At 50.5% G+C, this 53,986-nt stretch carries 51 protein-coding genes and 1 tRNA gene; 28 read left to right on the forward strand and 24 right to left on the reverse strand.

What is annotated here, in order from left to right; translation table 11 throughout:
• Positions 1-328: 328 nt before the first annotated feature.
• The 5 genes from A8707_RS17185 to A8707_RS17205 all read right to left on the reverse strand — a co-directional run bounded on the left by A8707_RS17185 (position 329) and on the right by A8707_RS17205 (position 2,596).
• Positions 329-613 carry a hypothetical protein gene (locus A8707_RS17185; protein WP_068818435.1) on the reverse strand — a complete coding sequence of 95 codons (285 nt, stop codon included), beginning with the start codon at positions 611-613 and terminating at the stop codon, positions 329-331.
• A gap of 94 nt (positions 614-707) precedes the next feature.
• Positions 708-899, reverse strand: coding sequence for a BrnT family toxin (locus A8707_RS29800; protein WP_231948120.1), 192 nt, complete (start codon positions 897-899; stop codon positions 708-710).
• 77 nt (positions 900-976) lie between these two features.
• Positions 977-1,195, reverse strand: a complete 219-nt coding sequence (locus A8707_RS17195; protein ID WP_068818436.1) for a type II toxin-antitoxin system HicB family antitoxin — start codon at positions 1,193-1,195, stop codon at positions 977-979.
• Positions 1,192-1,455: a type II toxin-antitoxin system HicA family toxin gene (locus tag A8707_RS17200; protein ID WP_068818437.1), complete on the reverse strand. Its 264-nt coding sequence runs from the start codon at positions 1,453-1,455 to the stop codon at positions 1,192-1,194. The genes A8707_RS17195 and A8707_RS17200 overlap by 4 nt, the downstream gene beginning before the upstream one ends.
• 190 nt (positions 1,456-1,645) lie before the next feature.
• Positions 1,646-2,596: a glycosyltransferase family 2 protein gene (locus tag A8707_RS17205; RefSeq protein WP_068818438.1), complete on the reverse strand. Its 951-nt coding sequence runs from the start codon at positions 2,594-2,596 to the stop codon at positions 1,646-1,648.
• Positions 2,597-2,710: 114 nt separating this feature from the next.
• Here A8707_RS17205 and A8707_RS17210 point away from each other — a divergent pair, with 114 nt between their 5' ends.
• Entirely contained in the window at positions 2,711-3,931 is a 1,221-nt protein-coding gene (locus tag A8707_RS17210) for a glycosyltransferase family 4 protein (RefSeq protein ID WP_068818439.1), read from the forward strand.
• A gap of 31 nt (positions 3,932-3,962) precedes the next feature.
• Complete coding sequence (locus A8707_RS17215) at positions 3,963-5,687, forward strand: hypothetical protein (protein ID WP_068818440.1); 1,725 nt, start codon at positions 3,963-3,965, stop codon at positions 5,685-5,687.
• 300 nt (positions 5,688-5,987) lie between these two features.
• Here the strand turns inward: A8707_RS17215 and A8707_RS17220 are convergent, their stop codons facing one another.
• A complete protein-coding gene (locus A8707_RS17220) occupies positions 5,988-6,524 on the reverse strand; it encodes an orange carotenoid protein N-terminal domain-containing protein (RefSeq protein WP_068818441.1) in 537 nt (178 codons plus the stop codon).
• Between the two features lie 257 nt (positions 6,525-6,781).
• Between A8707_RS17220 and A8707_RS17225 the strand changes: the two genes are divergently transcribed.
• Positions 6,782-7,159: a hypothetical protein gene (locus A8707_RS17225; RefSeq protein ID WP_068818442.1), complete on the forward strand. Its 378-nt coding sequence runs from the start codon at positions 6,782-6,784 to the stop codon at positions 7,157-7,159.
• Positions 7,160-7,241: 82 nt separating this feature from the next.
• Here A8707_RS17225 and A8707_RS17230 read toward each other — a convergent pair whose 3' ends face one another.
• Both A8707_RS17230 and nrdR read right to left on the reverse strand, forming a co-directional pair.
• Positions 7,242-8,930 carry an NB-ARC domain-containing protein gene (locus A8707_RS17230; protein WP_068818443.1) on the reverse strand — a complete coding sequence of 563 codons (1,689 nt, stop codon included), beginning with the start codon at positions 8,928-8,930 and terminating at the stop codon, positions 7,242-7,244.
• Positions 8,931-9,011: 81 nt separating this feature from the next.
• Positions 9,012-9,515 (reverse strand): transcriptional regulator NrdR, encoded by a 504-nt coding sequence (nrdR, locus tag A8707_RS17235; RefSeq protein WP_068818444.1) that lies wholly within the window; start codon positions 9,513-9,515, stop codon positions 9,012-9,014.
• Between the two features lie 211 nt (positions 9,516-9,726).
• On the opposite strand from nrdR, the gene A8707_RS17240 reads away from it, so the two are divergent.
• Both A8707_RS17240 and A8707_RS17245 read left to right on the forward strand, forming a co-directional pair.
• Positions 9,727-10,428, forward strand: a complete 702-nt coding sequence (locus tag A8707_RS17240) for an esterase/lipase family protein (RefSeq protein ID WP_068818445.1) — start codon at positions 9,727-9,729, stop codon at positions 10,426-10,428.
• 120 nt (positions 10,429-10,548) lie between these two features.
• Positions 10,549-11,199 (forward strand): cytochrome b N-terminal domain-containing protein, encoded by a 651-nt coding sequence (locus A8707_RS17245; RefSeq protein WP_068818446.1) that lies wholly within the window; start codon positions 10,549-10,551, stop codon positions 11,197-11,199.
• Between the two features lie 121 nt (positions 11,200-11,320).
• On the opposite strand, the gene A8707_RS28335 is transcribed toward A8707_RS17245, so the two are convergent.
• Complete coding sequence (locus A8707_RS28335) at positions 11,321-11,467, reverse strand: hypothetical protein (RefSeq protein ID WP_156518673.1); 147 nt, start codon at positions 11,465-11,467, stop codon at positions 11,321-11,323.
• 64 nt (positions 11,468-11,531) lie between these two features.
• Between A8707_RS28335 and A8707_RS17250 the strand changes: the two genes are divergently transcribed.
• From A8707_RS17250 to A8707_RS17270, 5 genes are all read left to right on the forward strand, one after another.
• Positions 11,532-14,159: a chloride channel protein gene (locus tag A8707_RS17250; protein WP_068818447.1), complete on the forward strand. Its 2,628-nt coding sequence runs from the start codon at positions 11,532-11,534 to the stop codon at positions 14,157-14,159.
• 115 nt (positions 14,160-14,274) lie between these two features.
• Positions 14,275-15,534, forward strand: a complete 1,260-nt coding sequence (locus A8707_RS17255) for a BMP family lipoprotein (protein ID WP_231948121.1) — start codon at positions 14,275-14,277, stop codon at positions 15,532-15,534.
• A gap of 124 nt (positions 15,535-15,658) precedes the next feature.
• Entirely contained in the window at positions 15,659-17,149 is a 1,491-nt protein-coding gene (locus A8707_RS17260; protein ID WP_068818448.1) for an ABC transporter ATP-binding protein, read from the forward strand.
• A complete protein-coding gene (locus tag A8707_RS17265; RefSeq protein WP_068818449.1) occupies positions 17,146-18,195 on the forward strand; it encodes an ABC transporter permease in 1,050 nt (349 codons plus the stop codon). Before A8707_RS17260 ends, A8707_RS17265 begins: the two co-directional genes overlap by 4 nt.
• Positions 18,196-18,234: 39 nt before the next feature.
• Positions 18,235-19,227: an ABC transporter permease gene (locus A8707_RS17270; RefSeq protein WP_082906407.1), complete on the forward strand. Its 993-nt coding sequence runs from the start codon at positions 18,235-18,237 to the stop codon at positions 19,225-19,227.
• Between the two features lie 127 nt (positions 19,228-19,354).
• On the opposite strand, the gene A8707_RS17275 is transcribed toward A8707_RS17270, so the two are convergent.
• Positions 19,355-20,878, reverse strand: coding sequence for a RecQ family ATP-dependent DNA helicase (locus A8707_RS17275; protein WP_331711725.1), 1,524 nt, complete (start codon positions 20,876-20,878; stop codon positions 19,355-19,357).
• 53 nt (positions 20,879-20,931) lie between these two features.
• On the opposite strand from A8707_RS17275, the gene A8707_RS17280 reads away from it, so the two are divergent.
• Positions 20,932-21,495, forward strand: a complete 564-nt coding sequence (locus A8707_RS17280; protein ID WP_068818450.1) for a DUF3611 family protein — start codon at positions 20,932-20,934, stop codon at positions 21,493-21,495.
• Between the two features lie 6 nt (positions 21,496-21,501).
• On the opposite strand, the gene A8707_RS17285 is transcribed toward A8707_RS17280, so the two are convergent.
• The 3 genes from A8707_RS17285 to A8707_RS17295 form a co-directional block, all read right to left on the reverse strand.
• Positions 21,502-21,747, reverse strand: a complete 246-nt coding sequence (locus A8707_RS17285) for a DUF2949 domain-containing protein (RefSeq protein ID WP_068818451.1) — start codon at positions 21,745-21,747, stop codon at positions 21,502-21,504.
• A gap of 377 nt (positions 21,748-22,124) precedes the next feature.
• Complete coding sequence (mazG, locus tag A8707_RS17290; protein WP_068818452.1) at positions 22,125-22,961, reverse strand: nucleoside triphosphate pyrophosphohydrolase; 837 nt, start codon at positions 22,959-22,961, stop codon at positions 22,125-22,127.
• A gap of 36 nt (positions 22,962-22,997) precedes the next feature.
• Positions 22,998-23,561, reverse strand: coding sequence for a metal-binding protein (locus tag A8707_RS17295; RefSeq protein WP_068818453.1), 564 nt, complete (start codon positions 23,559-23,561; stop codon positions 22,998-23,000).
• A gap of 74 nt (positions 23,562-23,635) precedes the next feature.
• Here A8707_RS17295 and A8707_RS17300 point away from each other — a divergent pair.
• Positions 23,636-23,707 (forward strand) — tRNA-Val (locus A8707_RS17300).
• Positions 23,708-23,713: 6 nt separating this feature from the next.
• Here A8707_RS17300 and A8707_RS17305 read toward each other — a convergent pair.
• Positions 23,714-24,061: a hypothetical protein gene (locus A8707_RS17305; protein WP_156518675.1), complete on the reverse strand. Its 348-nt coding sequence runs from the start codon at positions 24,059-24,061 to the stop codon at positions 23,714-23,716.
• A gap of 116 nt (positions 24,062-24,177) precedes the next feature.
• Here A8707_RS17305 and A8707_RS17310 point away from each other — a divergent pair, with 116 nt between their 5' ends.
• From A8707_RS17310 to A8707_RS17325, 4 genes are all read left to right on the forward strand, one after another.
• A complete protein-coding gene (locus tag A8707_RS17310) occupies positions 24,178-24,645 on the forward strand; it encodes an anthrone oxygenase family protein (protein ID WP_068818455.1) in 468 nt (155 codons plus the stop codon).
• 83 nt (positions 24,646-24,728) lie between these two features.
• Entirely contained in the window at positions 24,729-24,962 is a 234-nt protein-coding gene (locus A8707_RS17315) for a hypothetical protein (protein ID WP_068818456.1), read from the forward strand.
• Between the two features lie 9 nt (positions 24,963-24,971).
• Positions 24,972-27,182 carry a helicase-associated domain-containing protein gene (locus tag A8707_RS17320; protein WP_068818457.1) on the forward strand — a complete coding sequence of 737 codons (2,211 nt, stop codon included), beginning with the start codon at positions 24,972-24,974 and terminating at the stop codon, positions 27,180-27,182.
• Between the two features lie 207 nt (positions 27,183-27,389).
• The gene (locus tag A8707_RS17325; protein ID WP_068818458.1) at positions 27,390-28,757 is read left to right on the forward strand and encodes an MATE family efflux transporter; all 1,368 of its coding nucleotides are present in this window, start codon (positions 27,390-27,392) and stop codon (positions 28,755-28,757) included.
• A gap of 4 nt (positions 28,758-28,761) precedes the next feature.
• Here A8707_RS17325 and A8707_RS17330 read toward each other — a convergent pair whose 3' ends face one another.
• The 7 genes from A8707_RS17330 to A8707_RS17360 form a co-directional block, all read right to left on the reverse strand.
• Positions 28,762-30,972: a hybrid sensor histidine kinase/response regulator gene (locus tag A8707_RS17330; RefSeq protein ID WP_068818459.1), complete on the reverse strand. Its 2,211-nt coding sequence runs from the start codon at positions 30,970-30,972 to the stop codon at positions 28,762-28,764.
• A gap of 666 nt (positions 30,973-31,638) precedes the next feature.
• The gene (locus A8707_RS17335; RefSeq protein ID WP_068818460.1) at positions 31,639-32,652 is read right to left on the reverse strand and encodes a M23 family metallopeptidase; all 1,014 of its coding nucleotides are present in this window, start codon (positions 32,650-32,652) and stop codon (positions 31,639-31,641) included.
• Between the two features lie 309 nt (positions 32,653-32,961).
• Positions 32,962-34,800: a TolC family protein gene (locus A8707_RS17340; protein ID WP_197484831.1), complete on the reverse strand. Its 1,839-nt coding sequence runs from the start codon at positions 34,798-34,800 to the stop codon at positions 32,962-32,964.
• Positions 34,801-35,019: 219 nt separating this feature from the next.
• Entirely contained in the window at positions 35,020-36,141 is a 1,122-nt protein-coding gene (locus tag A8707_RS17345) for an ABC transporter permease (protein WP_068818462.1), read from the reverse strand.
• 13 nt (positions 36,142-36,154) lie between these two features.
• Complete coding sequence (locus tag A8707_RS17350) at positions 36,155-37,258, reverse strand: ABC transporter permease (RefSeq protein WP_068818463.1); 1,104 nt, start codon at positions 37,256-37,258, stop codon at positions 36,155-36,157.
• Positions 37,255-39,261: an ATP-binding cassette domain-containing protein gene (locus A8707_RS17355; protein WP_082906408.1), complete on the reverse strand. Its 2,007-nt coding sequence runs from the start codon at positions 39,259-39,261 to the stop codon at positions 37,255-37,257. Before A8707_RS17355 ends, A8707_RS17350 begins: the two co-directional genes overlap by 4 nt.
• A gap of 21 nt (positions 39,262-39,282) precedes the next feature.
• A complete protein-coding gene (locus A8707_RS17360; RefSeq protein ID WP_068818464.1) occupies positions 39,283-40,587 on the reverse strand; it encodes an HlyD family secretion protein in 1,305 nt (434 codons plus the stop codon).
• A 180-nt stretch (positions 40,588-40,767) separates the two neighbouring features.
• Between A8707_RS17360 and A8707_RS17365 the strand changes: the two genes are divergently transcribed.
• The 9 genes from A8707_RS17365 (at position 40,768) to A8707_RS17405 (ending at position 49,001) form a co-directional block, all read left to right on the forward strand.
• Positions 40,768-41,376, forward strand: a complete 609-nt coding sequence (locus A8707_RS17365; RefSeq protein WP_068818465.1) for a TetR/AcrR family transcriptional regulator — start codon at positions 40,768-40,770, stop codon at positions 41,374-41,376.
• A 289-nt stretch (positions 41,377-41,665) separates the two neighbouring features.
• Positions 41,666-42,538 carry a glucose 1-dehydrogenase gene (locus A8707_RS17370; RefSeq protein ID WP_068818466.1) on the forward strand — a complete coding sequence of 291 codons (873 nt, stop codon included), beginning with the start codon at positions 41,666-41,668 and terminating at the stop codon, positions 42,536-42,538.
• A 66-nt stretch (positions 42,539-42,604) separates the two neighbouring features.
• A complete protein-coding gene (locus A8707_RS17375) occupies positions 42,605-44,806 on the forward strand; it encodes a GMC family oxidoreductase (RefSeq protein WP_082906409.1) in 2,202 nt (733 codons plus the stop codon).
• 15 nt (positions 44,807-44,821) lie between these two features.
• Complete coding sequence (locus tag A8707_RS17380; RefSeq protein ID WP_068818467.1) at positions 44,822-46,159, forward strand: family 1 glycosylhydrolase; 1,338 nt, start codon at positions 44,822-44,824, stop codon at positions 46,157-46,159.
• Between the two features lie 304 nt (positions 46,160-46,463).
• Complete coding sequence (locus tag A8707_RS17385; RefSeq protein WP_068818468.1) at positions 46,464-46,727, forward strand: hypothetical protein; 264 nt, start codon at positions 46,464-46,466, stop codon at positions 46,725-46,727.
• Between the two features lie 270 nt (positions 46,728-46,997).
• Positions 46,998-47,735, forward strand: a complete 738-nt coding sequence (locus tag A8707_RS17390) for a hypothetical protein (protein WP_068818469.1) — start codon at positions 46,998-47,000, stop codon at positions 47,733-47,735.
• 1 nt (position 47,736) lies between these two features.
• Positions 47,737-48,312, forward strand: a complete 576-nt coding sequence (locus A8707_RS17395; protein WP_068818470.1) for a DUF4231 domain-containing protein — start codon at positions 47,737-47,739, stop codon at positions 48,310-48,312.
• A 97-nt stretch (positions 48,313-48,409) separates the two neighbouring features.
• Positions 48,410-48,652, forward strand: a complete 243-nt coding sequence (locus A8707_RS17400) for a type II toxin-antitoxin system RelN family antitoxin (protein ID WP_068818471.1) — start codon at positions 48,410-48,412, stop codon at positions 48,650-48,652.
• Positions 48,645-49,001 (forward strand): addiction module antitoxin, encoded by a 357-nt coding sequence (locus tag A8707_RS17405; protein ID WP_068818472.1) that lies wholly within the window; start codon positions 48,645-48,647, stop codon positions 48,999-49,001. Before A8707_RS17400 ends, A8707_RS17405 begins: the two co-directional genes overlap by 8 nt.
• 124 nt (positions 49,002-49,125) lie before the next feature.
• On the opposite strand, the gene A8707_RS17410 is transcribed toward A8707_RS17405, so the two are convergent.
• Positions 49,126-51,435 carry a toll/interleukin-1 receptor domain-containing protein gene (locus A8707_RS17410; RefSeq protein WP_068818473.1) on the reverse strand — a complete coding sequence of 770 codons (2,310 nt, stop codon included), beginning with the start codon at positions 51,433-51,435 and terminating at the stop codon, positions 49,126-49,128.
• 347 nt (positions 51,436-51,782) lie between these two features.
• Here A8707_RS17410 and A8707_RS29170 point away from each other — a divergent pair, with 347 nt between their 5' ends.
• Complete coding sequence (locus tag A8707_RS29170) at positions 51,783-51,941, forward strand: hypothetical protein (RefSeq protein ID WP_197484833.1); 159 nt, start codon at positions 51,783-51,785, stop codon at positions 51,939-51,941.
• A 52-nt stretch (positions 51,942-51,993) separates the two neighbouring features.
• A complete protein-coding gene (locus A8707_RS28340) occupies positions 51,994-52,173 on the forward strand; it encodes a hypothetical protein (protein ID WP_156518677.1) in 180 nt (59 codons plus the stop codon).
• On the opposite strand, the gene A8707_RS17415 is transcribed toward A8707_RS28340, so the two are convergent.
• Together A8707_RS17415 and A8707_RS17420 are read right to left on the reverse strand one after the other, a co-directional pair.
• Positions 52,157-52,567: a type II toxin-antitoxin system VapC family toxin gene (locus tag A8707_RS17415; protein WP_068818474.1), complete on the reverse strand. Its 411-nt coding sequence runs from the start codon at positions 52,565-52,567 to the stop codon at positions 52,157-52,159. The genes A8707_RS28340 and A8707_RS17415 overlap by 17 nt on opposite strands.
• Positions 52,564-52,824 carry an AbrB/MazE/SpoVT family DNA-binding domain-containing protein gene (locus A8707_RS17420; protein ID WP_068818475.1) on the reverse strand — a complete coding sequence of 87 codons (261 nt, stop codon included), beginning with the start codon at positions 52,822-52,824 and terminating at the stop codon, positions 52,564-52,566. The genes A8707_RS17415 and A8707_RS17420 overlap by 4 nt, the downstream gene beginning before the upstream one ends.
• A gap of 179 nt (positions 52,825-53,003) precedes the next feature.
• Here A8707_RS17420 and A8707_RS17425 point away from each other — a divergent pair.
• On the forward strand, positions 53,004-53,986 hold a 983-nt coding region (locus A8707_RS17425; RefSeq protein ID WP_068818476.1), incomplete at its 3' end, for a hypothetical protein.

Here is a 53,986-nt window from a genome sequence, read left to right on the forward strand (position 1 = left end):
AATTCGTTCCTGATTACCCTTGCCCGTCGTTTGGGTTGCCGTACTCTCCCAGATTGCATTCGTCATCTAGCCAATCAAGTCCATCAGGTTTTTCGCTAACTTGAAACCACCCTGCTCTCCCAAAAGGAGAGGGGACAAGAGTGAGGGTAAAATCTGTGCTTCATAGATCGATTCAGCAGCGCCGGAAATGGCTCGATCGAGATCCCGTTTACTCAAACTGATCTAGCCATAAAATAGGGACAAGCTTTAACCAAAGATTGGCAAAAACTACAAGTGAATCGCATCTTTAAGACACTGTTTAGACTCGTTGAGACACCAATGACAGCCATCAACGATGAGCCACTTCACTCAACGCCTCGTTAATCAATTCCTCACTCACCCCTCGCCGTTTCAAGCTTGCCATTAACGCCGTCACCGTTTCGCTTTCAAATCGCTCTAAATCGGTACGCAGTCCTTGACCAATGTAAGCTCGAATCAACGGCTGATAGCCTGAAAAACCTAGCAACGGTGCAAGACGTTTTAAGTCTTCTACCACATCTTCAGGTATGCGAATCGTGATGCTGGTCATGGGACGATTTTTATCTAACCGCTTTTTTAATGCTTCAATTTTCATAGTTTTCTCGCTCCTGACGGGTTGCTTTACGGGCGGAAATAATCCGAATTGCGTTCTCCTCGCATTCAATGTGAACCACACATAACAGGTTCCATCAAGTATCCAGTCCGATTACAGCATCTCTCGCTTCACGGTTGCGGCTTGCGTCAATAACCACGAGAAAGGGATCGAAAAACGCTTCGGCAGCTTGCTGAAAGGTAATTCCATCATGCTTACTAAGATTGCTCCGCGCCTTTTCGTCGTTCCAAACAAAAGTAATGCCGTTTAGCACGAAATACACGTCCATATTCTGGAGTGTAAACAGGATGTATTTACGTTGTCAATACAAACTCTGAAAAACTGATGACTCTCTAGCCGCTACTACTAACTGATTTGGTAGATTGCAGGTCGATATTTAGGTTCGGGAATCGGCTTGCCTGACGCTTTTGCAGCTTCAATCCACAGCGATTTGGCAATCTCGACTTCGTGGACGGCTTCTTCGGGGGTTGCCCCAAACGCAGAGCAAAACTTTAGGTCTGGGATGTCGGCGATGTAACCTTCATCATCTTTGCTGTAGAACACATTGATATGGTAATTATTCATTCTTCTCCAGCGTCTTCTAAGGTGAGATTGTATTGCTCAAGCAGCGCTAAAAATTGTCGAATTTGGTAAGATTTTGCTTGACCTTTTTGATTTTGAAGGTTGACAAGCTCAGGAATATCAGGATGCTCAAAAACGTGGTTACTTCCTCCTACTCTAGATCGGTAAAATCCGAATGCTTCTATCAGTGTAACGATGTCATCGAACGAAACATTTTTCTGATTGTTGAGGACTTTCGAGAGTAGCTTGTGTTTCTTGGTCATTGCACGTCATATGGTGCGAAGCTCGATCGCTTCTTTAATATTTTCTACCAGTTCATCAAATGCGTGAAGACGATCGCCCTTACTGAAGCCCGCGTCTCCTCACTAATAGGTTCATTACTGATCATTTTCTAGTAGTTCTTTCGATGAGGTGACGACGATCGCTCACTACACGCAGCCCATAAAAATGCCCCTACGACGCTTTTATCTGCTTCAAAACGGTCAATACTTTCTGTCGTAGATTCATAGGTAGTTGGGATAATACGAGTCCGATTTGGGCTTTGATGAGCGACGCTGATTTTCCTTGAGAAATGAGAGATCGTCCCTCTTGAGTGTCTCCGATTTGAATGAGTCGAAGTCCGAGTAGAAGTTTGGTTTCTAAGAGACGATCGTGCCGAATCTTCTCTATTTTTTCTGACTCAAAGTGAAAGCTTTCTAAATAGTTCAGTTTATCTTTTAAGTAGGAAATGGCTCGATCGAGTCCCTGTTGTTCTGCGTGAAAGCGATATTCCATCAACCGTTCGGGCAAATAATAAGCTTGTTTTCCTGCCAATGCTAATCGGACGAGTAGATCATTGTCTTCGCAGTTTTGAATGTTCGATCGCATATAGCCAACTTCAGTCAAAACCTCGCGCCGAAAGAGCGTTGCCCCAATCTGAAGGCTTTGCTTGACGAAGGTGACTTCTAGTAAATCTTTGACCAGTCCTTGAGGTAGCTGCGATCGTCCCCATTTTTGAGAGTTGAACTGAGTCAAACTTTCGTTGCGAATCGTATTAGAATCAATCACCCAATGATCGGTGCCAACAAAATCAATATGAGGATGTTTATTTAATAACTGACTTGTTTTCTCTAGAAAGCTTGGAGTCAAGCGATCGTCGTCGTCGAATTTAATAAAATACTGCCCAGTTGCGGCTTGAAACCCAGAAATCATATTGTTACTTTTGCCAATATTTTGAGGATGTCTGAGGTAGTGAATCCGACGATCTGTAAACTGAGCCATCAGGTTTGATGTGCCATCGGTTGAGCCATCGTCACAGACGATCAATTCAAAGTCTTGGTAAGTTTGCTGAAGAACGCTGTCAATGGCGATCGCCAATAACTCTTTGCGATTAAAAGTCGGAATGCAAACGCTAACGATCGACATAAAAAACTAACTCAGTGAACTGCCTCTAATATTGACAAAAGCGGCGAGGTTTGCACAGACAATCGCTAAAACCCTTAAGACGGGTACATTAACTCAGTCCTTTTGGCAGTGGTGATGAACATTTTGATGCTCTCGGCAACGTTTCCCTACCCGCCCACTCAAGGGGGGACGCAAGTACGAACTTTCAATCTGCTGAAATATTTGAGTCGCCATCATCAAGTCACACTAGCAGCGCTGACATCGCCGGATATGACCGATGCTGACCTCAAAGCACTGCAAGAATGGGTCGCAGAATTAGTTGTGTTCGATCGTCCAAATCACACCGCTTCTCAGCGAGGATTTTTTGCAAAAATTCAGCGGTTTAGCCAATTTCTACGGCAGGGAACGCCACCGAGCGTCTTATCTTCTTACTCGCTAGAAATGCAAGATTGGGTCGATCGAGCGATTCAATCCAATCGCTATCAGGTAATCACTTGCGAACACAGCGTCAATGAAATCTATGTGCGTTCTGAGTGGCAAAAAAGAATTCGTACTGTTGTGAATGTGCATAGCTCTGTCTATGGAACGTGCCAGAATCAATTACAGACTCAGACATCAGAAAATCAATGGCGCGATCGCTTAAATCTGCCGCTTCTTAAACGCTATGAACAACGCTATTGCAATAAATTTTCAAACATTGTAGTCACCACAGAGGACGATCGAGACCAGTTAAACGCGTTCAATCCCACGGCTAAGTTTCAAGTCATCGCCAACGGGGTAGACTTCACCGAATTTCCTAATCGCACCACAGATCCGGGAGGACACAGCCTCATTTTCATCGGGGCAATGGACAATTTAGCCAACATTGATGCGGCTAAATTCTTATGTTTAGAGATTTTGCCTGAGTTGCAGAAAAGATATCCCAATACCACGATCGCGCTAGTCGGCGCACGTCCGACTTTAGAGGTGTTGCGCTTAGGTGATCGCCCTAATATCACGGTGACAGGTCGCGTTCCTGCAATGGCAGACTATTTACATCGAGCAACCGTGTGCGTGATTCCGATGCGAACCGGATTTGGAATCAAAAATAAAACACTAGAAGCAATGGCAGCCGGAACCCCGATCGTTGCCAGCGATCGGGGCTTAGAAGGGTTAGCGGTCGATGGTGAAAACAGTCCGCTGCGAGCACTGCGGGCAAATCGAGTTGAAGATTATGTGAGCGCGATCGCTCGGCTCTTTGAAGATCCTCTACTGCGAAATCAAATGTCTCGCGAAGCCCGATCGTTTGTCGAAACTCACTACACTTGGGAGCGCGCCGGACAGTGTTATGAACAAGTGTTGACGGAATTGACTTAAAGTAGAAAGTCGGAATTCTACTAAATCCATCATGCTAGTCTCGCGGTTGCGTCGGCTTTTAACGGCTCCCATTGATCCGCTCGATCGTCACACGTCGATCGCAGTTTGGTTGAGTCTCAGCCTCGGCTTTGCTCTCTATTACGGCTGTCTAGGGCTGCAAAAAGCGTTTAGAGCAGAATACATAGTTCAAGACGATGCGCGAGAATATGTGTTTTGGATGCAGCAATTTGTCAATCCATCTCTATTCCCTCACGATTTGATTGCAGATTATTTCAAATCGATTACGCCATCTGGATATGCAGCGATTTATCATCTGATTGCAAGCTTTGGCATTCAACCATTGTTGCTGAGTAAACTTTTGCCTATTATAGTGGGGATTGTGACAACTCTCTACGGGTTTGGGGTTTGTTTAAACCTGTTTCCAATTCCTGCGGCTGGTTTTATCTCAATGCTGTTGCTAAATCAAAGCCTGTGGTTTAGAGATGATTTGAGTTCTGCGACTCCCAGAGCATTTATTTATCCATTGTTCTTAGCATTCTTATATTATGTGCTGCATCATAATCGGCTTGGTGTGATTGCCACAATCGTGCTGCAAGCTTTGATCTATCCTCCTCTGGTTTTTATTACGATCGCAGTCCTCTTCCTACGGCTTTGGAACTGGGAACGCTGGCATTTTCATCTCCAGCGAGAACGCATTCCCTTTTTTATAATCGCAGCCGGATTGGGGTTTCTGGCACTGTTGCCCTATGCGATCTCGTCAGCGGAGTTTAGCCCGATCGTCACGAAGGCTGAAGCATTGACGATGCCAGAACTTTACCCTGGCGGACGGCATCCCTATTTTGACCCTAATCTCTGGCGGTTTTGGCTCACTGGGCAGCATAGTGGCATCTTTCCCCCGCTATTGCCGCCACTGATTTGGGCGGGTTTGGGGCTGTCGATCGTCGCTAAAAATCCGGTTCGCTTTCCATTAATCAGACATCTTAAGAGTGAAGCCATTGTCTTAGCTCAGACGGCGCTTGCGTCTCTGGGACTTTTTTTTGCGGCTCACGCGCTGCTGCTCAAGCTGTTTTTTCCGACTCGATATACGACGCACACTTGGCGAATAGTGTTGGCGATCGCCGCAGGCATCACGCTGACCGCCTTGCTAGATGCCGTACTTCTCAAGTGCGAAGATCTCGCCAGATCTCACCGTTGGAAACCCTTAATTTGGAGACTAACACTTACTGGATTCATCGGAGCATTCCTGATTCTATTTCCCAGTTTTTCATCTAATTTTCCAGCAACAAACTATCGAGTGTCCAATGAAAGTGGGCTGTATGAATTTCTGCAAAAGCAGCCTCAAGATAGTCTGATCGCAACCCTTTCAGATGAAGCAAATAATATTCCGACGTTTGCCCAGCGATCGGTGCTAATCGGCAAAGAATACGCCCTGCCGTTTCATCTGGGTTACTATCGCCAAATTCGCCAGAGAAGTCTTGAGTTAATTGAGGCTCAATATGGTCAAGATTTAGCCCCGGTTGAGCAGATGATTGAGAAGTATGGGATTGATTTTTGGCTGCTCGATCGGGCTGCCTTCACGCCTAGTTATCTAGTTGATAAAAGTTGGCTGCAAAGCTTTGAGCCAGCGTTTAGTCAGGCTTTGACTCGGTTGCAGCAGGGAAAACCTTCAGCTTTGGCAAATCGAGCTAATGAGTGTGTCGTTTTTGAGAGTCAAAGTCTCATTTTGCTGGAAGCAAGTTGCGTCACCCATCAATGAGCCACAGTTTCAAAGGCTATTGGGTGCCCCAAAACGTGCGATGTAATACTTGTTTTACTGTCTCCAAGATTTACATTAGCCTTCCTGCACGAATATCTTGCCCTCACCCTAGCCCTCTCCCAAAGGAGAGGGAACAAGAGTTTCTAGCTCCCTTCCCTCTGAGGAGAAGGGTTGGGGAGGGCTTGCCCCACTTCGTGAGGAGGGCATTTCATATCTGCATTCAGCAACGCCGGAGATTCAACGTCCCCTAACCTGATGATGAGTCTAAGCTCGTTTGTCCCTAATCAATGTCCTATAAATCTACAGGCTTGACGTTTTTCCGGTCTGTGCCTGGGTCGGGATTTCTTGCACCTCGGTGTAGCCCATTGTGCCAGCAAGTTCTCTCAATAGAGAAATCTGTTGATCAAAATCGAGTCCTTCAACTTGACTCAGTGCCCCTGTAATTGCCTCAGATGCGCTGTAGCCTTCGGGCATTCCTATGACTGACTTGCCCATCGCTTGCGCCCAAGCATACCAGACGACGAGTTGGTTATTTTCCTTAAGTGCTCCATAGTTGCGAGAATAGTTGGTATCAGCGCCGTTCACGATGTCACGCATCACGTTTAGCTGGTCTTGGTGAGAAATAGTGTAAAAATTTCCTAGCAAGATGGGTGCTAACTCTGGCTCGGCAGCCGCAGGAGCCGCAGGAGTGATCGAGTTGCCCATCTTTTCATAAACGTAATACAAAAACGCTAATTTACCATCAACATCTAACTTGTCGTAAGATTCGATCGCCTTCTGCCCCTTTTCATCAATATATTGCGATCGCACTGTGCCACGATTTGCAGAGTCAGCCATAATAATTCTCCTTAAATAATTTCTGTTGACTTTAGAGGTTTACCAGGACTTATCGTTCTCTAGCGACTACCTACCGACCGAACTTGATCCCCTCCCCAAAGCGTGAGATCACTCCAATGAGAGAGCCGCACAATCTGCCTTCAGACAGGTTAAAAAAGCTGGGATCACTCTGGTAGTGTTACAGCGAAAGGGTCGAATTTAGAACTCAAACCTTTCTCAAACAAACGTCTCAAACAAATCGATAATAGGAGCTTTTTATGTCAGAAACCAATCGTGATTTGAATCCGTCTCAGAGCTACGACGCTCAACAAGTCTCAGAAGAAATCGCAGAAGGCAGTCTTCCTGCTCCTAAAGTTGATGTCTCGTCAGACTACGAGGCTTCAAGAGAATTTAGCGTCAGTGAGATCGATCGCACGGGTGAAGGAGAAAAAGCAGCCGAAAAAGTCACGGCTCACTCATTTGAGATGCACGACCCTGAAGCAACCAAATTTAAAGCAGAACCGACTGGCGATCCGGGTGACTTCCTCAAAATGGCAAAAGAGATCGGGCACGAGACAGGGGCGCACGGCAACGTCGATGATGATTTGATTCACAAAGCGATCGAAAAGGGGCAACCCGGTCATCCCGAATCCTAGATACTTTGACAGCACAGAGCAAAGCTCCCCGACTTCTTGAAGAAGCTGGGAGTTTGGCGATCGCGATCAAGTGAGACAGCCGCTATTTTCGAGCCGGGGTCACTTTGGGTTGAACGGGTGGAGCAGGTTGACCAAAACGATTGGTGATCGCCAACCCTATCAGCCCAGACAACACAAACACCAAAAAGCTGATTAACGCCAACGTCAAATAGACCTCAAGCGGGTTGGCAACCCACTTCGATTGAGTGCCGTCTTGAGTTGGCAAGGTGATTTCCTTTAGACGATTCAAGTTATGGCGAGTGACACTCTCACCCATTTCGTCGTCTAGCAGCGATCGCAGACTGATTGCGGCTGTGAGGGCATCGTAAGCGGTCGTAACTTCTTCCTGACAGAGCGCTAAGGTGCCGAGTTGATGCAGCCCCCAAGCTTCACTGGCAGAATCTTCTAACGCCCAAGCTGCTTGCAACCCCCAATTTAGCACCCGTTGCCAGGTTCCCCACTGTTTGCTGAGTGCCAGTGCGCTTTCTAGCGATCGCACGAGTTGCAGAGTCTCTGTCCATCGACCCTGACTGATTGCCCACTGAATCGTGTGAACTAGGGTTGCCCGTTCTGATAACAAGATATCGGGCGATCGCGGATGGCTTTGCGCCCAAGGCAGTAGGTGAGTTAACACTTTTTCCATCCACGGAGCCGAGTTTGAGGCTTTTTGCAGAACGTCAACTAGGCTAGACGCTAAACAGTAGTGGTGCCCCTCGATCTGAAGCAGATGACGGTGCATCAGAGCTTGCAGACTCGGTAAAGGGTTGGGCGGACCTGTAATTACCGCAATTTGTTCGGGTAGTAAACCGACTCTCCCCATTGCTACCAAGACTGCCATGATCCAGCGCTGGGGTTTGGGCAGTGAGGCAAGAATGAGCCGCGTCAGCGATGATTCGAGATCGTCAGCTTGAAGTTGGCTTAACACCGTCTCTAGAGAAATCTTGTCTTCTCGTGCCAGCGCTGCCACTTGCAAAAGCCGCTGCGGATGCCCTTGCAAAAGTCTCCAGAGCACCTCGATCGTCTTGGCTTGAGGAGGCAGGGAAGTTTCACCAACATTTTGTGAGGCAAATCGTCTTAGCTCTTGTCCGATTAAAGTCACACTGTCTAACAGCGATAAGCCATCTAGCCTAATCGATCGCTGATCTTTCCAACAGCGACGATCGCGAGAAGCAATTAAGAAGGTACTGTTGGGCAACGCGGCAATGAGTTGTTGAAGTTCACTCGCCGTTAACCCGTCGTCGTCTAGCAAGATCAGCACCTGCCGCTCTTGAAGCGCTTGCTGAACGTCACTTGATGACAGTTTGATGAGCGGACAACTGAGATAAAACGCGTCAAATAGAGTTTGGAGCCGATCGCCCGCTGACCCGATCGAACTCAAGTCAAATATGCCGTCAGGATGGGACGATGTAAGCTTAGGATGATGTGCCAAGTAGCGCAGCAACACTGATTTGCCGATTCCAGCTTGACCGTAGATCTCAACGGTTTGCTTGGCTTGCAGGGCGACGACTGCCGACTCGATCTCGGTTTGCCGACCGATCAGACCTGAGAAAGCGCGGGGAATTTGGACGATCGGAACCAGTTTTGACTCTATCACCGGAATCTGATCAAAATCGCCGAGCAAGGCTCCATGCGCTGAACCTAAAGATAGAGTCGCGTTGCCAATCGCTAACTGCCCGATCGTCTCGCTCTGAAGGGATGTCTCAAGTTGATTAGAAAGAGTCGGCTGAGACATAGATTATGACTGCACAAAAATCTAGCCGCAACACGGCTTCCTTAGAATAGCAACAGAGCTTGTGCAGAAACAGGGTATTGATTAGCGATTGAGAACATTTATTTCTGACAGATCTTCAGAGCTAGGTGGCTCGACGCGATCGTAGAGTTGGTCGATCGCGTCTACAAAATCTTGAATGCCGTCAAACTGGCAATAAATCGAGGCATAGCGAATATAGGCAACTTCGTTGAGCGATCGCAGGTGATGCAGCACCAGTTCAATAATCTCGGCGCTGGTGACTTCGCGCCCGACTCGCTGCTGAAGGTCAGACTCGATTTCTTCGGCTAACCGTTCGACGCGCGATTCCATGACGGTGGTTTTTTCACACGCTCTCACCAGTTCTCGCAGGAGCTTTGAGCGATCGAATGATTCGCGTTCTCCACTGCGTTTTAGCACCACGATCGGCACAAATTCGATGCGTTCATAAGTCGTAAATCGGTGAGTGCATCTTAAACACTCACGCCGCCGCCGCACGCTTTGACCCAATTCTGCCGATCGCGACTCAAGCACGCGATTATCTGGGTGATGACAAGAAGGACATCGCATAGAATACAGAACACTGAGAGAACAAGTCTGACAGAGGCGATCCTCATAATCAGACGTTTCAAATTAAAATCAAGTCACGAGCCAGCCTAACACTGGTCTCTAGCTCCTAACCTTCTCATGATACCCCTAGCGTAAGAAGTGGAAATATTTTTTTGTTTCCACTATTCCCAGCGTCAAATTCTATAAATACCTCCGCTGCTAGCGTTTACTTATGCCTTTACCAACTGTGATTTTGCCCGGATATCTTGCAGGCGCGATCGACTATCGAGATCTTCAGCAAATTTTGACTGAGGCGGGCTATCCGACCGCGATCGTGCCTTTGCTCAAACGAGATTGGCTGCCCACGCTAGGCGGACGATCGGTGCTGCCGATTTTAGAGCGACTTCACCAAACGGTTGAGCAGGTGAAGCAAGACCATAACGCGTCGGAAATCAACTTGATTGGGCACTCAGCAGGCGGCTGGATCGCTCGAATTTATCTGGGTGAATATCCCTATGATGTACACGGAGTTTTGCCGAACCGTACCTATGCCTGGAAAGCTCACTCTGTCGTCTCTAACCTGCTCACGTTGGGAACTCCTCACACCAGCTTTGAGCGCTGGACTCGCACGAATCTAAATTTTGTCAATCTCACTTATCCCGGTGCGTTCTATTCAGATGTCAACTACGTCTGCGTGGCGGGTAAGGCGATTTATGGAGAGCGTCGTCCGGGTAGATGGTTGGCGCATAGCAGCTATCAGTTAACCTGCGGCAAAGGAAATGAGTGGGGAGACGGAATTTGTCCGATCGAGTCTGCTCACCTAGACGGGGCAGAAAATTTAACGCTCGATCAGGTTAGACACTCGCCTCGATCGGGCGGCGTTTGGTATGGCTCGGCAGACGTGGTGCCGCAGTGGATGAATTATTTGGCATAACGATCGCGATCTCTGCGTTTAGAGAGAGTGAACCGAGTATAAAGTTTTGTACCTTGTGGAGATAAGCCAGAGTGATCTAAATCAAAGTCCACACAGCCAAGCAAAACGAGTCTAGCGCTCATGAAAGACGTTTCCTTCCCCTTCATTTTTAGACGGCTATCGACCATTTTGGCAGTGGCAACGCTGACGTTGACCCTGATTGCCGCCAGTAGCGGAGTTCTTTTGGCGTTTTACTATGAGCCGTCGGCTGGCGGAGCCTATCGGTCTCTCAAATCTATCGACACAGACATTCCCTATGGTTGGCTTGTCCACACGATGCACAGTCTGTCGGGCAATTGGGTAATTGGGGTGGCGTTGATTCAAATCGTCGTGATGTTCTTGGGTGAGCGATTTCGTCCTAGTTGGCTAACCGCTTGGATTAGCGGCATTTTCTTCACTCTATCGGCGATCGGGCTTGCGTGGACCGCGATGCTTTTAGGGTGGGATCAGCTTGGGTTTTGGCGACTTAAAATTGAATTAGGCACGATCGAAGCGATTCCCCTGATTGGGACGCAGCTAAGAGATATTCTTACCGGGGGCGGCGCAGTAGGAACCGTCACGGTCGAGCACCTTTACACGCTTCACAGCTATGTAGTTTCGATCGCTGCTGTCGGGTTAGCCGTGATTCATCTCGGCAGTCTGCTTGTTCAAGAACGAGAGGTTCAGGTAGAGGCATTGTCGGCGATCGTTCAAGAAGAAACCGAGATTCAGGCATCGGTAGAAGCCAATTAACGGTGAAATGCCCCATTGTTTCATTAGCACCATCCGAGAACCCCCGTAGAGACGTTTCGGTGAAACGTCTTAGGTCGTGAGGTAAAACAGATCAATCATTCGTGCATTGACGATCGCAAAGTCACGATCGGCGTTTTAGCGGAACGTCTGGAATCACGAGAGGCGTTCCGCCGAAACGTCTCCACGGGGCTGTTGGGTTGAAATTAGGGGCGGGCTGCAGATATGGCATCACCCCAATGTGGATCAACGGCGAACGAACGATCGTCATTCACCTAAGGTAAGGTCTGAGCAGATAATGAGGATTGCTCCCCGCCCTGCCGTCTTTCACTGATATGTGTCAAAGTGCCCTGCTTAAGCGTTTACCTCGACTCCTTCAACCTAATCAACTTGCCATCTTTGAGGCGTGTCTGATTGGGTTAGTCTCAGGGTTAGCCGCCGTCTCTCTCAAACAAGGAACCGGAGCGATCGGAGAGTGGCGATTACACCTCGCTCATCAATATCCCGTTTGGCTCGTCTTGCCTGCTGTGGGGTCAGTAGGAGGATTTCTCTGTGGGTTATTGATTGAACGAGCTGCCCCCGAAGCGACCGGAAGCGGTATCCCTCAGGTCAAAGCCGCGTTAGGGCACGTCTCGATCGCCCTGAATGCACGAGTGGCGATCGTTAAACTTCTCAGCACACTGCTCTCTCTCGGATCGGGCTTAACGTTAGGACGGCAAGGACCCACCGTGCAGATCGGAGCCGCGATCGCTGCCCAACTCAGCGATTGGGTGCCCACTTCACCCGATCATCGACGACAACTGATCGCCGCCGGAGCCGCCGCCGGACTCGCGGCTGGATTTAATGCCCCGATCGCTGGAGTTCTCCTAGTGGTTGAAGAACTGCTGCAAGACGTATCGGGGCTGACTTTGGGAACCGCTATTCTCGCCTCGTTTGTCGGCGCGGTCGTGTCTCGGCTGCTCGGCGGCGGCGGACTCAACGTCAACATGACCGGGCTACACACCAGCTTCTCGATCGCCGAACTGCCTCTGTTTATCGGGTTGGGGATTCTAGCAGGACTGCTAGGCAGTTTGTTTAATCGTGGAATCTTATTAAGTCTGCAATTTAATCGTCGCGTTCTAAAAGTGGGTCTGCCGTGGCGAATCGGGTTTGCAGGATTGATCTCTGGGCTAGCAGTCGCCTTCTTGCCAGCCGTGTTGCGCGACACGTCGGGTCTGCAAGGAGTCTGGATTACGAGTGAGCTAGGGTGGAAAATCACCGCCGCAATCTTTGTCACCAATTTTTTGCTGACGATGATCGCATTTGGGTCAGGCGCGCCTGGAGGATTGTTTGCACCTTCTCTGATTTTGGGGTCTGCCCTGGGCTATCTTGTCAGCACCGCCGCTCAAAACATCCAGGGAATGGGCATTCCGCTGGGCGTTGAGTTTGGGGAAGGACTGGTCACTACCTTAGCCCTGACGGGAATGGGAGCCTTTTTTAGCGCTGTGACCAGAGGTCCAATTACCGCGATCGTCATTGTCTTTGAAATGACAACCAATTTTAATCTCGTGTTGCCCTTGATGATCGGGTCTGTCACGGCTTATCTGGTCGCTGAAACAACCTACAACGGCTCAATCTATAAACATCTGCTGGCATCAAACGGCATTCATCTCAAGCCCGAAACGGCGATCGACACTCGTCTTTCTGGGCTGACTGCCGCCGATATTATGCAGCGTCGCGTCAAAACCGTTTCGAGTCAGATGACTTTAGATGAAGCGATGCAGGCATTTGCACGATCGCACCATCGCGGCTTTCCGGTAGTCGATAGTGGTAAGTTAGTCGGCATCATCACCCAAGCTGATTTGACGAGAATTACCGATCGCCAGTTAGCGGGGGATCAGTTCCTTAATTTGATCATGACTCCCAATCCGGTCACGGTGAGTCCGACTGATCCCCTCACTCAGGTTCTCTATCTGCTGAATCGTTTTAAAGTGAGTCGATTGCCCGTGCTCGATCGCCGCAAACTGTTAGGCATTATTACCCGCGCCGATATTATTCGTGCTGAAGCAGACAAACTGAGTGGCGATAAACAAGCCGGATTAAAGATAGAGCCGTCTTATGTGGTGTATCAAACTCGTGCCCCTTCGATCGGACAAGGACGGTTGCTCGTCCCGATCGCTAACCCTCAAACGGCTGAGTCTCTCTTGCAGATGGCAGCCGCGATCGCCCGTGAGCGCAACTATGAGTTGGAATGCTTGCAGGTGATTCTGATCTCTCGGCACCAGTCGCCTGCTGAGACGGCGGTTTCTACTACGATCAGCCGTCGTTTGTTAAAACGTGCTGCCCGACTTGGCGAAGAGTGGCAAATTCCGGTGCATACGCAAGTGCGGGTCACTCACGATATCGCTTACGCTATTTTAGAGGCGATTAAAGACCGTCACATTGATCTGCTGCTGATGGGCTGGAAGGGCAACACGTCAACCCCAGAGCGAGTATTTGGCAGCGTCGTGGATACCCTTATTCGGCAAGCAAGCTGTGAGATTGTGCTGGTTAAAACCCCACCGTCTGCATCTCATGACGCTCCGCCGACGCTCGATCGCTGGCTGATTCCCACCGCAGGCGGACCTAACTCTCGCCAAGCCATTCAGCTTTTGCCTGCATTTGCTCGTCTGACTCAACAGCCCCAGGTCTTTCTGTGTCAGGTTCATCAGGCAGAGCAGTTGCCGTCTGATTTAGAAGCTTTAAAGGATGCGATGGTGTTTTTAAGCAATCGCCTGCGGTGTCCGGTGGTGCTTCGATCGGTCTGTGCCAATTCGGTCTCTGAGGCAGTCGTGGATCTGGCGCAGAAAGATCAGTGCGATGTGATTGTGCTGGGTGCGACGCGAGAAGGATTGTTACAACAAGTCATTAACGGCAACATTCCTGAAGAGATTGCGCGGCAGTGTGCCTGTACAGTAATTTTAGTGCGCGGCGCGATCGAGTAGATGGTTTGCTGCGATACATTTTAGAGCGGAGCGATCGCGTTAAGTAGAATTATTCGCCCTTTTTGTTCGCCCTCACACACTGTATCCTGCAAGTTTGTGTTTATAGAGATCACCAATGAGACTAAATGGTTTGACGATGACTGCGATGAATAACCCAACGCTAAAACGCTGGGGATGGGTCACTGCTTTAGGATTGCTTTTAGGATCGTGTAGCCCCAGTGCAAAGGCACCGGATTCAGCCCCTCAAAGTCCAGCAACCGGGGCTGCAAAAGACTTTACGGTTGGCATGGTGTTGGTCGGTCCTAAACAAGATGGCGGCTGGAACCAGGCACAGTTTGAAGGAATTCAGGCGGCTCTCAAGACCATTCCAGGGACGAAACTGGAGTATGTTGATAAAGTGAATGTTGCCGATCGTCCGAATGTCAAAGGCTCTCAGGTTGCAGATGATTTGATCAACAAAGGTGCCAAGTTTGTGATCTTTAACTCTGATGACTTTAAAGACGATGCGCTTGCCACGGCGAAAAAACACCCTGATGTGACGGTGATTCACGCCTCTGGTGACTACGCCTGGAAAGAGGGCAAAAACTTCAAAAATCAGCCAAACCTGGGCAACATCATGGGGCGCATGGAGTATGGCAAGATGATTGCGGGCTGTGCGGCGGCGTTGGGCACTGAAACTGGGAAAATCGGCTATCTCGGACCGTTGATTAATGATGAAACGCGCCGCTATGCGTCATCTGCCTATGTAGGTGCAAAATATTGTTGGGAAAACTACCGCAAAAAACCAGCCCAAGACCTCACCTTTAAAGTCACCTGGATTGGATTTTGGTTCAACATTCCCGGTAAGACGTTAGACCCGACCAAAGTGGCAGATGACTACTACAACGGGGGCTATGATGTGGTGATGTCAGGCATCGATACGCCCGAAGTAGCAGTGCAGGGCAAGAAGGCGGCGGAAGCGGGAAAAAAAGTGAAATTTGTTCACTACGATCTAGCAACTGGCTGCAACTTAGCGCCTGATATTTGTCTGGGAGTGCCCTATTACAATTGGTCGTTTCCCTACGCCAACTCGATTAAGAAAGCGATCGACAGCAAATATGTCAGTGAGTTTACCTGGCTTCCTCCCGATTGGAAAAATATCAACAATCCCGAAACATCGATGGTTGGCTTTAACGAAGGAGCCGCGCTAGGCGACAACAAAAAGTTTTTGGATGAGTTTATCAAAGGCTTGGGAGATGGCAGCATTAACCCCTTCAAAGGTCCTTTAAACTTTCAGGACGGAACGCCTTTCTTAAAAGAGGGGGAAGTCGCCACCGATCAGCAAATCTGGTATCTACCGCAATTGCTAGCAGGAATGGAAGGATCGAGTAAGTAGTGGTTTGACGAATGAGTTTTGAGTTCTCAGTTAACGCAAACATTGCACAGTGGAATCCTCTATAAAACTGAGAACTCAAACTTTCTGAAACACTCAATCAGTTGACTCTAAATTTCTTTAGTACATGAAAGTTGAACTGAAAGATATTTCCAAACGGTTTGGCAATGTTCACGCTAACGATCGCGTCTCACTCACGGTTGAAGCGGGTACGATTCACGGACTTTTGGGTGAAAATGGAGCCGGAAAAAGTACGCTGGTGAAAGTGCTGAGTGGGTTTATCAGTCGAGATTCGGGGGCGGTCTTACTCGACGGAAAATCGGTTGAGATTAAAACACCTGCCGACGCGATCGCCCGCAAAATCGGGATGCTGCACCAAGACCCGCTAGACTTTCCGCCGCTGTCGGTATTAGACAATTTTATAGTGGGCAAAACCGGGACGGGGTTGATTGATCGGCAGCGATCGCTTCGCCAACTACAGCAGCTATCGACTCACTTTAACTTCAACCTCAATCACTACGAAACGGTTGCAAATCTCACCGTTGGCGAACGGCAACAGCTAGAAATTTTGCGCCTCTTATCGCTAGGGGTCAGCACCCTAATTTTAGATGAACCCACGACCGGAATTTCTGCCTCTCAAAAGACCGCATTATTTAAGGCAATGAAGCAGTTAGCCAGCGAGGGCAAATCGATTATTTTTGTCTCTCACAAGCTCGAAGATGTTGAAGAATTATGCGATCGAGTCACCGTTCTCCGACACGGCAAAGTCAGGGGACGGGCTGAAATTCCGTGCCCCGATGCTGTGCTGATCGATCTGATGTTTGGTCGCGAATTGGCTCCCCCGCTCAAGCCCCAAACGCGTCAATCTGAACCCGCTTTGCAGTTAGAAAAGATTCGGGTTGACACCGATCGCTTGACGCTTCGCTTAGGCGATTTGACTGCTTATAAAGGTGAAGTCATCGGACTCGCCGGACTTGAAGGCAGTGGACAACAACAGCTTCTATTGATGTGTGCTGGGCTGCTGCGAGCGTCTACAGGTCAGATTCGCGTCAACGGCGTAGAAATGACTCACGAATCCTACTCAAAGTATCTCGATCGCGGGATTGGCTATTTACCCGCCGATCGCTTAAAGGATGGGTTGGTGAGTGGCTTATCGATTCAGGATCATGTTGCCCTACGGACTCCGAGTCGCAGTTTGTTTGTCGATTGGAAAGAGACTTTAAAGCAAACGGTGCAAGCGATCGCAACCTTCAACATTCGCGGTAAGCCCAACACCCTTGTAGAGCGATTGTCAGGCGGCAATCAACAACGGACTCAGTTAGCATTGCTGCCCGTCCCCTTAAATCTGTTGTTGATGGAACATCCGACTCGCGGGTTAGACATTGAGTCCGTATTGTGGGTATGGCAACAGTTGATTGCGCGCTGCCAAACCGGGACAACGATTTTGTTTATGTCATCCGATTTAGATGAAATTATGCGATATAGCGATCGGGTCATTGTGTTTAGTGGAGGTCAGGCATCTCACCCGATCGCCGTCTCTGATCTCACTGCTGATCGTTTAGGACAGATGATCGGCGGTCGATTGAGCGACACATTAGAACCATCCGTGATTTCATGACTAAACGAATTTTTTATTATCAGCTTGCATCGATCGCACTCGCGATCGTATTCATCACAGCAATCATTCTAGTAGTGGGCGCGTCTCCACCTTCTGTAATCACTGCAATGTGGTCGGGTGCATTCGGCACCGTAGGTCAATTCGCACGAGTGATCGCAACGCTTGCACCACTTTTGCTCTGTGCAAGCGGATTGTTATTCACATTCACAGCCGGGTTATATAACTTAGGGATTGAAGGTCAGATTGCTTTTGGTGCGATCGTCTCTACGTTGGCGATTCGTCTCACTCAGGATTCGTTGCCTCCAGCGCTAGTGATCGTTCTAGCGATTTTAATGGGTGGTGTTGGAGGCACTCTCTGGGGATTGCTGGCTGGAGTCCTAAATGTTTATGGACGCATTAACGAGATTTTTTCGGGGTTAGGTTTAAACTTTGTCGCCGATGGTTTAGCGCTCTATTTAATCTTCGGTCCCTGGAAGCGTGAAGGAGTTGCCTCCATGAGTGGCACTGAGCAGTTTCCAGAATCGTTGTGGCTGCCGACGTTTGGTAATACAGATGCGAGTCCGATCGCGCTGTTGATCGCGATCGCGGCTGTCGCTATCACATTAATCATTTTACGAGGAACCTATTTCGGTTTGCGATTAAGAGCCGTAGGACAAAATCTTCGCGCTTCTTATGTCTTGGGCATTCCGTCTATTCGACAATTGCTGAGTGCATTTGCAATCTGTGGCGGGTTTGCTGGCATCGCTGGAGCGTTGCAGGTATTAGCGGTTTTCCATCGGTTGATCCCCAATATTTCTAGCGGTCTAGGCTATCTAGCGCTGTTAGTTGCGATGTTAGTCGGCTTGAATGCCTGGTTTATCCTTCCCGTTGCTTTTTTCTTTAGCGCTCTGAATATCGGTAGTCTACAGCTTCCATTAGATTTAGATCTAGAATCGTCTCTCGCAGGTGTGATTCAAGGAACACTCGTTTTGTTTGTGCTGTTGGCAAGAGGAGTGAGCGAATCGCTCCGCAAACCTTCAACAACCCCCCTTCATAAAGGCTATTGACGGAAACGACAGTCAACTCACTCGATCGGTTTATGACCTATGGATATTGCTCAAATAACTCCTATTTTAGCGACGGCGATCGCGACTTCTACACCCCTCGTGTTTGCCTGTCTGGGCGAGACGATTGCTGAACGAGCCGGGGTGATTAACCTCTCTGCCGAGGGCACTATCTTGCTCGGCGCGATGACCAGCTTTGCAATCGCCAAAACTCTCGAAGGATCGGGAACAGTGCCCAGCCTTTTAGCCGGATTTGCAGGAGCCGCTGTTGTCGGAGCCGCGATCGCGCTGATCGTCGCGTTAGGAACGTTGACGCTCAAACAATCGCAAGTCGCGATCGGATTCGTATTGGCATTATTAGGAGCTAGTTTATCGTCGTTTTTGGGCAATTCCTTCGTGAGAATTCCCGGTCCGACAGTGCCGAGCTTTAAGATTCCCGGCTTGCAGAATCTTCCCCTTTTAGGCAATCTTTTGTTTCAAAGTGACTTGCTAGTGTATCTCAGCTATGCCGCGATCGCCCTGGTTTGGGTCTACTTCTATCGCACTCGTGCCGGACTGATGCTGAGAGCGATCGGAGAGCAGCCCAACGCCGCCTTTGCGAGAGGAACCAATGTCGTCAAAATGCGCTACATTTACACGCTGATCGGGGGAGCCATGATGGGAATCGCGGGAGCCGCTTTTTCTCTCGATTTTAAAGCGGGTTGGAGTCATATGCACACGGCGGGATATGGCTGGATTGCGTTAGCGATCGTCATCTTCGGCGGTTGGAATCCGCTGCGAGTCGCGTTAAGTTGTTATCTCTTTGGCATTTTACAATCGTTGGCGAGTGTTGCTCAAAGCAGCATTCCTGCGATTCCGTCTCAGGTGTTTAATGTTGCTCCTTTTATGTTGATGATTCTATTATTAGTGCTGACATCTAGCGAGTGGGTAGAGCGAGTATTAAAGCTGTTGCCCTCACCGCTCGATCGGACTGCATCAGAACTGATCCGCAGCGCTCCGCCTGCCGCACTAGGCAAAGTCTTTGAGCAAGATTAAAAGTCGTTGCTAAATTCGGCTGCGAAACGATGAATTTGCCCTCACCCTAGCCCTCTCCCCAAGGAGAGGGAACAAGATTTCTAGCGCTTCTTTCCTATGGGAGAGGGGTTGGAGGTGAGGGCGGATTTCAGCAATGCCCTTGTTTGCAGCGATCGCAACTTCCACATTTAAAGCCCGTCGCCTCATCTTCAAATCCAAACGCCCGTAGCAAGAAGCCCCAACGACATTCTCGTGTTTTAAGATAGTCTCGCATTGGTCGCGTTGAGTTAGACTGGCTCGACGTTTGAGAACGGTCAGACTGATGAATCGTGTAATGAAAGGGATCTGACCACGTTAACTGTCCGAGATTCTGCAATCGTGAAAGCGCGATCGGACTTTCTTTAAATTGCTTGGCAACCTCCGTCACGTTTCCCTGCTTTGGCAGCTTTTTCAGAAGTTTCTCTGCTGTTTGCTGCTGCAATTGTCCTTGTGTTTCAAAAAACTTCCAGCGCTGTTGGTCTTCCGAATCGAGCCAGCCACTCACTAGCGTTAGCGCCTTTGCAGGTTTGCCGTCTCGTCCCGCTCGTCCGATTTCCTGCACATATTCACTCAGCAAAAATGGCGCATGGAAGTGAACAATCCATCTGACATTCGACTTATTGACCCCCATGCCGAATGCACAAGTGCAGACCACAAACTGAAGCGTATCCGTGAGCCACGCCTGCTCGATGCGACGACGATCGCTAGCTCCCAATCCTGCATGATAAGCTGCCGTTTTATACCCCTTCTGCCTCAGCCAGTCTGACAACTCCTCGCTGTCTCGCCGCGTCCGCACGTAGACTAATCCCGCCTGTTTCGGTTGAGCCTGAATGAACGTCAGCAACCCTTGTCGTCGTCCTCTCGGAGTCTGCACCGATCGCACCGTCAGACTGAGATTGCTGCGATAGGGATTAAGCCTGAAAATCTGCGGACTCTTTAATTGCAGAACGTGCTCGATAACTTGCTGAACTTGAGGATCAGCCGTTGCGGTAAAAGCAGCGATCGCGATTTGAGTTCCGGCGGGTTTGTGCTGCAATAGCGCCGATCGCACCGCACCCAGTCGATAATAAGCAGGTCGAAAAGCCTCTCCCCACTGCGCCAGACAATGCGCCTCGTCGAGAATAATGCCGTTGATTTGCAGGCTCGGCTCACAGAGGCGTTGCCAAACTGAGGTGCTCAAGAGCGTTTCGGGCGAGAGATAGAGCAGTCGGAGTCGTTGAGCCTCGATCGCCAAAAGCACTTGTTTGCGCTGCGGAGCAGGAAGTTCGCTGTGCAGCAACGCCGCAGGTAACCGACGCTGCCGCAACTCTTGCACCTGGTTTTCCATTAAGGCAACGAGCGGCGAAACCACGAGCGTCAATCCGGTTTGCATCAATGCTGGAAGCTGAAAGCAAATCGACTTTCCGCCACCCGTGGGCATGATAATCAGAGCATCGGTTTGAGAAAGCAACGTCTCAACGATTTCACCTTGTGGCGATCGAAAGTCGTCATATCCCCAAATTTGTTGAAAGGCTGATCGAATATCGGTTGCAGAAAGGGGAGGTCGGGGAAGGTTCATATCGTCTAAAAAAGCGCTCTGACTAGAGTGCCCTCTCAAAGGATTTTGATTGGCTTCATCCTGTCGATCGCCCAAACATGCGAGACTGCTATTAGGCTGTCAATTTTGTTCTGACGGGAGGTATTGTCTTGACGCAATCTGATTCTTCACCCACGCTCAAGCAGATTGCCAGCACCTTCCGGCTCACGGGTTGGATTAGCTTTTGGTCGCAGCTTGTGTTGACGATCGTATCCGGTGCGATTTTGCTATTTGCCCCGATCGCGAGTCGAGGAGATCAGTCAGCCAACAATCCTGGAACGAATGTCGGCGTGATTTTGACCGTCTGCGGCATTGCAGCGCTAGGCTTTAATATGTATTGGGCGGTGTTTCGCTATATTCCGATCGGTCGCCGCTTGCAGGGTGCTGCTTCTACCCGTCCCAAAAAGGCAGACGCAGTTCAAGCGTTGAGAACTGGACTGATCGCGAGCTTAGTCGGAATCTTGCTGGCGCTGCTCGGAGCCGAAGCGATTATCGGGCTGCTGTTTGGAAAAGCCTTGAGTCAAGGGGCAGCAGGATTTATCAACACCGACCAATCGAAGTTTATTAAACCCCTCGACATTCTCGTCGTGCAAGCCAGCATCAATGTGATTTTGGCACATTTCATAGCGATCGCCGCCTCGCTGTGGCTACTCAACAAGATGAGTCGGCAATAGTAAAGACTACTTTTCTAGCCAGTCTAAAATTTGATTAAGCTGCTCTAGAGACACCAATCCATAGCGCCAAAGCACCATCGGCAACGGTCCACGCTCTTGTTTGGCATAGCGAATTGCCATCGCGATCGACGATTGGGCAAGACACAGATCTTCTTGTAAAAAATAAATAAGTTGAGCGTTACTACGATTAGGACTTCGCTCACTTTCTTCTAGTTGATATTGCTCAATAATTTCAAACGGCAGCACAGGCATTGCAGAAGACCCTTGATGAAATAACAAATGGATGAATTTAGTTGTTCATACTACACCTAAATTATGAATTGAAAAAATAAGTTCAGTAAATCCTCGGTAGACGAGCCGAATGGGTATTCTCACTCCCTGCTTAAGACATAGACCTTCTGAAAAAATCTAGGATTCTTCTCACACAGTTAAACCACAGATTGTAGGTACTGAATCTTCAAGTTTGGATAAAGATTTTAGGACGATCGACCGCTCGTGGTTCTCGTTCCAATTTAATGTTTGATTGCAACACCATCGTCGTTGCTGCATCGGGTGGAGACGTTCCGGTGGAACGTCTCTACGGCATGGGGTAAACGCGCGATCGGTCGCATTCATTCGCAAAATCGGTGTCACTGGTCTTTTGCTGCCCGTTCTTTGGCGAGGTTTGCCTTAGCTTGCTGCCAAAACTGCTCCAACTCCTCCAGGCTATAATCTGCCAGCGGACGATCGATAACCGCTTCGATTTGCATCAATCGTTGAATAAATCTCTGATTGGTGCCCTGAACGGCTTCTGACGGATCGAGATCGTGCCAGCGAGCGAGATTGATTAGGGTAAACAACACATCGCCTAATTCTGCCTGCTGGGCAGCTTTACTCTCGTGTGCCAGAGCGTGCTGAAATTCTGCTAATTCCTCTTGAAATTTTGCCCAAACATCGTCGATCGTGTTCCACTCAAACCCAGCGGCGGCGGCTTTTTGGGAAATCTTCATGCCTGCCATTAACGGCGGGAGCGATCGGGCATAGCGTTTTAGCTGATACGTTAACCGCTGCGTTTCTGCAAAGTCTTGCCCTTTTTCAGCCGCTTTGATTTGCTCCCAATTGCGATGAATCTCGTCCAGATTCTCAACCGTTACGTCAGCAAACACATGAGGATGCCGTCGAATCAGTTTTTCACTAATCTTTTGCGCCACCAATGACAGATCAAACTGCCCCTCATCACTGGCAACCTGAGATTGCAGCACCACCTGCAGCAGCAAATCTCCTAACTCTTCAGCGATCGCATCATGGTCTCCAGTGCGAATCGCGTCTACCACTTCATACGCTTCTTCAATCACATAGGGAGTCAGCGTTTCGCGAGTTTGGGCTAAATCCCACGGGCAACCCCCATCGGGCGATCGTAGCTTGGCAACGACTTCAATCAGGTGCTGTAGCGCGTCGAGGGTTACGCGTTGGTTTGATGGAATCATGTTAAGTCCTTCAGAGGGCAGTCTCTACTCTATCGCTCATCCTTTTGCCCGTTTTTTGCCCAGCTTTTTCATTTTCTTTTTATAAGCAGACACGAGCCAATCACTAATACTGTGGCTGAGTGAACCTAACTCTAATCCGATCGTGCCTGCGATCCATTCACCAGAGTGTTGCTGTAGTGATTGTCTAATCATTCCAATACTGGTTTCAAACCTCTGCTGAGCCAATATCTGCCAGTGGTCGATCGTGCCTAAAAGCTGTTGAACGATCGCCCCACTCAAAATGAGAATGCTGCCCCCGATCGCGACCCAAACGATGAGATAAAGAATTCGGACGATCGTGCCAATCATCAGCCCGTGAGAAAAGAACGATCGGTGACGCATACTCTTACGGTAGGGCAACCAGATCCAGCGCAAAAATCCCCAGCGTTTATATTGCTGCGAGTAGATGTCTAAATCGGGTCCAAACATCAATCCGCCGACTAAAAAAGCGCCCGACACCACGAGAGTTAGATTGCCGCTTTGAGTCAGCGCAAAGGCCCCCCCCGTTACAAGGGGCAGACTCCAGAGGGTGATGCTGTCGTGAGTGCGACCAGAAGGCATGAGTGTGAAGGCGCAAAGAATTCTAAATTAAATCGTATAGACAACTAGCACTGTCTGATACAATATAGTCAATCGGGCGATTAGCTCAATGGTAGAGCGCCTGCCTTACAAGCAGGATGTTACTGGTTCGAGTCCAGTATTGCCCATCGATTTCAGGAAGCTGAGCTGCGAGCTAGGGCGGGTGAGTTCCTGGTCTCTCTAGCGTCATCGGTTATGGCAAGTAAACCTCGTTTCTCCCAATTCTTAATCAGTCTTTGAACTGTTCGGACTAACTTTCTAAATATTTCTGACCACTTTCTGAGTTTTTGACCGTAAGTGGCGTGATCGCGCGGTGCTATCAGATCCTCGATCGCTTCTAGCCTAAGTTTTGCTGCTTCGGAAAGATTGGTAATAACCTCATGCTTTTGGGCTTCTACTTCTTCTGAGTCAGATGCTTCATTTTCTGAAAACCACTGAAAGTTCTGAAACTCCTTAGTTGCCATACTTTCAGGCTTACCCATTCTGATGACACTAAGTTGGTAAAATGATAACTAAAGTGTTACTCCACATCTGGAGCCAAGCGCACAAATCACAATGACCTAATGCGCTGACAAGGTTGCACTCTACAGGAGGTTTTATGATCGCACTGAAGCTTTTCTCGGCACTCGGCTGTGGGCTGATCGCTGGAGTCTTCTTCGCTTTCTCTACTTTCGTGATGAATGCCCTTGCCCGACAACCACCCGCACAGGGCATTGCCACTATGCAATCCATTAACATCACAGTGATCAATCCGTTGTTTATGACAGCGTTCTTGGGAACCGCTGTAGCTTGCATCCTTCTGGCTATCTCATCGCTATTAAACTGGCATCAACCCAGTGCCGCCTACCTGCTAGTCGGCAGTTTGCTCTACCTTGTTGGCACAGTGCTGGTGACGATCGTAGGCAATGTGCCGTTAAACGACGCACTAGCGATCGTCAAGCCAGACAGCCCTGAAGGTTCGAGTCTATGGGTCAGTTATCTCGCCAAATGGACGTTTTGGAATCAGGTTCGGACAATAGCAGCACTCGCGGCAGCAGCATTGTTCACCCTCGAGATCGCTCACTGAGCAGCGCAATCTTACGAATCCTTGATCGAGAATCAGCGTGAGTGCGATATTCTGATGTTTAATGCTGTCAAGTCTTATCTGCTATGGCGAAACGCAAAGCTGTCTCCTCAAATCAAGGAATTGCAACCTTGCACGATCGGGTGTCACTGATTGAGGTTGCTACGCCGCTTCTACTCGATACGCTGACTTCTAACCCCCGGACTGCACCGCTGATTCTGACGCGATTAGATGACCTGACGGCGATCGTTGCACCTGGTAAGCTTGACGAATTATTAGAGCGCCTCAAAAAGCTGGGGCAACTCCCTAAAGTGCTGTAGGAGAATGTGATGTCTCTGCGATTTGATGCCTATCTCACTCAACTGGCGCAGCCCCTCGTTTATGACATGGCAAAGTCTTGGGGGTATGCAGAAAAACAGACTGCTAAGAGTCAGTGCACTGCGGCGATCGTGCGTGGGTTAAAAGACGCGAAGCAGATTCAGGCGGTGATCGCGCGGTTAAAGCCCTATCAGCGCTTGGCGTTAGAGCTTGCTAAAGCCCAAGGCGGCAGGGTGGCAGTTCGCACCGTGATGATTACGGCGGCGCTATTGGGGTTTGAGCAACCTGACACTAAGAATAAATTTGGCAACGAAGCGATCGCCTATGCTCAAGAGTTGATTCGCAGCGGTGTGTTAATTGCGACGACTCACTCGACGGATGGCTATTATGGCTGCGGGCTAAATTTTGAATACCTGATCTCGGACGAACGAATTTTGGCGCAAGTCGCTGAACCGCAGTTTCCGGCGTTGAACCTTAAAGAAACCACCGCTCCAAAAGTGTCTTCTTATCGTCGCCCTGCGAGTGTAGTGCTGACCATCTTGGGCTTTTTGCAAGCGATCGCGGGGTTAGGTGGGCTTAAACTCACCAAGTCGGGCATTCCTCAAGTCAACAGTCTTCGCAAGTTGATGAAGGCGCAGCGGTGGGAGGAAGACGGCACGCTGATTGATGGATTTTGGTTTCCGCAGCCGACGATCGCTCTAACAGCGGCGAGTGCTTATGCGGGGCTGTTGGTGCCCAACAGTGACGACACTCAGCTAGAATTAGCTGCCCCGATCGAGACGTTTGCCAATCGTCCCTATCCGATTCAGGTGAGTCAGATGTTGCTTGGGTTGAGCGTCGCGGGGGAATGGACAGAATGGAGAGCCAGCAGTTTTTTTGATGCCAGCAGCTATGTTGAGGCGCGTCAGATCTTATTACTCGTGCTGAAGTTGGTGTCGTCGGGTGAGTCTAAGTGGTTTAGCCTTGATGAGTTAGAACTGTTTTTGTTTCAGCGCATTAGCGATCGCTTCTCACTATCTGGATTTATTCCCTCGCAGTTTCGCATGGCGGGAGTCGATCCTGAAGAGAGTGCAAAACGCTGGAGAGATCAGCGACGCAAAGACTGGCAAGAACGCGAACGACATTGGTTTCGCTACGCATTATCAACGTGGCTATATCTGTTGGGCATCGTCGAATTAGGCTGGGATTCACAGTCCGATGCTTCAAATCAAAACGAGGCGATCGTCAGTTTTAGAGTCACCGAGTTAGGGCAAATTATTCTGCATCCAGAATTGGCTGCGTCGTTTGTGGAGATGGCTCCGCAACCTGCGTGGATTGTGCAGCCTAACTTTGAGCTTTTGGTCTATGTGGATGAAGTCGCCCCGTCGCAAATGATCTTTCTCGATCGCTATGCCGATCGTCTCGACATTCAGCAGCACACGGCGCGCTATCGGCTGACTCGTGAATCGGTTTATCGCGGGCTAGAGCGAGGCGGCTCACTTGATGACTTTCTTGCCGCGCTGCAAACTGGGGCAAAGGTTCCGGTGCCTCAAAATGTGGAGATTGATCTTCAGCAATGGGGAAAGCTGCGAGAACAAATCACACTGCGACGAGACACACAGATGATCGAGTTTGCAGACTTTCAATCAATGCAGACGGCAATGAATCAGGGATTGAGCGGCAAAATCTTGGGCGATCGCTTCTTACTCATTGAGCCGAACACACCCGCGATCGATGCGTGGATTAAACAAACGATTCGATATGATCAGCCCTTCGATCGCTGCTTAAAAATAACTGAAACGGGTGAGGTAACGCAAACAAAATCCGTAAAGGATCTGCTGCTAGACACTCAGCTACAGCGCTGGATGGAGAAGCGCTCGTCTAAAAGTTGGGCACTGACACAAGCAAGTGTCTCTAAGGCGGCTCAGTCGGGTCACAAAGCCAGCGATATTCTCGACTTTTTAGATGCTAGACGCACCGATGAATTGCCGCCTTTATTAAGGGTTGCGTTGACCGCTTGGGCAGGTCGTCCGCCGACGCTTGAGATGGCAGACGTTATCGTTTTGCGCTGCACTAATTCAGACGTGTTTGATGCCATTGCCCAAAGTGAACGGCTACGATCGCGCTTCACAGCCCAACTTTCTCCAGATTTGCTGTTGGTCGATCGGTCTCAACTCAAACAGCTCAAACAAGATTTAGAGTGGTTGGGCATTCAGCCGCTCGATCAGTTGCGGGTTGATTGAACGATATGGTTTCTGCGAATAGATTTGCCCTCACCCCAACCCCGCAGGAGAGGAGCGCTAGAAATTCTTGTTCCCTCTCCTTTGGGAGAGGGCTGGGGTGAGGGCGATTTATTGCACGATCGGAAGACGACATCCCCCTCCGCTACGATATAGTCTGAGTCTCGTGTCCATCTCCTCAAAAGAGATCAGTCTGCAACTTCATTCACAATGGCTCGATTATTTCAAAATTATCCCCTCCTTTTATTGAAAGAAAGTCGGATTATTCTTCGACTCGCAGTTCCAGTGATGGCGGCTCAGGTCGGACAAAACCTGATGACCTTTGTAGACACCATTATGGTTGGGCACTACAGCGCTCAACATCTCGCTGCGATCGCTGCTGGAACGATGTTGTTTTTCCCGCTGCAGGTGTTTGCCAATGGCGTTTTGATGGCGCTGTCTCCAATCGTGGCGCAGTTTTATGGATCAGGGCAGCAACCCGCGATCGGTGCCTACGTGCGTCAGGGTCTCTATTTAAGTCAGCTTCTCGCACTGCCAATTTTCTTGATCGTGCGGCATCTGGCTCCTGTTCTTGGCTGGATAGGGATAGAGCCAAAAGTCGTCGCGATCGCTGATGGCTATATTCACGCGATTAGCTGGGGGCTTCCGGCTGCGTTTGCGTTTATGGCGCTGCGGCTGTTTAACGAAGGCATTGCCGTGATGAAGCCCGGAATGTATTTCACGCTGGTGGCGCTAGCGTGTAATGTGGTCGGCAACTCGATTTTGATCTACGGTCGGTTTGGCTTGCCAGAACTCGGAGCCGTGGGAGCCGGATGGTCAACGGCGATCGCGTGGTGGGTGATGCTGGCGTGTATGACGGTCTATGTCGGGATCAATCGGCACCTCAAACCCTTTAATCTGCTAGAGCGCTGGGATCGACCCAACGCCAGAAGACTCTTAGAACTGCTGAAAATGGGGCTTCCGATCGGGTTAAGCCTCATTTTAGAAGTGGGGATGTTTGCCGCCACCACACTGCTGATCGGTGGGCTAGGAACCAACGTTTTAGCAGGGCATCAGGTCGCGCTCAATGTCGCTGCTATGAGCTTTATGGTGCCACTCGGACTCTCGATCGCCACGACTGTGCGAGTTGGGCAATTAGTCGGGCAAGGCAATATCTCAGACGCGCGGTTTAGCGGATTGACGAGCCTCGTGATCTCGGTGGCGATCATGGCGAGTGCATCGTTGGTACTGATCTGTTTTCCAATGGCGATCGCCGGGTTCTACACCTCCGATCCCCAAGTCAAAGCCATTGCGGTAAAGCTGCTGACGATGGCAGCGATTTTTCAGATTTTTGACGGGCTGCAAGTCGTCGCGATCGGCGCACTGCGAGGTTTAAAAGATACGCGAATGCCAATGCTATTTAACTTAATTTCCTATTGGCTGGTGGGGCTTCCGATCGGCTATTTTCTAGGAATCATTGGTCCGTTTGGCGCTCAAGGACTCTGGGCAGGGTTCATTGCGGGACTTTTGATATCGGCTTGTCTGAACAACCTGCGATTTTTCCAGTTGACAAAACCGCAGCAGAGATCCGGTTTATAAAGCATCATTTCAGACTCATGATGGCAGCCACGATCGCCGATGGGTCAACAGGCTTAGAGACATGCATTTGAAACCCGGCTGAGAGAGCTTGCTGCTGATCGGCTTCTCCCGCATAAGCCGTGAGAGCGATCGCTTTCACAGGGGTTTTCGCAGACACAAACCGAGTGTTGATTTCGCGCATTAGCTGATAGCCATCCATCTGAGGCATCCCGATATCGCTGATCAAGACATCGGGCTGGCACTGTGTCATCGATTCCAGTGCCTCTAGTGCCGATGCCGTAGTGGTGACGATCGCGCCTTCTGCTTCTAGCACAAAAGCAATAAATTCTCGCGAGTCTGTATCGTCATCTACGACAAGAATTCGGAGATTACCCAACGTTGAAGAATCAGCCACCGGGCGCTCATCCCTTGACTCATCTTGCATGATTTCATCCTCTAAGTGGGGTAGCTTGACCATAAACGTCGATCCCTGTCCTTCTCCAAAACTGTGTGCCTGAATCGTGCCACCGTGCAATTCGACAAGCTGCCGAACGATCGCTAACCCCAGCCCCAACCCACCAAAATGACGCGTCGTGGCGCTGTCTGCCTGCCGAAATGACTCAAACACGTAGGGCAAGAAGTCTTGCGAGATGCCTGTGCCCGTATCGCTGACTTGAATCTCAGCAGACCGATCGACCTGCTTTAGGTCAACGGTAATTCGTCCTCCTCCAGGCGTAAATTTTACGGCATTTGACAGCAGATTCCAGACAATCTGCTGAAGCCGTCCAGCATCGCCTGACACCTTGATCAACCTTGACGGCGGCTCAAAGGTGATTGAGATCGACTTAACCTGAGCCGCTAATCGCAGGGTGTCGATCGCCGATCTAATCGTGGATATCAGGTCAACCGGGGCAATTTTAAGGCTGAGCTTGCCCTGCACAATCTTTGAAATATCTAGCAAATCATCGATCAATTGCGTCTGCAATTTTGCGTTGCGCTCAATGGTTTCAAGGGCTTGATCCATTTTTGCACGGTCAAAGGGGCGCGTTGTCTCCGGCTCTCGCAGACGGCTCCGCAGCAGGGTTGCCCAGCCCAAAATCGGGTTGAGCGGAGTCCGCAGTTCGTGAGAAAGAACGGCTAGAAATTCGTCTTTCATGCGGTTAGCGGCTTCTGCCTGAGCGCGGGCTTGCTGTTCATAAATTAGCATCTGGGTGCGCGTTTCTTCGGTCTGTTGACGGTCTAGCTCGGTGGCGATTCGCAGGGCAAACACCGTCAGCAGCGTCTCTGCAAGCTGCACATTTTCTAAGGGTTTGCCATCCATCACACCCAGCAGCCCGATCTCTGCCCCCGTCGAGTCAAAAAAGGGAATGGCGATACAGCTTTCGATATTAAGCGAAGCCAACAAAGGTGCCTGGGGAAACTGCGCTTGCACTCGACGCGGATAACAGCAAATCGTGCCTTTCTCAAGCACAGTTTGGCAGGGCGTATCTTTAAGCAAATAGTCAAAGTTCTCAATAATTTGACCGTGAGCGCAGGTTGCGATCGTCGCGATCGTCTCTTGGTCGTTCTGATCAGTCACTAGCCCAATGTAGGTATAGTCAACGTCTAAAACTTTGGCAAGATGCTGCACGAGTGCCTGAAAAAATGCGATGCCTGTAACGATCGAAACGCCTTGAGTCACTTCTAGAAGAGCGGCATCGGTTTGAGCAATTTTTTTTGCGGCAAGTCTCAGCTCTAGTTCATCGATGACCACCGCGGCGAGATCTGTCAGAGTCGTCTTTTGTTCATTGCTTAACTCCTCTCGTGGGCTACTGTCTAGCAGACAGAGTGTGCCCAAGTTGTAGCCATCATGGGTGACGAGTGGCGCACCTGCATAAAAGCGAACACCCGGTTCACTGATCGCAAACGGGTTACAGGCAAAGCGATCGTCCTTGCGCGTGTCAGGAATGACGAGAATATCGTTCGTGAGCAACGCATAGTTGCAGAAAGCGTTGTCCCGTGGCACTTCGCACAGGTCAAACCCATAACTCGACTTAAACCAGGCGCGGGCATGATCAACGAGCGAAACCAACACGATCGAGGTGCCAAATAATCGAGCCGCCAGCATCGTGATGCGATCAAACGCAATCTCGGTTGGGGTATCTAGAACCTGATATCGTCGTAGTGCCTCCAGCCGTTCGGCTTCATTCGCAGGAAGTAGGGGTTTAGAGAAGTTTCCGGATAGTACATCAGTCATTTAGAAAAGCACACTCATGCGGCAGTCCATACTTCTCATTGTCTAGCCAAAGATAGAGATACCAATCTACCTAGAGAACGAATTGTTTCTAATCTTTAAAGAAAATTGTTCATGATAAGATCCCTGACTTCTTGAAGAAGCGAAGGCTCTGCGCCAGAATTTCAGGGACGTAGAGCAATCCTAATTAACTTGTGAGATGCAGAGAGTCTGCCCTCACCCTAAATCCCTCTCCTTGGGGAGAGGGACTTTGACTTTCTAGCTCCCTTCTCCTTAGGGAGAAGGGCTGGCGAGGGCTTGCCCCACTTCGTGAGGAGGGCAGACCGAGTTTACAACTGATTCAGGATTGCCATAGATCAGGAGTGTGTAGCGATCGCCAGTCAGGTTAGGACAAGGGACTTAGGCAGCGGCTTAAAACCCTGGTCTTCGTTGCTATCCCGCCCTGAACTGAAGTTTGGGCTAATGGTGGGAAGTCCATTAAAACGGACTGAACGCAAGTCGAGTCAGATCCTGAGTCCGTTTCAACGGACTTTCCCTATTAGCCTGAACTGAAGTTCAGGGCGAGGCAGAATCGACGCGAAAGAGGTTTAAAACACGTCCTAAGCTCCTTGTTCAGGCGGTGAGTTACGTGCAGCCATGTCCCAATCCAACTGGCTACAGCGATCGCTCTCACTGCACAGGTTTCCCAGACGTTTGAGCGACTTGCAGCGTCTTCACCAACTCTGCCAGAGAAGTTTCTAACTGAGTTCCTGCATCCATTGCTACCCAGCCTTCAGTTGTCAGTTGGCGAAACTCAAAGTGCAGGTGAGGTCCCGTCGAGGCTCCTGTGCTGCCAACCCGCCCGATCGCCGTTCCTTGCTTCACCACGTCTCCAGGCTTGACAAAAATCTCTGACAAGTGACCATAGAGCGTCTGCTGAGTGCCTTGATTGTGATTGATCGCGATCGCCAGTCCGTATCCGCCCAAAAAGTCTGCAAACGCCACCTGACCCGCATAAGCGGCTAAAACCGGAGTTCCCATCGGCGCGCCTAAATCGGTGCCAGAGTGAAAGCGACTGTCGCCTGTGATCGGGTGAACGCGCCACCCAAACACCGACGTAATCACCGAGGGAATCGAGAGCGGAAAGCTCAGCCGAATATTGCCATTTCCCAACCGAGCAGGCGGACGAATCGTGCGGTTGTAATAGTCGCGCACCGTGCTGTATTCGCGCCCGATCGCCGTGGTGCTTCCCGGACTCGAACCCCAACCAATGCCGCTCGACGACACATTCACCGAACCCAAGTGCGCTGAAGCCGCACTCACCGAAGCGCCTACCCGATCGACTGGGGCGATCGAGCGATTTGCAGCATCTAGCGCTGGGTCGTGGCGCTCAGTAGCTCCTAACGTGTAGTTTGTGCGATCGATAAATAAATCTCCCCCATCGGCGGGGGTTGCTCCTCTGGGCGTTGCTGGAGCCAAAAATGCTGGGGCAGAATCTGGGGCGATCGCGGCTGGAGACGAGGAAGCAGCCGGAGCCACTTCGACCACGATCGGAGTCTCTGCTGCGGGTGTCGAGGCTTGGGCGAGGGTGATGCCACTGTTCAAACAGCCTGAACCCACTGCCCAACCCAGTCCACACAGCAACAAAGAACTTTGACATACTCGTTTCTGAACAGTGGAAGCGGACAGTTTACGTGGAGTCATGGAGCGATCCTCAAGGACATAAAGGGCAGAACGACTGACTTTTAAGTCGTCAGATCAAGCCTATCTAGCTTATTGTGGCTTGAACTTATGAGATCGAGACCAATAAACCAGCAAAGATTTGAATTACTAATCGATTTGGTGACGCGTTGAAAGTATGAATTTGCCCTCTCCCAAAGGAGAAGGCGAGCCAGAAATCTTGTTCCCTCTCCTTCGGGAGAGGGCTAGGGTGAGGGCAAATTCGCTGGTTCACGGTTACATTGACCGAGCGATGACTAACTATCCTCACGGTCAAAACTGCGCCGAATCGATCTATCGGACTGCGATGTTGCTAACCGCTCGCTGCAGTTGGGCAAGAGAAAGATTGTAGCCAATAATCGCGCTAACCCGGTTGCCTTCGGCGCGAGTCAGATCGGTTTCTGCATTGATTACGTCGGTTTGCGTTCCTACCCCTGCTTGAAAGCGCAATCGAGCCAGTCGTAAGGCTTCGGCTGCCTGGGAGAGAGCCGTGGTCGTCGTGTCAATGTTGGCACGGTTTGACTGCAAATTAATGTACGCCTGCTCAACCTGAAAGCGAACTGTGTTGCGGCTTTGGGCAAACCGAGTTTCGGCAATTTCTTTGTTTCGCTCTTGCTGGGCTGCCCGCGCTTGAGCGGCTCCTCCATCAAAAAAGTTCCATTGAGCCTGCAGCCCAACACTATAGCCACTACCGGGTGCGCTTAGGGCAGTCTCAAAGTTCTTAAGCAAATTGTAGCTAGCGACCGCATTTACCGTTGGACCCAAGGTTGCCAACGCTGCTCGACGCTGCTGCTCACTGACTTCTCGCTGTACTAATTGTGCCTCTAGTTCAGCCCGATTTTTGTAGGCTAAGACGATCGTGTCTTCGATCGGCAGTGTCCAAATTCCGGCAGGCTGCACCGGGTCAGAGGTCGAGACGTTGATTGACTCTGGCAAACTTAAGCGCGACGCGAGTTGACGACGATTAATGCCCTGAGTCGCGATCGCGTTGGTGAGTTGCTGTTGGGCATTGGCAAGGTTGACCTGCGATCGCAGCACGTCAAAGCGGGTGCCTAACCCTGCCCGTTCTTGAGCGAGGGTGTCACTCAAACTTCGCTGGGCGTTGATCACGGCTGCTTGGTTGATTCGCACTTGCTCGTTGGCGCTTTGCAGGTTGTAATAATCATTGGTCGTGTCAAGCCTTAACTGTTCGCGAGTCTGCTCAACGGTTAACTCAGCCGCTCTCACCAGTCGCTCGGCGGCTCTTCTTCGAGCACTGTTTAGACCGGACGCAAAGATGCTGTAGCTGAGTTGAACGGTTCCGGTCAGGCTGGTGCTCGGCGGGTTGCCAGCTCCAGATGCCCCAAATAGCTGAGACTGAGGCGACTGTGCCTGCAATCTCGACGAGATATCACCTGATGCGCTCTGAGAGCGAGCCAAGCTAGACTGAATTCCCACAGTCGGATAAAGATTGGCTTGAGCTTCGCGCAGTGCCGATCGACTGCTTTCTAGCTGAAGTCTAGACACCTGAAGGTCACGATTATTTCGCTCGGCTAGCTCGATCGCTTGCAGCAAGCTGATCAGTTGAGTTCCGGCTAGGCGCACCTCATCAGGGCGGGTAGGAAACAACAGCGGATTGGCGGGTGAGTTGAGGTAGGCAGGGGCTGGCGTTGGGTCAGATTTAGACGTTGTGGGAGTGGGGACAGGGGTGCCGGGGGCTGGCGTGGCTGCTGGAGGCTGCGGAAATGACGTGGGAGAATTGGAGGGAGGGAGCGGGGTCGATCGAGGAGGCGTGACAGGCTTAGGAGCCTGAGCAACGGCTGGGTCTGGAGCCTTTTGTGGCTCGTTGGCGAAAAACTGGACGATTTTGGCACCTTCCAATGAGGGTGGCGCGGCTGCGATTGTCGGTTTCGACTGCGATCGCGGCACGGTGTCTCTAAAAGTTTGGGCGATTTGAGCGATCGCTGAGGGTTCGCCCATCGAAGCGGCTTTATCCTCAAAGGTAGCCGCGATCGTTTTCAGGTTGGGCGACTTTGCAGTGAGATTAGGGCTTTTCTGGGGCTGACCGGAAGGCAAAGTCTGTGAGTGAGCCACACCCACAGAGCCAAAGGCGATCAAAGCTCCCACACCCACTTGAATTAAATGAAGAGACATTTTCATACGGTTCTTGATTAGCCCACAGACTAAGGAAACTTTTAGAGAAACTTGGTTTAGAGAAGGGTTGAACTGAAATCTTCTTGCATGAATCCCAGACAGCAGTCGGTTTACGCAAGTAGTCTACTGAATCTAAGAGTTCTGCCTTTTTCAAGAGGTAAATCTCAGATCAACAACCTTAAGCAGGATAACGCTTGTCTTGGCGCTCAACCAGGTAGTTTAGCTCAATTGCGTCCGAAACTTATAGGTGCTAATTGCCAGTAGAGCGATAGCAAAAGCTGTCAGGGCAAGCGCTTCGGGGTAAAGCACGTCTAACCCGCTGCCTTTAAGCAAAAGACTCCGAGCAATTTTGACATAGTGCCGCAGAGGGTTGAACAGCGACAAGATCTGAAAAAATCGCGGCATACTCTCAATGGGCGCGATCGCCCCTGATAGTTGAATGAGCGGCAAATTGATGAAAAACGACGTGAGAATCGCCTGCTGCTGGCTCCGCGAAATCGTGGCTAAGAGAAACCCAATCCCGATGCCGACGCAAATATAGAGTCCTGAAAAGCCCATGAATAAGAAAAAGTTTCCGCGAAAGGGGACGTGAAAGACCAGCGTAGCAACGGTGACTGCCAGCATGACTTCTCCTAACAGCAAGACAAATAGCGGCACCACTTTCGCCAGAATAATCTCCCAGGCGGCGGCTGGAGTCATCAATAACTGCTCTAACGTGCCCGTATCTTTTTCGCGCACTACAGTTGCCGTTGATACAAGTGAGCTACCCAAATTCAGCACCAGCCCCAAAACTCCAGGAACGATAAACCAGCTAGAAACCAACCCCGGATTGTAGAGGATGGTGGCTTGAGTCTCGATCGCGGCTGAACTCTGAGGAGCGAGTTTTTGACTGAATTGATTGATAATCTGCGCGGCATAACCACTGGCAATTCCGGCAGTGTTGGCATCGACCGCATCGATTAGAACCTGCACTTCGGCAGAATGATCGCTCTTGAGATCGCGGTTAAACGTCGGCGGGATCACGAGTCCTGTCGTGACTTCACCGCGCCGGACTTGCTCCCCCAAAATCTGCTCGTTGGGAGGAGCGCGATCGACTTGAAACACTCCATTTGCGGTGAGCGCTGACACCAATTCTCGGCTCATCGGCGTGTTGGAATAATCAACCACCCCCAATTTGAGGTTTTGCACATCGGGGTTCAACGCCAACCCAAAAATCAATAGTTGCACCGTCGGCGGAAACACCAACAGAAAAATCAACTGTTTGTTCCGCAAAATCTGACCGATTTCTTTCACGGTCAACACCCAAAAGCGACTTTCAATTAAACGACGCAGCGGTTTCATAATCTATAGCCCTCTAGCCTGGTAACTGCATTCGACCCATGATGCGGCGGGCGATGCTAAACAGCACAAATGCCAACGCTGTTAGGCACGCGTGAGCCGTCCAAACGCCAGCCCATCCGGTGCCGCGCACAAACGCATCTCGGCTAATCTCAATAAAATAGCGAGCCGGAACAATATAGGTCACGAGCGACAACGGAAACGGGATGTTGCTCAGGGGGTAGATAAATCCCGATAACAGCAGCGCCAACAGAAATCCAGCGCTGGCTACACCTTGAACCGCAACACTGCGATTGTTTGCCCGAACGCCAATGAGTAAGCCAAACATAATGCTAGCGATCAAAAAGATACCCGTCCCGATTATAAAAGGAGTCGGATCACCCACAAACCAAATGCGAAAGACGGCACATCCTAACGCGATGACAAACAGCGCTTGCCCAATGCCCACCACGAAGTAAGCAAGACATTTGCCCAACAGCAGCTCAGCCGCACTGATGCTAGAGGCGTAGGTTTGCAAAATGGTGCCCTGCTCTTTTTCTCGCGACATCGCCAACGCTGCCAACAGTGACGGATAGATTGCCAAAATCACGCCAAACACTCCCGGCACGATGTAGAGCGATTCTTGCCGCCCCGGATTGAACCACAGTCTTGTTCGAGCGATGATTTTGCTGGTTCCCGCCGTCAATCCCTGATTCTGCACAAACGATCGAGTGAATGCCTGAATGCTGTTCTTGATCACTCGCGCATTGTTGACATCAGTGCCGTCAATTAAGACCTGGATCGTACTGGTTTTTCCGGCGGTAATCTCTCGATTAAAATCGGACGGAATGATCACAGCGGCTTTGCCAATGCCACGATCGAGCGCATCCAGTGGGTCAGATCCGCTCCACCGAACTGGAACAAATTGATTAGTTTCATATATTCCCTCGCTATATCGGCGACTGAGATTGCTGCGATCGAGATCTTGCACCACGATCGAGATATTTTTTGCCTCTAATCGGATGGCAAACCCGAAGATAAACAGCGTCATCACAGGCAAAATAAAGGCAAGCGCCAGGGTGAGGCGATCGCGACGAAATTGCGCTAATTCTTTACGGCACTGAGCGAGAATTCGTTTCATGATGGCTGCGGTTCCTTTGGAGTTGCGTGAGCCGAGCGCTGCACGACTCCGATAAAGGCATCTTCGAGCGAGAAGGGAATCGGACGTAAAGAATGAACGGTGAGATTGGCAGCGTCGAGACGCGATCGCAGATTGGGAATGTCTCGATCAGGATCATCAACGACGACGTGTAGGCGATCGGCAAAGATTGAAACCCGCCAAGACTCCATCTGCTGTTTGAGTAGATTAGAAGCCGCTTGAGTTTGGTCAGTGATCACTTCAATCAACTGTCCCGGCTGGGATGCTTTGATCTGGCTGGGCGATCCTTCTGTGACGATTTCACCCGCCACCATAAAGCTCATGCGATTGCACTGTTCGGCTTCTTCTAAATAGTGGGTAGTGACCAAAATCGCGGTGCCATTGCGAGCAAAATCGTTGATCAATTTCCAAAATTGGCGACGGGCTAGGGGATCAACGCCGGAGGTCGGCTCGTCGAGAAATAAAATATCGGGTTCGTGCATGACCGAAGCACCAAACGCGACGCGCTGTTTCCAACCGCCCGGAAGCTGTCCGGTGATCAGGGTTTCTCGTCCTTCGAGTCCGCAGGTGGCGATCACCCAGTCAATTTTTTCGCGTCTCAGCCTGCGAGGTACGCCATATATGCCGCTATAGAATTCCAGGTTTTGCAGAATGGTCAGGTCATCGTAAAGGGTGAATTTTTGGCTCATATAGCCGATGCGTCGCCTGAGTTCACTACTGCGGAGATTGCCGCGTTCTCCTCCGAGGGAAATATCGCCAGAACTCTCAGGAAGCAAGCCACACAGCATTTTAATCGTGGTCGTTTTCCCGGCTCCGTTGGCTCCGAGTAAGCCAAAAATCTCCCCGTAGCGCACTTCGACATTGACATTTTTAACGGCTTGAAAGCTGCCAAAATTCCGATTTAGGTTGTGAGAATAGATCGCAAAATCAGACGAGGAATTTTTAGTAACATCGCGATTGCCGCCTCTCGATCGCGGAAACGCCAAAGACTGTGGTGCCGATCCCTGCTGACGCAATCGAGTCACAAACACATTTTCTAGCGTAGGTTCAGCCAGATCGATCGTGGCAGCTTGCAGGTGATGTTGCTGAAATAATTCGCGCACCTCAGCCTCCCCGATTTGGGGATCATTCACCAGCACATCTAGGCGATCGCCAAAGGTCTGCACATCTGCAATAGAGCCGGACTCAGATGCCTCGGTCAACACTTGCTCGGCGGCTTGCAACTGGAGCGTATGCACTTCGAGACGATATAGTCCTAAACTGTTTCTCAACTCAGCAGGCGTGCCAATTTGCTGAATCTGACCGTCATACATTAGCCCGATGCGATTGCAGCGTTCTGCCTCGTCTAGATAAGGAGTTGCCACCACGATCGTCACTCCTTCCTCAGAAGCCAGTGCCGCCAACACATCCCAAAACTCGCGCCGAGAGACGGGATCAACGCCCGTTGTGGGTTCGTCGAGCAGCAGCACTTGAGGCTGAGATATCAGCGCACAGCACAGCGCAAGTTTTTGCTTCATGCCCCCCGATAGCTCTCCGGCAAGACGATCGCCAAAGTTCTCTAAGTTCATCAAGCGCAGATATTTTTCGCGCCGCTCAGAAAACTGGCGATCGGGCACTTGTCTAAGTCCGCTCACATAGCGTAAGTTTTCATCAATGCTGAGGTCGAGATAGAGCGAAAATTGCTGAGTCAAATATCCGATCATCAATCGCGCATCTCGTGGCGGTTGCCCCAACACTTTCACATCTCCGGTAGTCGCCTCCATCACGCCGCCCAGAATGTGAAATGTCGTGGTTTTGCCTGCGCCATCGGGTCCGATCAGCCCAAAGACTTCGCCGCGCTTCACCGCAAAATCGACTCCTCGAACTGCCGCCACCCGATCGTAGTGTTTGTGCAATCCGACCACGCGAATTACATCATCTAAAGACGCAAGACTTGGATCTCGGGCTTCTGGGATCGCACTACTCGCCACCGTTTTTTGAATCATGACTCCAACCTCCAGAGGCGATTATTGGGTCTTTAAAGAGATTTCTCCATCGGCTGGCATTCCTGGTTTTGCAAAACCCTTGGGATCGTCGATCGTTAATTTGACCCCAAACACCTGTTTGACTCGATCGTTGCGAAAGTAAATATTTTCGGGCGTGAACGAGGCTTTGGCATCGATCGCCGACACCTTTGCAGCCAGCCCTTGAGTTGGGTTAGAGTCGAGAAAAACCTTGGCAGATTGACCGACCCGAACCTTACCGATGTCGCCTTCTGGGACATAGCCTCGCAGATAAACCAAATTCAAATCCATCACGGTCAGCATCGTTTTACCCGCAGCGACGACTGCCCCAGGCTCGATCGGACGTGCCGTGACGATTCCTGCGATCGGGCTGGTTACATTCAAATAATTAAGCTGCGCCTGAATCTCTTTTTGCTTTGCTTGAGCTGTTTTGATTTGTGCCTGTGTCTGTTTGAGTTGAGCCACTGCCTGCTGGCGCTGCTGATAAAACCCCGACAGTTGCGCGTCTCGAATGTCAGGATTTAGCCCCGTCGTTTTCACTTGAGCAAAGCCTCCCTGCGCCGCCTTCAACTGATCCCGCGTCGCATTCACACCCGCCCGACGCGCTAAAAGCGTTGCCTGAGCCGTCTCAACCGAGGCTTGAGCTGTCTCAAAGGCGGTCTGCGACTGGTCAAACTGCTGGCGATCGACTGCGCCTTGAGACACTAGCTGGGCATAGCGATCGCGGTCAGTGGCAGCAAATCTCTGCGTTGCCTGAGACTGTCTGACCTGCGCCTCAGCTTGTTTGACTTGGGCGATCGCTTCTGCCAGTTGAGCAGTTGCCGCCGAAACCGTCGCTTGCGCCTGACTGATTCGCCCGGTGGCATCGCCTTTTGACTGTTTGAGATTTAACTCTGCCTCACGAATCTTGCTGTCAATTCCGTCAATTTGAGCCTGTGCCTGTTGCGCTTGTTGTTGAGCCGCCGTCACCGTTGACCTCGCGCCCCTAAGCTGTGCCTGAATTTCTTCATCATTGATCCGCACCAAGACCTGCCCTTTTTTAACTTCATCGCCCTCCCGCACCGCGATGAAATTCACCCGTCCACCCGTTTTTGCGCCGATGTCGGTTTCATAGCCTTCGAGCCGTCCGCTCAGGTGCAGGGCAGTTGGCTCTGGGTGAGGCATCAACCGCCAGATTCCATAGCCAATCCCGGCGATCGCTAGCCCGATCGGAACTAACAACAAAGGTTTAGGAACCTGCCGCCCTTTTGGTTTTGACGGCGGAGAATCTGGGAGATGCTCGGTGGGTGGGGGAACAAGCTGAGTCATGGTAGTAAGCCGATTGGAGGATGAGGAGACTCTTACCGCTGTAAAATGCTTCAAGATTACCGATCATACTAGACGGTCTAGTATGATTGAACAACGCCTAATGGAAAAAGTTAATACTCAAGAGAAGCGTCATTCCTCTGCTGTAGATGACTTAAGCCTTACCTCACGATCCGCCCCTCCATGACCTCACCCAACGTTGTTCCATTTAGCATCACGCCCAAGCAAGAGCAGATTTTGCAGGGAGCTATGCGCGTGTTTCTCAGTTGCGGCTATGCAGGCACCAGCATGGATCGCGTTGCCACAGAAGCGAGCGTTTCTAAGCAGACGATTTACAGCCACTTTGTGAATAAAGAAGGGCTGTTTAAAGCACTATTAGAATGGATGACGCTTTCCCGATTTCGAGAAGTGTATGACGGGAGCCGTTTATGCGGTGAGCCTGCAATCTTGTTGCGGCAAATCGCGAAGATCTATAGCTTCAGAGTCGCAGATCAGAATTATTTGTGTTTGATCAGGCTGATTATTGGAGAGTCCGATCGCTTTCCAGAATTAGCAAAACTGTTTACAACAACGGTGATTCAGCAGGGGCAACAGTTACTTAGCCAATACTTTGAGGCGCATCCAGAACTCGGCATCGATGACCCCGAAGCCGTCGCTCAAATTTTTTTCGGTTCTCTCGTCTCGTATATGCTGGTGCAGCATATTCTCCACGGCAAAGACGTGATGCCAATGGACTACGATCGTTTAGTTACAAGCCTGATTCACTTAGTTCTCGCGCAAAGTTCCAGATAATCAACAGTTCGGGCAGTTTTAATTAACCAACGATAAAATGCGGGCTTCAGCCTCTGTCTCAAACTGGTACTTCATCCATCATTACTTGAATTCTGTGAGGCGGCACTGAGTCTTTGCTCACTACAGCAAACCCCTATCAAATACTGCTCTGAGGAGGAAAACTACCCCGATCGACAGAGTTCGTAACGCTTTACTAAGCTTAATCTTGTGCTTGATAGGTCACAACACAACAGACTTTATATAGCTTGTAATCGCTGTGTCTCCTACAAGAAGTCCTAAAAAATCAACTATGCAAAGCCAAGAATTTCGTCCGACCTCTGAAGATATTGCAGGGCAGAAGCTTCCCTATCCTGCTAGTCAAGAAGACATGATGCCTGCCCCTGACAGCGATCTCTCTAACTATCTGCCAGCCGGAAAACTTCGAGGCAAAGTTGCGCTGATTACAGGAGGCGATTCTGGAATTGGACGGGCGGTCGCGATCGCGTTTGCAATGGAAGGAGCCGACGTTGCGATTTTCTACAACGAGAACGATGCCGATGCAAAAACCACCTGCGAGATAGTCGAGTCAAAAGGAAAGCGCTGCTTGGCGATTAAAGGAGACGTTCGCAAATCTGAAGACTGTCGCCATGCAATAGATCACGTTGTCACTGAGTTGGGCGGACTCAATATTCTCGTCAACAATGCAGCGTATCAAATGGCTCAAAAAAAGTTTGAAGACGTGAGCGAAGAGCAGTTTCGTCGCACGCTCGAAACCAATATTTTTGGTTATTTCTACATGGCAAAAGCCGCGCTTCCTCACCTCAAAGAAGACGATGCCATCATCAACACAGGCAGCATTGTTGGATTAGTCGGCAATGAGATGCTGATTGATTATTGCGCGAGCAAAGGTGCTATTCATGCGTTCACCAAAGCGTTAGCGTTAAACTTAGGATCGCGTAAGATTCGCGTTAACGCAGTCGCTCCCGGTCCGGTTTGGACTCCGAATATCCCAGCAACGATGCCGATCGAGGAAGTCGAAAATTTTGGTCATGAAGTAGCGATGGGTCGTCCGGGTCAACCCGAAGAGCTTGCTCCAGCTTATGTTTTTCTAGCATCGCAAGACTCAAGCTTTATGACTGGCAGCATTGTAGAAGTGACTGGCGGCAAATTGTCGAGTGGTTGATTAGACTTTTCAGATCCACAAAACTTTCATCAAGCAAAGGGCTTAGTTCTTTACTCAACGCTAACAATGGAGCAGAGTCCTTATCCATCAGGAACGGTTCGTCAGCTACTCAAAACCTCATACGTCACACCCAAAACAAAGGACGTTCTCGAAGCGAGATTGGCAGAGAGTTCTACCTTAAAGCCTAGCTTTTTTGACACAGCATCTTTTGCAATTTTGCAAGCAGTATCCGATCGTTTCATCTCCCAATCTCACGGCATCGATCTGGCTGGCGCGCTCGATCGACGCTTGGCAATCAACACGGGAGACGGCTGGCGATATAACACGATGCCCCCTGACCCGATCGCCCATCAAGCGGGGTTGCAGGGAATCGAAGAGAGCGCTCAGATTATGTTCGATCGTAGCTTTATCTCATTATCCGAGATAGAGCAAGACATACTACTAAACAGCCTTCAGCAGGGCACAGCACCCGGAGAAACTTGGCAACAGATTCCTGCATCGCGATACTTTGAAGAGTTGCTGGTAGAACTCACTGAGACCTACTACAGCCATCCACTTGCACAAGAGGAAATTGGCTATGTAGGAATGGCAGATGCACAAGGTTGGAACGCGATCGGACTAAACCAGTTAGAATCTTGGGAACCCCAAATTGGAGAAGCTATTCCGTCGCGGGTGATGCAGACACCAACGCTTCAGACAACCCAAGTTGGATTGCAAGAAACTATTGATTTGCAACGCTATGCATTAACCGATGTTGTCGATGCAGTAGTGATTGGCACAGGCGCAGGTGGGGCACCTCTATTAGCACGATTGGCACAAGCAGGACTTCGCGTCGTCGCTTTAGAAGCGGGACAATATTGGAATCCTGCTGAAGATTTTGCAACCGATGAACGATCGCAGTCTAAGCTGTTTTGGCGAGACGAGCGGCTCAGTGCAGGCGAAGACCCGATCGCGTTTGGCAGCAATAATTCTGGAATCGGAGTAGGTGGCTCTACGCTGCACTACACCGCGTATGTGCCCAGACCTCACCCCGACGACTTTCATCTCCATCGAGACTTTGGAGTCGGCATGGATTGGGCAGTCCAATACGATGACCTGAAACCCTACTACGACGAGGTAGAAAATTTTCTCGGCGTTTCGGGCGCGTCTCCCTACTTGTGGGAACCCGATCGCAAACCCTATCCGCTGCCGCCGCTGCCGCTCAATGGCGCAGCACAACTGATGCAGCGAGGATGCGACTCACTGGGCATTCAGACTTCTCCTGCGGCAAATGCGGCAGTGTCGGCACCCTATTTTCAACCCGGCGTGGGCTGGAGAGCCGCCTGCACGAATCGCGGATTTTGTCAGGCAGGCTGCACCACAGGCGCAAAAGCCAGTATGGATGTCACGTTCATTCCGCTGGCGATCGAGCATGGGGCTGAGGTGCGATCTAACTGCTTTGTGACGGGGTTTGAGCGCGATCCAGAAGGTCGAATCACCGCCGTAATCTATGTGCAGGCAGGAGAAGAAAAACGTCAGCGGTGCGGCACCGTGTTTTTGTGCGCGGGCGCGATCGAGACTCCGCGATTGCTCTTGCTCAACAATCTCGCGAACTCTAGCGGTCAAGTCGGACGCAACTTTATGGCGCATCCGGGTGTGCAGGTGTGGGGACAGTTTTCAGAAGACATCAGACCGTATAAAGGCATTCCCGGTGGGTTGATCTCAGAGGACACACACCGCCCAAAGGATGCGAATTTTGCAGGCGGATATCTGCTGCAAAGTATTGGCGTGATGCCTGTCACTTATGCCTCGCAGGTCGCACGAGGAACAGGATGGTGGGGCGATCGCTTACACTCTCACATGATTCAATACAATCACACGGCTGGTATCAATATTCTGGGAGAGTGCCTTCCCTCTGAGCATAACTATCTGGAATTGTCAGACGAACGGGACGATCGAGGATTGCCGAAACCTCGCGTTCACTTCACCAATGGCGAAAATGAACGCCGCATGATCGCTCACGCAGAGTCGTTAATGCGTCAGATTTGGGAAGCTGCGGGTGCGGAGAATCTGTGGACATTTCAGCGCAGCGCTCACACGATCGGAACGTGTCGCATGGGCACCGATCCCGCTCAATCCGTGGTCAATCCAGACGGCAAGGCATTCGATGTGCCAAACCTTTATATCATGGACAATTCAATCTTTCCGAGTGCACTGAGTGTGAACCCCGCTCTCACGCTGATGGCACTCTCATTGAGAACTGCCGATCGCTTTCTCCAACAGATTTAATCAGGAATTAACACCATGACAGCAGGATTTTTAGATTTGATTCAACAACGCTACGGAGACGGTCAATATCCCGGTGATAGCAACGGCGGCGCATCAGGAGCGACTGGACAAGGACAACCCAGCAAGCGCCCCGGCAACTTCATGTTTGCAACGGGAATCGAATGTTCTTACCCAACCATTGATCACGGAAAAACTCGCCGCGATGAACTGGAAGAATGTGGTCATTATCAACACTGGCAAAAAGATCTGCATCTGGTTAAAGATCTCGGTTTAAATGTCTTGCGATACGGCTTACCTTATCATCGCATTCACCTTGATGCCGGACGCTTTGACTGGAGTTTTGCCGATGAAGTCATGCACGAAATGCAGCGACTAGAGATCACACCCATTCTTGACTTAATGCACTTTGGTGTTCCTGACTGGTTGGGCAACTTTCAAAACCCCGAACTGCCGATTCACTTTGCAGACTATTGCGCGGCAGTTGCCGATCGCTATCCGTGGGTTCGTTATTACACGCCTGTAAACGAGATCTATGTGACCGCACGAGTCAGCGCTAAAGATGGAATTTGGAACGAGCAACTCAAGAGCGATCGGGCGTTTGTAACGGCTATGAAGCATATCGTCGCTGCCAGCATTCTCGGCACTCAAAGCCTTGCCCAGAAACGCCCCGATCTCGTCGTGGTGCAAAGTGAGAGCGCTGAATATATCCACGAAGCTTGCTCGGCTCAGTCTCAAGAAGTCAAGTTGCTCAACAAACTTCGCTTTCTGTCACTGGATTTGCTCTACGCGTTTCCGCCCGATGCCGATGTCTGTATGTATCTGCTCGACAACGGCTTAACTCGCGCCGAATATGACTGGTTTATGGCTGGTGAGCCACCTGGATATCAGGTGATGGGCAATGACTATTATGGACGCAACGAGCGCATTCTCTTACCCGATGGCACGATGTGTCAGAGTGGAGACGTGATGGGTTGGTACCAAATTACTAGAGAGTATTACGATCGCTATCGCAAACCCGTGATGCACACGGAGACGAATGTGTTAGATGCTGAAAAAGCACCCTGCTGGTTATGGAAACAGTGGGTCAACGTGCTGCAAATGCGAAAAGACGGCATCCCAGTATTAGGGTTCACCTGGTATAGCCTGATTGACCAGATCGATTGGGATATCGAACTCGCTGAGAAAAAAGGCACTGTGAATCCCTGCGGTTTGTTTGACTTAAAGCGAAATCCGCGTCCTGTTGCTCAGGCATATCGCGACTTGCTAAAAGAATTTGGACAGATGACGATCGTGCCTCATGGCGAAATGTTTGAGGTCACGAGTCAGCCCGCTCGCCTCAAAGTAGAGGTTTGATGAGCGGGTTCTGCCAGCTACAATTTCGCTTTGATTCGGATCAAAGCACCGAGGCAAATGGGCAAAACTTAGCTGATGGCAAGAACGCTAAATCACGCGAGACAAAAGGGCTATCAAACGATTTTCTTTAGTTTTCAATGGGCGAATCGATAATAGACCTCCTGCATGAATAAACTTCTCAATACAAACTCTCTCAGATCTCGCTCCGTTGAGGTCGGTTTGTGCCCCCTAAATCCCCCAGAATGGGGGATTTAGGGGGCGTTCCCAGATTCACGCAGGGGGTCTAACGTTTTTTGGATTTGTTGTGGCAATTGAACTGCACGACAAAATCCAAACGTCAGCCCCTCTGAACCTGCGAAAGTGGAGCCTCGGCAATGGTAGAAGAGCGATCGGTGAAATCATAAACACAGCAAATGAATGTGCCGAAATAGGAAATGCGATTGCATCTAATGCTACCAATAACATTCAAAGTAACCGTTGGGCAACTAGGATGAAATCATCGGAGACCGTCGATCGCCGTGATTCAACCACTCAAAAAATGATCCATTTTGATGAGTTCATTGAATAATATCTAAAGAACTCAGAGAGTCGTTGCAAGCGGTTTCAACGTCTCTGATCAATTCAGCAGTCAAGGGTGTCCTACTTAAGCTGATTTAATTAAAGAAACGAATGCTAATTTTAGATTTGCGATCTCCGATCGGGAAAGCTTAGTGGATAGAGGATTCTGGGATTCCTATTCACACCTTCAACGGTTGAGACGGTGTAAAATGTGCCTCTGCACTGCTTAAAATCACCGCTTGGTCGTGAGATCGCTCTTCATCCTAGCCGGAACTGTATCATGTCCCCTTGCACCATCACGTTCTCCGATCGCACTGCCACTGTTGTCTCCGTCGAGTCCTTGGCAGAGTTTCCAGGCATCCTCAACAACACCGATATTCCTCAATCTCGTCCCACCCTTGTGGTGATTGGCGGTGCTAGTCGGCTCAACCCAGAAGACTCCGATCGGGTGCGGCTCCTCTTTACCCAAGCCCTCGCCCCGATCGCTCAACGCTATCAAGCGGTAGTCGTGGATGGCGGCACCGACACTGGAGTGATGCGCCTTATGGGTCAAGCACGAGCAGAACTGCACGCCACCTTTCCCCTCATCGGAGTCAGCCCGATCGGGCTTGTGACACTACCTGGTCAAACTTCGACTCTAGAAGACGCTGCCCCTTTAGAACCCAACCACACGCATTTCTTTCTCGTTCCTGGCGCTCGCTGGGGAGACGAATCGATCTGGCTTGCCCAAGTTGCCAGCGCGATCGCTGCCGATGCGCCCTCCATCACCGTCTTAATCAACGGCGGTGACGTGACGTGGGAAGATGCCACGCAAAATGTGAACATGGGACGATCGCTGATTGTCGTTGCTGGATCAGGCAGAACCGCCGACATTCTGGCGGCGGCTGTCCACGGAGATGTGAGTGACGATCGAGCCAAAAAATTGATTCAAAGTGGATTAGTGCGGTCTATCGATCTAGCGGATGGAAGTGCGGCTCTAGCTCAGATAATAGAAGCAGCATTTATGATTAAGAGATAAAATGTCTACCGATCCTCAGCCCTCAAACTTGACCTATAACCAGCAGCTAAAGCAGAAGTTTGACAGCCTTATTGACGACCTAGAGATCGAATCGCTACACAAAGAGTATCTCAAGTCTCGCTGGCTCGATCAGGTGCTGTGGATGGAAGACCGCGCCACTCAAATGCGAAACTGGCATCGTCGATTGCGCTTAACGGTGATTGTTGCCAGTGCCATCGTCCCGATTCTCGTTGCCCTCAACTTTAATGAAGACAAAGCGTTTGACAAGTGGCTCAAAGTCGGAACAATTAGCATTAGTGCCCTCGTAACGGTGAGTTCGGCAGTGGAAGCGTTTAATCAGTTCGGCGATCGCTGGTATAGCTATCGTCGATCGGCAGAGCTTCTCAAAACCCACGGCTGGCAGTTTTTGCAGTTGGGCGGCGTGTATCGGACTTACAAAACACATGCTGAGGCGCTACCCGTTTTCACTGAGCAGGTCGAGGGAATCATTCAGCGCGATGTGGATGTCTACACGGCTGAAGCGGTGAAAACTCGAAAACGAGACGACGATGAGCCAGAGAAACCTCCTAATAGTTAGGATGTGTGCGAAGTCCATCACAGACCCTACATAAAATTAGAGAACTCAAGTCAGCTTGCTACAATTTCAGCAGAACCAGAGTTAACCCAGCATCGCTATGCAAGAAATTGAAGTGCAAGGCACGATCGACGAACAGGGCTATATTCGGCTTGACCAACCGCTCAAGATCAGTAACCGAAGCAATGTTCGCATCATTGTGATGGTTCCTGAAGACTCTGAACTGGATGGCTATGATGAGCCAGATGAAAGTGTCTTAGCTGGACTGCGCCAAGCCCTCAGCGAAGTTAAGGCAGGTAAAACAATTCCGCTGTCTGAGCTTTGGGACGGCATTGATGAGTGATGAAGGCTCTATAGAGATTATTGCTGCTCCTGAATTTCAGCGACGAGTCCGCGATCTCTCCAAAAAATATCGTCAAATTCGTCGCGATCTTGAACCTGTTCTCGCGCGGCTTCGAGTTGGGGAGTTTGTGGGCGATCAGGTTCAAGGAACGGGTCATACCGTCTTTAAGGAACGAGTCAAGAACAGTGATATTCCAACAGGTAAACGAGGGGGATATCGACTGATTTATCAACTCGTTTCTCCAATGTGTGTTGTTCTACTTTTGATTTATCCAAAATCAGAGCAGTCTGATGTGCCTGCTAAGGACATCATCAGCATCATTAAAGAATTTAATTCGCCTGAAGAGTAGCGTGAGCAACGCAGTCATCACGTTGGAATAGATCGAGCGATCGTTGTTTGTGAAGTGCGATCGCAGGTCAAAATCATCGATGCAATTCGCCATCATCGTTCTTGCACTGCATTCTCTACTCCCCTCATTTCGAGGTGCGTTGCGCTTGCCAGCTTTCGCCGAGTTGGGTCTCGCATTGTTTTTGCTCGGTGGTCTGCTTGGGGTCGTCGAGGATGTAAGTCTTGAGGCGTTGGCAGGCGCGGCGGAGAAGGCTGTCGAGGTTGAGGTCGATGCGATAGAGTTTAACGATCGAGTTCTTGGAATCAGGGAGGGGTGCGCCGAAATAGGAGGGTCGAGTGACGATGGCGATCGTCTGCCAATCTAGACTAAATGTTGGAGAACCTCCCTCAAATTGACCTAATTGATTGCCGTCTCTGTCCCAGAGTTTGGTGCTGCCATCCAATCCCCCTATGGCGATGCGGCTCCCATCGGGGCTGAATGCCACACTATTAACGATGCCTTGATTGCTGTTGATACTGGTGATGGGTTTGCCGTCTCTGTCCCAGAGTTTGGTGCTGCCATCCAATCCCCCTATGGCGATGCGGCTCCCATCGGGGCTGAATGCCACACTATTAACGATGCCTTGATTGCTGTTGATACTGGTGATGGGTTTGCCGTCTCTGTCCCAGAGTTTGGTGCTGCCATCCAATCCCCCTATGGCGATGCGGCTCCCATCGGGGCTGAATGCCACACTATTAACGATGCCTTGATTGCTGTTGATACTGGTGATGGGTTTGCCGTCTCTGTCCCAGAGTTTGGTGCTGCCATCATATCCCCCTGTGGCGATGCGGCTCCCATCGGGGCTGAATGCCACACTATTAACGATGCCTTGATTGCTGTTGATACTGGTGATGGGTTTGCCGTCTCTGTCCCAGAGTTTGGTGCTGCCATCATATCCCCCTGTGGCGATGCGGCTCCCATCGGGGCTGAATGCCACACTATAAACGCCGTCTTGATCGCTGTTGATGGTGGTAATGGGTTTGCCGTCTCTGTCCCAGAGTTTGGTGCTGCCATCATCTCCCCCTGTGGCGATGCGGCTCCCATCTGGGCTGAATGCCACACTCCTAACGATGCCTTGATTGCCAGGGAGTCTTGTTCCTTTAATTTTTTCTAAGCCAGATTGCAGCGCTAAGATTGGGCTAAGAGCAGGATACTGATCCAGCGATTTGCCCTGTCCCCACTTTTGCAACTCAAAGCCTGCCTGCATCGCTAACCGCAAGCCATCGGCTTGATCTACATCAAATCGTCTCAACGCTATAGACCCTAATCGCTCAATCTGCGTCCCCGCCTTTGCTTCAACCTGAAGCGCCACTGCTGCTTTTTGTTGATTTTCTGCCACCCTGACTGCTGCATCTGCCTGCTGTCGCCGTTGCTCTGCCACCTTTGCTTGCTCACTTGCCGCCTGCCTCTGTTGCTCTGCCTGCGCCACCTGCCCCTGCGCCGCCCGAATCTGCCGTTCTGACTGCGCCAACACCCGCGCTTGTTCTGCCTTCGCTTGCGTCACCGCCTTTTGAGCTTGTGCAGCCTTCGCGTCTGCTGCTTTTAGCTTCGCGTCTGCTGCTTTGACGTGTCGATCGGCTTGCTGAGTAATCGCATCCGCTTGGTGCTGTGCCGTTGTCACCTTCTGGTCTGCCTGTTGCTCCGTTTCTCGCGCCTTCTGAGTTGCTGTCGTTGCGTCCTTAGTTGCTTTCAGCGCCAAACCTCCAGCCACACCTGCCCCAATCAGCGTTGCCACCAACACACCAGCGCCAATCTGCACCATGCGCGTTGCTCGCCGCCCCGCCCTAAGCAAAATCGCCGCCGCTTCCTCACTGGTCTGACTCGCTCGAATATATTCCCGTTGTAACTCTGTGGGCTTCGGCTGCTGCTGGTCTGACTGCACGAGCCAAGCCTGCGATCGCACTAAATCCTCCCCCCGCAGCACAAAACTCGGATTCCGTCCCTCCTTTTTCCACTCGATCGCTTTCTCTAAAATCCGTGTATGGGTTCTGACCTGATCTAAGTCGGTGTCGATCGCGGTCGTCAACTGCTCAAAGCCGTGAGCAAAGTCATCTGTCTGCCGAAAAAACAGCCAATTGTGCTTCGACAACATCGGATGCACCTTTGCCGCCTCGAAGCCCTCACGATGCACGATCGGCACCAGTCTTTTATTGTGCTTTACGGCGTGGTCGATCTCTTGGCGGCAAATGTCGGATGCTACCGAATCAGGACTGATTACAAACACAAAGGTATTTGTCCCTTCGATGCCGCGTTCGATCTCCTGCCACCAATCTGCCGTGAGTGGAATCGCCTGCCAATCGACCCAGATCTCTCGCTGTTCTCTGTGCAGAGCATCATGCAGCGATTGCACAAAGGCTTTGTCCTTCCGAGAATATGAGAGAAAAACGTCAGTCATAGGATCAGTGGGAGCTTTTCATTCCATCAGTAGAATACAAGTCTGGTCTGCCGATGTCAGTAGGGTTACAGAATGTCGTTACAGAGATAGCCCGATCGAGCTTCGACGATCGCCCTTTGAGAAGATAGAGCAGGGTCAAGTTTAGAGCGATCGCATAGGATCAAAGAAGTCGCGAGTATTTAGAAAGTTATAACCATAGGCGATGTGCAACTTCTCTCAAATGCTTGAAAATACAGCCCTCACCCTAACCCTCTCCCCCAGGAGAGGGAACCAGAAAGAATCTGAAAGCCCTTCTCCCTAGGGAGAAGGGTTGGGATGAGGGTGAATTGGTTACACATCACCTAACCATGTCTCTAGCTGAGCTAATTCCTTTGGTGAATGACCTGAATCAGTCAGGCGAACTAACGCTCTTCAAACTCTTAGCGGCACAGGTTCCAGATGCCAAACTGCGGGTTGTGTTTTCTGCGTCAGCGTATCCTGTTGGGTCGCCGTATGATGCAACCTAAGCCGCAGATGTTCTGATGCAAATGATCAAGGATGACCGAGAGGCATCGACTCATGCTTAGTACGATCGAGGTTCCGTTTGCGGATGGTGAAGCATTGCCGACGGTAACACAATTCCGATGTCTGAGCTTTGGGATGGCATTAATGAGTGATGAAGGCTCTATAGAGATTATTGCTGCTCCTGAGTTTAAGCGACGAATCTGCGATCGCTGCCTCTCTATCGAATTAGTCTAATGGAAACACCAAGCCTCAGATTTGCCCATGCACTATCGCTCGTTAAGGCGGGAAGTTGTAACTGAAGCGCTAGGGCGAGACAGGCGCGATCGCCTAACGATAAGCCGAAGGATCGAGTTGGCAACCGCAGCTTGGCAATCTCGCAAGCCAGAAATTCATCTAGAGGTTGGATGTATAGTGCAGTGTTTAATAGTCCTTGCGTGGTGAGGCGATGGGTCACTTCATCGGGATCTTGTCCTCGCTCAACAAGTTTGGAGAGAGTTTCTGCCCAGTTGACGGCGCTCATCACTGCACCTTGCATCAAAGCAGTTTCGACGATATCTGCACCAGATTCGTCACCTAGATACGCTAGCAGCGCGGAGGCATCGAGAACAGATTGAGCAGAAGCAGTCATGGTTGGTTTTCTTGCTGGGCTTCTTGACGACGATCGCGAATCAATTCATCAGAGAGATTTGTGTCAGCAGCGCTGTCTTTGAAGATGCCGCGTAGAGAGCGCAGTTGTGATCTCAGATTGGTCAGATGGAGGGTGCCGTCTGGGTTGAGGGTCAGGATGAAGCGATCGCCGGGTTGAAGACTGAGTTGATGGCGAATGGCATCTGGTAAAACGAGTGCGCCATCTTCGCTGAGTTCCAAAGTGTGTGATTCAGACATAGGGGTTTGAGACGAGGCTTTAGATTTCAGTATAGCGATCGCTCCGCATTACGCCGGGTTCGTGGTTGTGATCACGTTGTAATTTTTGGTGAAATCTCATCCCGATCGGGTGCGACCTCTACTTGATTTAGTAGGTCAAGCATGATATCACTGAGTGAGGCAACCAAGAGGTGGTGAGTATGAGCGCTCAATTGCTGAGTCAAGAAGGGACGCAAGTCAGGATAGAAGTGACGATAGACCTGAGTCATTCGCTGCTGACCAGTGAAGAAGCGATTCAGGAAAGCCTCAACGAGGCGGGTCGTATTGCCACTACAGCCGCTCTTGAGTATCTGGACACCGACGGTTCAGCCATTGAGATTGCCGGAGAGGTGATGCGAACCAAAGGCAAGCAGCCCAAAGCGTATCAAACGCCCTACGGAGAAGTCGTGATTGAACGCCATGTCTATCAGCGCTCTGGAGGCGGGAAAACGGATTGTCCGCTAGAGCGAGCGTCTCGCATCATCATCACCTCCACGCCTCTGTTTGCGAAACAAGTGTCCTCGAAACTGGCGTATGGTTCCGCCCGAGACGTGCAGCGAGACTTGGCTGAGAATCATCAACGCCCGGTCGCCGTGTCCTACATCCAGCGTCTCAGTGAAGCGGTGGCCACGATCATTGAGGTGAAAGAAGAAAGTTGGGACTATGTGCCCCCTCAACTAGACGCTGAAATTGCCAGTGTTGCCATTGGCTTAGATGGCACCTGTATGCTGTTGTGCGACACCGGATGGAGAGAAGCCATGGTCGGCACCATCAGTCTGTATGACGCGTTTGGAGACCGACAACACACCATTTATATGGGAGCCACCCCCGAATATGGCAAGGCGACGTTTCTGGAACGGCTAGAGCGAGAAATCGCGCGCACGAAAGCCCGTTATCCCCAAGCCACCTATCTCGGAATTGCGGATGGGGCAGCCTCAAACTGGCAATTCCTCAACCGCCATACCCACGAACAAGTGCTGGATTTCTATCATGCCTCTGGGTATCTCGGTGCGGTGGCGGTGGCCCTCTATCCCATTAATTTAGCCCAGCAACGGCACTGGCTTCAGGAGAGTTGTCATCATCTCAAACATGACCCAGGGGCAGCCACTCACCTCTATCAACAGATGCTGGAGTTATCTCAATT

Origin of the sequence: Phormidesmis priestleyi BC1401 (assembly GCF_001650195.1) — a bacterium.
Taxonomy (GTDB): Bacteria; Cyanobacteriota; Cyanobacteriia; order Leptolyngbyales; family Leptolyngbyaceae; genus Phormidesmis_A; species Phormidesmis_A priestleyi_B.

Excerpts from the sequence above, each read along its gene's own strand:
- A8707_RS17395 (WP_068818470.1), top strand. The coding sequence starts at position 47,737 with ATGTCTACCGATCCTCAGCCCTCAAACTTGACCTATAACCAGCAGCTA.
- A8707_RS28340 (WP_156518677.1), top strand. The coding sequence starts at position 51,994 with ATGCTTAGTACGATCGAGGTTCCGTTTGCGGATGGTGAAGCATTGCCG.
- nrdR (WP_068818444.1), bottom strand. The coding sequence starts at position 9,515 with ATGCGATGTCCTTCTTGTCATCACCCAGATAATCGCGTGCTTGAGTCG.
- A8707_RS17360 (WP_068818464.1), bottom strand. The coding sequence starts at position 40,587 with ATGACTCAGCTTGTTCCCCCACCCACCGAGCATCTCCCAGATTCTCCG.
- A8707_RS17400 (WP_068818471.1), top strand. The coding sequence starts at position 48,410 with ATGCAAGAAATTGAAGTGCAAGGCACGATCGACGAACAGGGCTATATT.
- A8707_RS17255 (WP_231948121.1), top strand. The coding sequence starts at position 14,275 with ATGAGACTAAATGGTTTGACGATGACTGCGATGAATAACCCAACGCTA.
- A8707_RS17355 (WP_082906408.1), bottom strand. The coding sequence starts at position 39,261 with ATGATTCAAAAAACGGTGGCGAGTAGTGCGATCCCAGAAGCCCGAGAT.
- A8707_RS17285 (WP_068818451.1), bottom strand. The coding sequence starts at position 21,747 with ATGCCTGTGCTGCCGTTTGAAATTATTGAGCAATATCAACTAGAAGAA.
- A8707_RS17380 (WP_068818467.1), top strand. The coding sequence starts at position 44,822 with ATGACAGCAGGATTTTTAGATTTGATTCAACAACGCTACGGAGACGGT.
- A8707_RS17415 (WP_068818474.1), bottom strand. The coding sequence starts at position 52,567 with ATGACTGCTTCTGCTCAATCTGTTCTCGATGCCTCCGCGCTGCTAGCG.
- A8707_RS17320 (WP_068818457.1), top strand. The coding sequence starts at position 24,972 with ATGTCTCTGCGATTTGATGCCTATCTCACTCAACTGGCGCAGCCCCTC.
- A8707_RS17390 (WP_068818469.1), top strand. The coding sequence starts at position 46,998 with ATGTCCCCTTGCACCATCACGTTCTCCGATCGCACTGCCACTGTTGTC.
- A8707_RS29800 (WP_231948120.1), bottom strand. The coding sequence starts at position 899 with ATGGACGTGTATTTCGTGCTAAACGGCATTACTTTTGTTTGGAACGAC.
- A8707_RS28335 (WP_156518673.1), bottom strand. The coding sequence starts at position 11,467 with ATGACGATCGTTCGTTCGCCGTTGATCCACATTGGGGTGATGCCATAT.
- A8707_RS17330 (WP_068818459.1), bottom strand. The coding sequence starts at position 30,972 with ATGACTGATGTACTATCCGGAAACTTCTCTAAACCCCTACTTCCTGCG.
- A8707_RS17420 (WP_068818475.1), bottom strand. The coding sequence starts at position 52,824 with ATGTCTGAATCACACACTTTGGAACTCAGCGAAGATGGCGCACTCGTT.
- A8707_RS17265 (WP_068818449.1), top strand. The coding sequence starts at position 17,146 with ATGACTAAACGAATTTTTTATTATCAGCTTGCATCGATCGCACTCGCG.
- A8707_RS17185 (WP_068818435.1), bottom strand. The coding sequence starts at position 613 with ATGAAAATTGAAGCATTAAAAAAGCGGTTAGATAAAAATCGTCCCATG.
- A8707_RS17405 (WP_068818472.1), top strand. The coding sequence starts at position 48,645 with ATGAGTGATGAAGGCTCTATAGAGATTATTGCTGCTCCTGAATTTCAG.
- A8707_RS17315 (WP_068818456.1), top strand. The coding sequence starts at position 24,729 with ATGGCGAAACGCAAAGCTGTCTCCTCAAATCAAGGAATTGCAACCTTG.
- A8707_RS17260 (WP_068818448.1), top strand. The coding sequence starts at position 15,659 with ATGAAAGTTGAACTGAAAGATATTTCCAAACGGTTTGGCAATGTTCAC.
- A8707_RS17410 (WP_068818473.1), bottom strand. The coding sequence starts at position 51,435 with ATGACTGACGTTTTTCTCTCATATTCTCGGAAGGACAAAGCCTTTGTG.
- A8707_RS17335 (WP_068818460.1), bottom strand. The coding sequence starts at position 32,652 with ATGACTCCACGTAAACTGTCCGCTTCCACTGTTCAGAAACGAGTATGT.
- A8707_RS17230 (WP_068818443.1), bottom strand. The coding sequence starts at position 8,930 with ATGTCTCAGCCGACTCTTTCTAATCAACTTGAGACATCCCTTCAGAGC.
- A8707_RS17205 (WP_068818438.1), bottom strand. The coding sequence starts at position 2,596 with ATGTCGATCGTTAGCGTTTGCATTCCGACTTTTAATCGCAAAGAGTTA.
- A8707_RS17225 (WP_068818442.1), top strand. The coding sequence starts at position 6,782 with ATGTCAGAAACCAATCGTGATTTGAATCCGTCTCAGAGCTACGACGCT.
- A8707_RS17270 (WP_082906407.1), top strand. The coding sequence starts at position 18,235 with ATGGATATTGCTCAAATAACTCCTATTTTAGCGACGGCGATCGCGACT.
- A8707_RS17295 (WP_068818453.1), bottom strand. The coding sequence starts at position 23,561 with ATGCCTTCTGGTCGCACTCACGACAGCATCACCCTCTGGAGTCTGCCC.
- A8707_RS17365 (WP_068818465.1), top strand. The coding sequence starts at position 40,768 with ATGACCTCACCCAACGTTGTTCCATTTAGCATCACGCCCAAGCAAGAG.
- A8707_RS17310 (WP_068818455.1), top strand. The coding sequence starts at position 24,178 with ATGATCGCACTGAAGCTTTTCTCGGCACTCGGCTGTGGGCTGATCGCT.
- A8707_RS17305 (WP_156518675.1), bottom strand. The coding sequence starts at position 24,061 with ATGGGTAAGCCTGAAAGTATGGCAACTAAGGAGTTTCAGAACTTTCAG.
- A8707_RS17220 (WP_068818441.1), bottom strand. The coding sequence starts at position 6,524 with ATGGCTGACTCTGCAAATCGTGGCACAGTGCGATCGCAATATATTGAT.
- A8707_RS17350 (WP_068818463.1), bottom strand. The coding sequence starts at position 37,258 with ATGAAACGAATTCTCGCTCAGTGCCGTAAAGAATTAGCGCAATTTCGT.
- A8707_RS17370 (WP_068818466.1), top strand. The coding sequence starts at position 41,666 with ATGCAAAGCCAAGAATTTCGTCCGACCTCTGAAGATATTGCAGGGCAG.
- A8707_RS17240 (WP_068818445.1), top strand. The coding sequence starts at position 9,727 with ATGCCTTTACCAACTGTGATTTTGCCCGGATATCTTGCAGGCGCGATC.
- A8707_RS17200 (WP_068818437.1), bottom strand. The coding sequence starts at position 1,455 with ATGACCAAGAAACACAAGCTACTCTCGAAAGTCCTCAACAATCAGAAA.
- A8707_RS17345 (WP_068818462.1), bottom strand. The coding sequence starts at position 36,141 with ATGAAACCGCTGCGTCGTTTAATTGAAAGTCGCTTTTGGGTGTTGACC.
- A8707_RS17195 (WP_068818436.1), bottom strand. The coding sequence starts at position 1,195 with ATGAATAATTACCATATCAATGTGTTCTACAGCAAAGATGATGAAGGT.
- A8707_RS17250 (WP_068818447.1), top strand. The coding sequence starts at position 11,532 with ATGTGTCAAAGTGCCCTGCTTAAGCGTTTACCTCGACTCCTTCAACCT.
- A8707_RS17245 (WP_068818446.1), top strand. The coding sequence starts at position 10,549 with ATGAAAGACGTTTCCTTCCCCTTCATTTTTAGACGGCTATCGACCATT.
- A8707_RS29170 (WP_197484833.1), top strand. The coding sequence starts at position 51,783 with ATGTCTCTAGCTGAGCTAATTCCTTTGGTGAATGACCTGAATCAGTCA.
- mazG (WP_068818452.1), bottom strand. The coding sequence starts at position 22,961 with ATGATTCCATCAAACCAACGCGTAACCCTCGACGCGCTACAGCACCTG.
- A8707_RS17325 (WP_068818458.1), top strand. The coding sequence starts at position 27,390 with ATGGCTCGATTATTTCAAAATTATCCCCTCCTTTTATTGAAAGAAAGT.
- A8707_RS17340 (WP_197484831.1), bottom strand. The coding sequence starts at position 34,800 with ATGTCTCTTCATTTAATTCAAGTGGGTGTGGGAGCTTTGATCGCCTTT.
- A8707_RS17210 (WP_068818439.1), top strand. The coding sequence starts at position 2,711 with ATGAACATTTTGATGCTCTCGGCAACGTTTCCCTACCCGCCCACTCAA.
- A8707_RS17375 (WP_082906409.1), top strand. The coding sequence starts at position 42,605 with ATGGAGCAGAGTCCTTATCCATCAGGAACGGTTCGTCAGCTACTCAAA.
- A8707_RS17215 (WP_068818440.1), top strand. The coding sequence starts at position 3,963 with ATGCTAGTCTCGCGGTTGCGTCGGCTTTTAACGGCTCCCATTGATCCG.